This is a genomic window from Streptomyces scabiei 87.22, assembly GCF_000091305.1.
Lineage (GTDB): Bacteria > Actinomycetota > Actinomycetes > Streptomycetales > Streptomycetaceae > Streptomyces > Streptomyces scabiei.
The window spans coordinates 4482438-4540108 of sequence record NC_013929.1 but is presented as its reverse complement, the minus strand read 5'-3'; the positions used below and the strand labels follow the sequence as shown (position 1 = coordinate 4540108).

At 73.0% G+C, this 57671-nt stretch carries 50 protein-coding genes (1 of these 50 only partly in view); 34 read left to right on the top strand and 16 right to left on the bottom strand.

Annotated features, from left to right (window positions below):
- Positions 1-1140, bottom strand: the 5' portion of a protein-coding gene (locus SCAB_RS48045; protein WP_197696210.1) for a conjugal transfer protein. The gene continues 519 nt to the left of window position 1, outside the view; 1140 of the gene's 1659 nt are visible here — the first part of the coding sequence; its start codon is at positions 1138-1140; its stop codon lies beyond the left edge, outside the window.
- A 377-nt stretch (positions 1141-1517) separates the two neighbouring features.
- Here SCAB_RS48045 and SCAB_RS19210 point away from each other — a divergent pair, with 377 nt between their 5' ends.
- The 9 genes from SCAB_RS19210 (at position 1518) to SCAB_RS19170 (ending at position 13510) form a co-directional block, all read left to right on the top strand.
- Positions 1518-2069: a hypothetical protein gene (locus SCAB_RS19210; protein ID WP_013001734.1), complete on the top strand. Its 552-nt coding sequence runs from the start codon at positions 1518-1520 to the stop codon at positions 2067-2069.
- A gap of 199 nt (positions 2070-2268) precedes the next feature.
- The gene (locus SCAB_RS19205; RefSeq protein WP_013001733.1) at positions 2269-2937 is read left to right on the top strand and encodes a hypothetical protein; all 669 of its coding nucleotides are present in this window, start codon (positions 2269-2271) and stop codon (positions 2935-2937) included.
- A gap of 7 nt (positions 2938-2944) precedes the next feature.
- Positions 2945-5026, top strand: coding sequence for a peptidoglycan DD-metalloendopeptidase family protein (locus tag SCAB_RS19200; protein WP_037729800.1), 2082 nt, complete (start codon positions 2945-2947; stop codon positions 5024-5026).
- 255 nt (positions 5027-5281) lie between these two features.
- Positions 5282-5410, top strand: coding sequence for a hypothetical protein (locus tag SCAB_RS49060; RefSeq protein ID WP_013001731.1), 129 nt, complete (start codon positions 5282-5284; stop codon positions 5408-5410).
- A gap of 111 nt (positions 5411-5521) precedes the next feature.
- A complete protein-coding gene (locus SCAB_RS19190) occupies positions 5522-6619 on the top strand; it encodes a DNA polymerase III subunit beta family protein (protein ID WP_078580334.1) in 1098 nt (365 codons plus the stop codon).
- A gap of 731 nt (positions 6620-7350) precedes the next feature.
- Positions 7351-8604, top strand: coding sequence for a glycosyltransferase family 2 protein (locus SCAB_RS19185; protein WP_046773817.1), 1254 nt, complete (start codon positions 7351-7353; stop codon positions 8602-8604).
- Positions 8601-10535 carry a right-handed parallel beta-helix repeat-containing protein gene (locus SCAB_RS19180; RefSeq protein WP_231885082.1) on the top strand — a complete coding sequence of 645 codons (1935 nt, stop codon included), beginning with the start codon at positions 8601-8603 and terminating at the stop codon, positions 10533-10535. Before SCAB_RS19185 ends, SCAB_RS19180 begins: the two co-directional genes overlap by 4 nt.
- A gap of 32 nt (positions 10536-10567) precedes the next feature.
- Positions 10568-12091 carry a right-handed parallel beta-helix repeat-containing protein gene (locus SCAB_RS19175; RefSeq protein ID WP_231885081.1) on the top strand — a complete coding sequence of 508 codons (1524 nt, stop codon included), beginning with the start codon at positions 10568-10570 and terminating at the stop codon, positions 12089-12091.
- A gap of 72 nt (positions 12092-12163) precedes the next feature.
- Positions 12164-13510 carry a UDP-glucose dehydrogenase family protein gene (locus tag SCAB_RS19170; RefSeq protein WP_013001726.1) on the top strand — a complete coding sequence of 449 codons (1347 nt, stop codon included), beginning with the start codon at positions 12164-12166 and terminating at the stop codon, positions 13508-13510.
- Positions 13511-13586: 76 nt separating this feature from the next.
- Here the strand turns inward: SCAB_RS19170 and SCAB_RS19165 are convergent, their stop codons facing one another.
- Positions 13587-14579: an MBL fold metallo-hydrolase gene (locus SCAB_RS19165; protein ID WP_013001725.1), complete on the bottom strand. Its 993-nt coding sequence runs from the start codon at positions 14577-14579 to the stop codon at positions 13587-13589.
- A 181-nt stretch (positions 14580-14760) separates the two neighbouring features.
- Between SCAB_RS19165 and SCAB_RS19160 the strand changes: the two genes are divergently transcribed.
- The gene (locus SCAB_RS19160; RefSeq protein ID WP_013001724.1) at positions 14761-17316 is read left to right on the top strand and encodes a WD40 repeat domain-containing protein; all 2556 of its coding nucleotides are present in this window, start codon (positions 14761-14763) and stop codon (positions 17314-17316) included.
- On the opposite strand, the gene SCAB_RS19155 is transcribed toward SCAB_RS19160, so the two are convergent.
- The gene (locus tag SCAB_RS19155; RefSeq protein WP_013001723.1) at positions 17313-17681 is read right to left on the bottom strand and encodes a trypco2 family protein; all 369 of its coding nucleotides are present in this window, start codon (positions 17679-17681) and stop codon (positions 17313-17315) included. The genes SCAB_RS19160 and SCAB_RS19155 overlap by 4 nt on opposite strands.
- A gap of 91 nt (positions 17682-17772) precedes the next feature.
- Here SCAB_RS19155 and SCAB_RS19150 point away from each other — a divergent pair, with 91 nt between their 5' ends.
- The 7 genes from SCAB_RS19150 (at position 17773) to SCAB_RS45005 (ending at position 27270) form a co-directional block, all read left to right on the top strand.
- Positions 17773-19143, top strand: a complete 1371-nt coding sequence (locus SCAB_RS19150) for a S1 family peptidase (RefSeq protein ID WP_013001722.1) — start codon at positions 17773-17775, stop codon at positions 19141-19143.
- Between the two features lie 458 nt (positions 19144-19601).
- Positions 19602-21677, top strand: coding sequence for a tetratricopeptide repeat protein (locus SCAB_RS19145; protein WP_013001721.1), 2076 nt, complete (start codon positions 19602-19604; stop codon positions 21675-21677).
- 107 nt (positions 21678-21784) lie between these two features.
- A complete protein-coding gene (locus SCAB_RS19140) occupies positions 21785-23548 on the top strand; it encodes a hypothetical protein (protein WP_231885078.1) in 1764 nt (587 codons plus the stop codon).
- Positions 23545-24606 (top strand): hypothetical protein, encoded by a 1062-nt coding sequence (locus SCAB_RS19135; RefSeq protein ID WP_013001719.1) that lies wholly within the window; start codon positions 23545-23547, stop codon positions 24604-24606. Before SCAB_RS19140 ends, SCAB_RS19135 begins: the two co-directional genes overlap by 4 nt.
- On the top strand, positions 24603-25853 hold the full coding sequence (locus tag SCAB_RS19130; RefSeq protein ID WP_013001718.1) for an extracellular solute-binding protein: 1251 nt from the start codon (positions 24603-24605) through the stop codon (positions 25851-25853). The genes SCAB_RS19135 and SCAB_RS19130 overlap by 4 nt, the downstream gene beginning before the upstream one ends.
- 281 nt (positions 25854-26134) lie before the next feature.
- On the top strand, positions 26135-26587 hold the full coding sequence (locus SCAB_RS47350) for a hypothetical protein (protein WP_158512244.1): 453 nt from the start codon (positions 26135-26137) through the stop codon (positions 26585-26587).
- Entirely contained in the window at positions 26557-27270 is a 714-nt protein-coding gene (locus SCAB_RS45005) for a sensor histidine kinase (RefSeq protein ID WP_158512243.1), read from the top strand. The genes SCAB_RS47350 and SCAB_RS45005 overlap by 31 nt, the downstream gene beginning before the upstream one ends.
- On the opposite strand, the gene SCAB_RS19115 is transcribed toward SCAB_RS45005, so the two are convergent.
- The 4 genes from SCAB_RS19115 to SCAB_RS19105 form a co-directional block, all read right to left on the bottom strand.
- Complete coding sequence (locus SCAB_RS19115) at positions 27211-27816, bottom strand: response regulator transcription factor (protein WP_037729791.1); 606 nt, start codon at positions 27814-27816, stop codon at positions 27211-27213. The genes SCAB_RS45005 and SCAB_RS19115 overlap by 60 nt on opposite strands.
- A gap of 110 nt (positions 27817-27926) precedes the next feature.
- Positions 27927-28304: an ABC transporter permease gene (locus tag SCAB_RS49280; protein WP_308057811.1), complete on the bottom strand. Its 378-nt coding sequence runs from the start codon at positions 28302-28304 to the stop codon at positions 27927-27929.
- Positions 28305-28693: 389 nt separating this feature from the next.
- Positions 28694-29509 (bottom strand): ABC transporter permease, encoded by an 816-nt coding sequence (locus tag SCAB_RS45000; protein ID WP_078580138.1) that lies wholly within the window; start codon positions 29507-29509, stop codon positions 28694-28696.
- 4 nt (positions 29510-29513) lie between these two features.
- On the bottom strand, positions 29514-30290 hold the full coding sequence (locus SCAB_RS19105) for an ABC transporter ATP-binding protein (RefSeq protein ID WP_046774503.1): 777 nt from the start codon (positions 30288-30290) through the stop codon (positions 29514-29516).
- 98 nt (positions 30291-30388) lie between these two features.
- Here SCAB_RS19105 and SCAB_RS19100 point away from each other — a divergent pair, with 98 nt between their 5' ends.
- The 5 genes from SCAB_RS19100 to SCAB_RS19080 all read left to right on the top strand — a co-directional run bounded on the left by SCAB_RS19100 (position 30389) and on the right by SCAB_RS19080 (position 38849).
- The gene (locus SCAB_RS19100) at positions 30389-31717 is read left to right on the top strand and encodes a sensor histidine kinase (RefSeq protein WP_013001715.1); all 1329 of its coding nucleotides are present in this window, start codon (positions 30389-30391) and stop codon (positions 31715-31717) included.
- Positions 31714-32364: a LuxR C-terminal-related transcriptional regulator gene (locus tag SCAB_RS19095; RefSeq protein ID WP_013001714.1), complete on the top strand. Its 651-nt coding sequence runs from the start codon at positions 31714-31716 to the stop codon at positions 32362-32364. Before SCAB_RS19100 ends, SCAB_RS19095 begins: the two co-directional genes overlap by 4 nt.
- A 497-nt stretch (positions 32365-32861) precedes the next feature.
- The gene (locus SCAB_RS19090; RefSeq protein WP_013001713.1) at positions 32862-34322 is read left to right on the top strand and encodes a hypothetical protein; all 1461 of its coding nucleotides are present in this window, start codon (positions 32862-32864) and stop codon (positions 34320-34322) included.
- 185 nt (positions 34323-34507) lie between these two features.
- Entirely contained in the window at positions 34508-35407 is a 900-nt protein-coding gene (locus tag SCAB_RS19085; RefSeq protein WP_037729787.1) for a glycosyltransferase family 2 protein, read from the top strand.
- A gap of 472 nt (positions 35408-35879) precedes the next feature.
- The gene (locus SCAB_RS19080; protein WP_013001711.1) at positions 35880-38849 is read left to right on the top strand and encodes an AfsR/SARP family transcriptional regulator; all 2970 of its coding nucleotides are present in this window, start codon (positions 35880-35882) and stop codon (positions 38847-38849) included.
- 43 nt (positions 38850-38892) lie between these two features.
- On the opposite strand, the gene SCAB_RS19075 is transcribed toward SCAB_RS19080, so the two are convergent.
- The 4 genes from SCAB_RS19075 to SCAB_RS19060 all read right to left on the bottom strand — a co-directional run bounded on the left by SCAB_RS19075 (position 38893) and on the right by SCAB_RS19060 (position 44856).
- The gene (locus SCAB_RS19075; RefSeq protein WP_013001710.1) at positions 38893-40608 is read right to left on the bottom strand and encodes a bifunctional 3'-5' exonuclease/DNA polymerase; all 1716 of its coding nucleotides are present in this window, start codon (positions 40606-40608) and stop codon (positions 38893-38895) included.
- A 68-nt stretch (positions 40609-40676) separates the two neighbouring features.
- Positions 40677-41420, bottom strand: coding sequence for a Clp protease N-terminal domain-containing protein (locus SCAB_RS19070; protein ID WP_013001709.1), 744 nt, complete (start codon positions 41418-41420; stop codon positions 40677-40679).
- A 419-nt stretch (positions 41421-41839) separates the two neighbouring features.
- Positions 41840-43993, bottom strand: coding sequence for an ABC transporter permease (locus tag SCAB_RS49055; protein WP_013001708.1), 2154 nt, complete (start codon positions 43991-43993; stop codon positions 41840-41842).
- Positions 43987-44856 (bottom strand): ABC transporter ATP-binding protein, encoded by an 870-nt coding sequence (locus SCAB_RS19060; protein ID WP_231885075.1) that lies wholly within the window; start codon positions 44854-44856, stop codon positions 43987-43989. Before SCAB_RS19060 ends, SCAB_RS49055 begins: the two co-directional genes overlap by 7 nt.
- A 104-nt stretch (positions 44857-44960) precedes the next feature.
- On the opposite strand from SCAB_RS19060, the gene SCAB_RS19055 reads away from it, so the two are divergent.
- The gene (locus SCAB_RS19055; RefSeq protein WP_013001706.1) at positions 44961-46154 is read left to right on the top strand and encodes a DUF2786 domain-containing protein; all 1194 of its coding nucleotides are present in this window, start codon (positions 44961-44963) and stop codon (positions 46152-46154) included.
- A gap of 93 nt (positions 46155-46247) precedes the next feature.
- On the opposite strand, the gene SCAB_RS19050 is transcribed toward SCAB_RS19055, so the two are convergent.
- From SCAB_RS19050 to rpmB, 4 genes are all read right to left on the bottom strand, one after another.
- Complete coding sequence (locus SCAB_RS19050; RefSeq protein WP_013001705.1) at positions 46248-46811, bottom strand: DUF4232 domain-containing protein; 564 nt, start codon at positions 46809-46811, stop codon at positions 46248-46250.
- 161 nt (positions 46812-46972) lie between these two features.
- Positions 46973-47506, bottom strand: a complete 534-nt coding sequence (locus SCAB_RS19045; protein WP_037729781.1) for a hypothetical protein — start codon at positions 47504-47506, stop codon at positions 46973-46975.
- Between the two features lie 137 nt (positions 47507-47643).
- On the bottom strand, positions 47644-47949 hold the full coding sequence (rpsN, locus tag SCAB_RS19040; RefSeq protein WP_013001703.1) for a 30S ribosomal protein S14: 306 nt from the start codon (positions 47947-47949) through the stop codon (positions 47644-47646).
- Positions 47949-48185, bottom strand: a complete 237-nt coding sequence (rpmB, locus tag SCAB_RS19035) for a 50S ribosomal protein L28 (protein WP_037729779.1) — start codon at positions 48183-48185, stop codon at positions 47949-47951. The genes rpsN and rpmB overlap by 1 nt, the downstream gene beginning before the upstream one ends.
- Before the next feature lie 61 nt (positions 48186-48246).
- On the opposite strand from rpmB, the gene rpmG reads away from it, so the two are divergent.
- The 5 genes from rpmG to SCAB_RS19010 all read left to right on the top strand — a co-directional run bounded on the left by rpmG (position 48247) and on the right by SCAB_RS19010 (position 50935).
- On the top strand, positions 48247-48411 hold the full coding sequence (gene rpmG, locus SCAB_RS19030) for a 50S ribosomal protein L33 (RefSeq protein WP_005475851.1): 165 nt from the start codon (positions 48247-48249) through the stop codon (positions 48409-48411).
- Positions 48412-48417: 6 nt separating this feature from the next.
- Positions 48418-48675 carry a type B 50S ribosomal protein L31 gene (locus SCAB_RS19025; RefSeq protein WP_013001701.1) on the top strand — a complete coding sequence of 86 codons (258 nt, stop codon included), beginning with the start codon at positions 48418-48420 and terminating at the stop codon, positions 48673-48675.
- 5 nt (positions 48676-48680) lie between these two features.
- Positions 48681-49922, top strand: coding sequence for a GTP-binding protein (locus SCAB_RS19020; RefSeq protein WP_013001700.1), 1242 nt, complete (start codon positions 48681-48683; stop codon positions 49920-49922).
- A 5-nt stretch (positions 49923-49927) separates the two neighbouring features.
- On the top strand, positions 49928-50161 hold the full coding sequence (rpsR, locus tag SCAB_RS19015) for a 30S ribosomal protein S18 (protein WP_013001699.1): 234 nt from the start codon (positions 49928-49930) through the stop codon (positions 50159-50161).
- Between the two features lie 507 nt (positions 50162-50668).
- Positions 50669-50935: a DUF397 domain-containing protein gene (locus SCAB_RS19010; protein ID WP_013001698.1), complete on the top strand. Its 267-nt coding sequence runs from the start codon at positions 50669-50671 to the stop codon at positions 50933-50935.
- Positions 50936-51016: 81 nt separating this feature from the next.
- Here the strand turns inward: SCAB_RS19010 and SCAB_RS19005 are convergent, their stop codons facing one another.
- A complete protein-coding gene (locus tag SCAB_RS19005; RefSeq protein WP_106437272.1) occupies positions 51017-51532 on the bottom strand; it encodes an ATP-binding protein in 516 nt (171 codons plus the stop codon).
- Positions 51533-51858: 326 nt separating this feature from the next.
- On the opposite strand from SCAB_RS19005, the gene SCAB_RS19000 reads away from it, so the two are divergent.
- The 6 genes from SCAB_RS19000 to SCAB_RS18975 all read left to right on the top strand — a co-directional run bounded on the left by SCAB_RS19000 (position 51859) and on the right by SCAB_RS18975 (position 57564).
- Positions 51859-52683 (top strand): helix-turn-helix domain-containing protein, encoded by an 825-nt coding sequence (locus tag SCAB_RS19000; protein WP_046773247.1) that lies wholly within the window; start codon positions 51859-51861, stop codon positions 52681-52683.
- A gap of 168 nt (positions 52684-52851) precedes the next feature.
- Positions 52852-54312 (top strand): aldehyde dehydrogenase family protein, encoded by a 1461-nt coding sequence (locus SCAB_RS18995; RefSeq protein WP_013001695.1) that lies wholly within the window; start codon positions 52852-52854, stop codon positions 54310-54312.
- A gap of 133 nt (positions 54313-54445) precedes the next feature.
- Positions 54446-54994, top strand: coding sequence for a DinB family protein (locus SCAB_RS18990; RefSeq protein ID WP_013001694.1), 549 nt, complete (start codon positions 54446-54448; stop codon positions 54992-54994).
- 25 nt (positions 54995-55019) lie between these two features.
- Positions 55020-55661, top strand: coding sequence for a PadR family transcriptional regulator (locus SCAB_RS18985; RefSeq protein ID WP_013001693.1), 642 nt, complete (start codon positions 55020-55022; stop codon positions 55659-55661).
- A gap of 122 nt (positions 55662-55783) precedes the next feature.
- On the top strand, positions 55784-56770 hold the full coding sequence (locus SCAB_RS18980; RefSeq protein ID WP_013001692.1) for a daunorubicin resistance protein DrrA family ABC transporter ATP-binding protein: 987 nt from the start codon (positions 55784-55786) through the stop codon (positions 56768-56770).
- Positions 56767-57564 carry an ABC transporter permease gene (locus SCAB_RS18975; protein ID WP_013001691.1) on the top strand — a complete coding sequence of 266 codons (798 nt, stop codon included), beginning with the start codon at positions 56767-56769 and terminating at the stop codon, positions 57562-57564. Before SCAB_RS18980 ends, SCAB_RS18975 begins: the two co-directional genes overlap by 4 nt.
- Positions 57565-57671 lie beyond the last annotated feature (107 nt).

Sequence of the window (57671 nt, the reverse complement as noted above, 5' to 3'; positions counted from 1 at the left end):
CCGGTCGACCTCCGGCACGTCCGAGCGAGGCGGCATGGGCATCTCACCGACGTCGCCGGCGATACGTATGCCTTCGCCGGTCGTCAGGTTCTTGACGTACACGGGGACGGTCAGCGTGGTGAGCCCGCCGTCGTCCGTACGTACCTGGATGCCCAGGTAGCGACCGTGGTCGTTGTATTCGGGAAGCTTCTCGCTGGTGCCGTCCCAGGTGGCGGTGAGCGCCTTGCGGGTGCCTTCGCCGCTCCAGCCGCACTCGGGATCGACGCCCGCGGACGTGTACCGGGCGAGTGCCGCCCGGCGATCGGACGCGGTCTCCGGGGAGTAGGTGAGGCAGAGGGTCGCGTACTGCTCCGCGAACGCGGCCGCCTGCTGCGTCGGGAACTCGGTGAGCCCGTAACGGGCCACGTCGTCCTGGTCCAGAGCGGTCGTGCCCGCCCCCGAGGACTTCCCGATGAGCAGTCCCGTCACACCGCACGAGCCCAGCGCGAACAGGCCCGTGGTGATCAGCAGGGCCGCGCGCAGACCGACGTGGGTACGGCGCCCGCCGGACGGCAGGCGGCCGCCCGGCCTGGGCACGTCGAAGTCGCCCGAGGACTTGCGCGGTGCGGTCTTTCCGCCCTGGTCCGAAGCGCCGGCCGAGGGTCCCACGGCCGTGCTCACGGACGCCGGGGCGGGAGCGGGTACGGGGCTCTGCGCCGGTGCCGTCGCCTGCGCGGACCTTCCGGCCGGGACGCTCTTCCTGGCGGATGTCCCGCCCTTCTGGCGCTGTTGCTTCGCCGCCTTCTTGGCCTCGTACTCGGCCTTGCGGGCGGCCCGCGCCTGCTCGCGCTTCTCCTTCTTGGACCCCGTCGTGGGCCGGGACTCGCGCGGCGGCAGTGCGGGCACGGCGGCCTGCCCTGCCTGGGGCGCGCCCCGGACCCAGGCCGCGGCGACCTGTGCGCGGGCCGCCTCGGGCGACAGTTGCCACGACTGCTGCGGCTGCCCGCCCCGCTGGGCGTAGCCGCCGTGCTGGTCGTCGGGCCCCTGCGCCTGCGCAGGCTCTTGTCCCTGCCAGGGTTGCTGGGGAGGACCGAAGGGCCCGGGCTGCCCTGCGGGCTGGCCTCCGCCGACCGCGCCAGCAGAGCTGTTGTGGTCTGTCATCGAGTCGGTAACTCCAGCCAGTTGATTTCCCGTCAGTGGTCCTGCCCGCATCACCGGGCTGTACGACGGGCCCTGGTCCGGCCAGGTGCGCAGGCAGTGTGACAAAGACCGGTCGCCGAACCGCTTTCCTTTTCCCGCCGGTGCCTGTCCGGGACTTGATGAATTCCCGAACGGATTCCCCGGAGGCGAAGTGAGGAATCGGAGCGGGAATCCGCGGGAGGCGCCCTGTGCCGTCGCCCCGTCCTGGATCACAATGCGCGAGGCACGTCCGTCCCGCGTACCCGTATGTCTCCCGAACATCCAGGGACCGAGACCGTCATGCGGATCATGTCGGCTCCGGCACGACCCGAACGTCAGGCTTAGGCGAAGGACGAGAGTTGAGCGACCAGAACGGGCAACCGCACATACCCGACCCGCGCAACTGGGACACAGCCGCGCAGCAGGCCCCCTCGGTCCCCTCGCCGGCTCCCTCGGTTCCTGCCCAGGCCCCGTCGGCTCCTGCCCTCGTCGCGCAACCCACGCCGGTCCCGCAGATGTTCCAGGCCGACCGGGCCTGGGTCGACGGCTACGAGCCGGGGAACCCCTGGCAGGCCCGGCTGTGCATGGAGACCCCGTACGGCACGTTCGTCCATCCACTCACTCCGAACACCATTCCTGACCTGTTGGAGCCCCTTGTACTGGTGGCGCAGGAACAGCAGGGCATGCCGGTGGGCTTCGGGCCCGACGAGGATCCCGGGCCGGAAGACGAGGACGTCCACGTCGAGGACGACGAGCAGCACTGGAGCCGGCGCGTCCAGAGCGGTCGGGCTGCCCGGCTGAGTGGCTGGTCCGCGGTCCACAACCTCTGGCAGCGCGAGGATCCGACGGCGCGGATCGTCATGGGTGGGATCGTCGTCCTGGTGCTGCTGATCGGCATCCTCGTCTCCTGACCCGGCCCCCGGGAGGGCCACCCGTGGTTGATCGGGGCGGTCACGGGGGTGCGGGCGGGGTACCGCATTCCTTCCTTTCTCCCGCCCCTTTCCCACCGAGGAAAACGCCCGGATCTCCTCGCGCCCCTCCCCCTACCGTGTCGGCGAGCACCCTGGCCATGCCGCCGCACGGCCCAGTACACGAAGGAGACACGGGAACGTGGAGCTGCCTGCGGACGACAAGCGCACCGGGCTTCTGGCCCTGGGGGTGCTCGGCATCCTCTTCGTCCTCGTGCTCGTGATGTTCACCGTCTTCGACGGGGACGACGAGGGCGGCGAGGAGGACGGTCCGGCGGCTGCCGCGACCGGACAGACAGACTCCGCCACGGGGGGTCAGGACTCCTCGGACACGGACGAGCCGTCCGGCGGCGGGCCCTCCCCGATCGTGACCGGTGCCGAACTGTCCCGGGCACACGCCGTGATGGCCCGGTACATGGCCGGGATCACCACCTACGACCACCGCAGCGACAGCCGGGCCTGGAGCGGCCCGCTGCTCGAACTCACCGTGGACGACACACGGATGAAGCAACTGACCGCCCTGCCGACCGGTAAGGCGTGGGACACCTGCGTCGCCGAGAAGTGCTCCTCGAGAGGTGACGCCGAAGTCGTACGGGACGCGGTGATCTCGGCCGACGTGACACGGAACAGCGGCCGGAGCATCTCCAGCCTGGTGAAGGTGACGGCCACCGCCACGGCGGCCGGCGACACCACCACCGAGACCAACCGCTGGCTGGTGAGCGTCGAGGAGAAGAGCGGCCGGTGGGTCGTGTCCGGCTTCGACGTCTTCGGCCTCGGGGACGTGGGCGCCTCCGACCAGGCCGGGGAGTGATGTAGCGATGGTGGCTCCCGCCGTACTGGCGGCCGCGGCGAAGGCGGCGAAGGCGGCCAAGACCGCGCAGAAGGCCAAGCAACTGCTGGACGGTCAGCGCGGCAAGAAGGGCGGGAAGAAGCCCGGTCGCAAGACCAAGGTCGCGGCGGTCGGCATCCTGCTGAGCGGCGGCGCGTGTTTCGTTGCCACCATCATGGTCATGAACATGGTTGGCGGGCTGGGGGCGGGGAGCAGCAACGCCTCCTGCACCGACTACGCCGACAACGCGAACGCGGGCAACACGGGCGCGGCGGCGGCCACCAACCCGATCATGCCGGCCGGCAAGATGTACATGCCGAGCGAGACCGCGCGCAACGAGATACCCCCGAAGATGATCCTCGCGGCCATGCGCGGCGCCGCCAACTACGAGGGCCTCGACTGGACGATCATCGCCGGGCAGATGTACCAGGAGACCAAGTTCGGCCAGGACAAGTCCGCGGCGCCCGGCGGCAAGAACTCGGCCGGGTACATGGGCATCCTCCAGTTCGGGAACCCGGCCTGGCAGGACTACGGCGACGACGGCAACGGCGACGGCAAGGAAGACCTGTACAACATTGACGACGCCTCCTGGGCGGCCGCCAACTTCCTGCACGCCAAGAAGGTCGAGAGCGGCCCCTGGCAGGCGCTGCTGAGCTATTCGGGCTCCAACGCCTCCAACACGATCTACCCGCGCGTCGTCCTGACCCAGGCGGCCCGCTACCGCGGCGAGCTCACCGGCGACAAGGACCTGATCAAGCGCTGGTACGCGCATCTGAAGGAGACCGTCGAGAAGAACCCCGACTTCCCCACCCTGGGACAGCAGTCGGACATCCCCGAGCCGGTGGGCAACGACGCACAGGTGGGCAAGGCCCTCAGCATCGCCGCCTCGGCCCCCCGGGACTGGTCGACCCCGCCGCTGAACGGTACGGCCAACGTGGGCAGCGTCACCGCCGCCGGTCTGACCACTGCGCTGAGCCCGGCCGGGTACACGGTCGCCGACGATGACACGGACATCCTCGCCGCTCCCGAGGCGGAGCGGCGTGACGGCTGGCAGTGGCCGATGAAGCAGGGCACGTACATAGCCGGGACGCCCTACCACAAGTCCGGCAGCATGTGGAGCCTCGGCTACCACACGGGACTCGACCTCGTGGCGCCCACCGGCACCCCGATCTACGCCGCGGCGGACGGCACGGTCGTCTCGGCGGGCCCCGGCGGCTCGTACGGCAACATGACGACGATCGAGCACAAGGACGGTGTGATCACCCTCTACGCCCACCAGGTCCGCATAGATGTGACGCGCGGCCAGCAGGTCAAGCGCGGCGACCGGATCGGCCTGGTCGGTGCGACCGGCAATGTCACCGGCCCGCACCTGCACTGGGAGGTCCGCGTACCGGGGGTGGACAACCCCTTCGTCGGCGGCCGTGACGCGGGACCCGGCATGGTGGACCCCGATGCCTGGGTGGCGGGCCGGCTCAGCGCGAACCCGGACTACGGCACGGTGCCCGGCTCCAACGAGCCGGCGAAGGACGCCCAGTACGCCGACTGCGCGGAGGAGAACGGCAGCGCGGCCGTCGCTCCCGACGGAGCGGGCGCCACAGGTGTCCTGCCCGACTCCGACGACCCGGTGATCCGGGCGGTGCTGGGCTGGGCCCAGCGCGGCCTCGGGACCCCGTACGTGTACGGCGCGCCGCGTCTGCAGGGCGAGAATCCCAAGAGCTTCGACTGCTCCAGCCTCACGCAGTGGGCGTACTACATGGCCAGCGGCGGGAAGATCAACATCGGGAGCACGACGCGCGACCAGCAGCCCTATCTCAGGGCGCACAAGGTGCCGTTGTCGGAGGCGCAGCCGGGAGACGTGATCTTCTTCCGGCCCAACGGCGACGGGACGTCCGGACACGTGGGCCTGGTCTGGGACCCGAAGGGACACCAGATCATCCACGCGCCCAGGCCGGGCAAGACGGTGTCCTTCAGCAAGTGGGACTACCAGGACGAGATCACCGGTGTGTACCGCGTACCGATCCCCGAGGGCACCAACGTGGTCGAGGGCGACGGTCGCCGGGAGGCGGCCTGACGGGACCGGTTGGTCCGGATCGCGACGGCCGGCAGGGGACCCCGGTACATGGATCAACGTTCCGTGTGGGAAGCCCAGTTCCTTTTGGCGTGGTCCTGCCGCAGACCGCGGTCGGTGAGGCTCGGGTGCATCCGACCCCAGGTGATTACCTCGGTCCTGCCGTAGCGGGTGGTGTCCGTGACCGTGGTGACGCCGGGGGGATCGTCCAGCTGCCACCCGGCGGCTCGTGCGCCCGTGCGTTGCGCTGCGGCAGGAGTGGTCACGACTCGGTGTCCCGAGAAGCCGGGCATCAGCCTGTCCTACGCCGAGCAGGCCCGGCCGGTCGTTCTCGCCGACGCGTTCACCCTCGGCGCCGACACATCGGCGACGAATCCGGCGCCCTGATGTTCGGCTACCAGGTCCGCACCCCTTGGAGCTCGGCCTTGGTCGATCGTACGGAGGCGGGTTGACCCTCGACCTTGTTCAGGGATGAGAGTGCCGGGTGTGGAGAACGACATGCGCAGCATCGGCGACATGGCCGGCGACAGCGGCCTGGGTGTGAGTGCCCTGCGGTTCTACGACCGGGCCGGGGTGCTGGTGCCGGCCTGGGTGGATCCGGTGAGTGGCTATCGCTGGTACGCACCGGAGCAGCTCGAGGAGGCCCGGTTGCTGGCCCGTCTGCGGCGGGCCGGTATGCCGCTGGCGGACATCCGGCTGGTGCTGGCCGGCTGGTCGGCCGCGGACGGTGATCTGGTCCGGGAGCTGCTCAAGGCGCATCTGCACCGGCTCGGACAGAGGTTGTCGGACGCCCGCGGTGAGTTCTCCGCACTCCGAGCACTACTCGACCACAGGGAGAACGCCATGACCTCGCTCCGTATCGCCTCCGTCCGGCTGTCCGTCGCCGCACCCGAGCTGGCAGCCGCGCTGGACACGGTCCGTTTCGCGGTGAGTACCGACCCCGGGTTGCCGATGCTCGGCGGGGTCCTGTTCGACATCGAGGGCGGGAACCTGCGGACCGTGGCCACCGACCGGTACCGCATGGCCGTCGCGCGGGCCGGAATCACCGGGCACGACGAGGGCCGGGTCCAGGCCGTTGTGCCCACCCCGCTCGTCGACGCGATGCGGGCGCTGTCGGTCGGCGGGGGAACCGCACGCCTCGCTGTCGACGGTGACCGCGTGACACTGGACGCCGGGGACGGGCAGGCGGCCGGTCAGTGCCTCGACCACGACTTCCCCGACTACCGCCGTCTCCTCCCCGCCGACGGCGGGCGCCGTGCCCTCGTCGACGTGGCGGCCTTCCGGGAGGCGCTGGAGACCGGGCCCGTCCGTTCCGGGGAGGCCGGAGCGGACCTCAGTGTGCTCCGGGTCGAGGACGACGGCACGGTCGCCCTCTGCTCCGACAGCGACAGCGACAGCGACGGTGACGGTGCGGGCGCTGCGCACCGCGTGGGGGTCAACCGTGGCTTCCTGCTGGACGCGTTGGACGCGCTGGCTGCCGGCACCTGGGACCGACTGGCTCTGGAGGTGAGTGCCCCCACGGCGCCGATCGCGATCCGCCGGCCCGACGACGAGGGCGCCTTCTCGGTCCTGATGCCGGTCCGCCTGGAGGACTGACCGTACGTCCACGCCGATGTGGCCGCAACGGTCATATCGATGTGGCTCCGCACAAAAACCCAGGCCGGGATTTCGGCCTGGGTTTTCGTGCGTCCGCCGCAGGCCGTTCGTGCGGCGCTCTCGCCGCGGTTCGTGCAGCGCTCTCGCCGCCGTTCGTGCGGCGTCGTTTGCGCGGCGCCGGCCAACGGCTCTCGTCGCACGCGCTGTTCCGTGATCCGGACGGTGTGCCGGACCTCGTGTCCCGGCCGCCGTGGCCCCAGGGGCGCACGGGCCCTTGGTGGTTGAGGTGACGATCTGGTGAGGCGGGTGTGGCGTGTGTTCGCTGGAGCGATTATGGTGGTCGTGATGTGTGTCACATTCGGTTTGTTTGTGCGAAGGGTACGGGGGGCGAGAGGCAAAGTGTCCTAGGAAGGTCGGTTCCTGTTCGGGGATGTCCTCAAGTGCTTTGCTGATGAAGAGACTTGGCGATGCGTGGGGGCGGTCGGGCCGACCGGGTGCGGGGGCAGGACAGCGTGTGCTGTTCGCTGATGCGGATTCACTCTGCGGAGCTTTGGTGACTTCGGCAGGTGAACTCTGTGTTTCTCGTGTGTCGAGAGGGGCCAATTCGGCCCTAGATTTCCCCGCGTAGACCGCGAACGTCGCACATTTCGTCCACGTGTTTGGACAAGGCTCCGGCTGGGGGTTCTGGGTTCGTGTCGGATTTCTTCGACGATGTCTGGTCATGGATAGTCATGGCGACCGCCGAGACATCGTGGCGTGAGTTGATGCCTCTGGGCATCGCCGGCGCCTTCGTCTGGGGCCTGTGGCTCTATCGGGCCGTGCTCTCGCGGTTCGCCAAACCCGTGGTGAACAACTACCGGACCACCGTGTCCGTGGTGGTGCCCGCCTACCGGGAGGACGCGAGCATCCTGCTGGACTGCCTCGACACATGGCTGGAGCAGGACCCCACCGAGGTCATCATCGTCCCGGACGTGGACGACACGGAGGTCCTGCACCGGCTGTCGCAGGTGCGGGACCCGCGGGTGCGCGTGCTGGCCTTCGAGCACCGCGGCAAGCGGTCGGCGCTGGGTGTGGGGATCCGCGCCGCGACGAGCGAGCTCGTGGTGCTCGTGGACTCGGACACCCGTTGGGAGCCGGGGCTGCTCGCCGCCGTCCAGATGCCCTTCGTCGACCCCGAGGTCGGCGGTGTCGGCACCCAGCAGAACGTCTACCAGCGCAGGACCAGCGTCTGGCGGCGGATCGCCGACTGGCTCGTCAACCTCCGCTACTACGACTACGTCCCGGCCATGGGCCGCGCCGGCGCCGTGGCCTGTCTGTCCGGCCGTACGGCGGCCTACCGGCGGGCCGCGATCGAGCCCGTGCTGGAGAACCTGGAGAACGAGTTCTTCCTCGGCCGGCGCTGTGTCGCCGGTGACGACGGGCGGCTGACCTGGCTGGTGCTGGCCTCCGGCTACAAGACCGTGCACCAGTCGTCCGCGCGGGCGATATCGATGTTCCCCTCCTCCTTCCGCGCCTTCGTCAAGCAGCGCGTGCGCTGGAGCCGGAACTCCTACCGCTGCTACCTGACCGCCCTCTACAAGGGCTGGCTCTGGCGGGTCCCCCTGGTCACCAAGATCACCGTGCTGCAGATCCTGCTGACGCCCGTGACCATGGGCATGGCGCTCGGATACCTGCTGTTCAGCCGCTTGGAGCTGACCGGCCGCGGCGTGTTCCTCGTCCTGGTCTGGCTGCTCGTCGGGCGCGGGATCCGCGGCTACTCGCATCTGCGCAAGCACCCGCAGGAGCTGCTGCTGCTGCCGCTGCTCGCCCTCGTCGTCATCATGATCTCGCTGCCGATCAAGCTGTACGCGTTCCTCACGATGAACAGGCAGGGCTGGCTGACCCGTACCAGCGACCGTATCGGTGGAGAGGGACAGGACTCCGCCTCCCTGGGGAGTTCTACGCGGGTCACCGCGTCCACGTGGCCGGAGGTTCAGCAGTCATGACGCGTCACCCGCTTTCCGCCGTCCGGCGGACCCTCAGGGGCGCTGTCGTGCTGCCCCTCGCCGCCGGTCTGATACTCGCCTCGGCGGCCGCCTCCCCGGCCGCCGACGGCAACGACAAGCCCCGGGTCAACGCCGCCGACGCGGAGAACGAGACCGCGCTCGTGGCCGCCGAGGACCACCGCCTCGACCAGGTCCGCGCGGTGGCCGCCGTCGCCCCCCTGAAGGGCGGTGAGTGGAAGGCGCCGTACCGGCTGGACACCGGCGACGGCTACACCCTGGTCCTCACCGAGCGCAGCAACGCCTACACCGTCTCCGACCTGCTGGAACTGGCTCCGCAGACTTTCGTCCGCCAGCCCGACGGGGCCTACCTGCTGACCGAGAACATCTATCTCAACGCGGGCGCCAAGCTGAAGCTGTCCAACCCGGGCGGACTGACGCTGCGGATGGCCAGCAGCAACAAGGGCTTCGTCAGCATCGTCTCCTTCGGCGGCCGGCTCACCCTGGAGGGCACCCCGCAGGCGCCCCTGCGGATCACCAGCTGGAACGACAAGAAGAACAAGCCGGACAAGGACGTACGGGACGGCCGGGCCTACATCCGGGCCATCGGCGGCCAGTTCTCCATGAAGTACGCCAAGGTCGGTGACCTCGGCTTCTGGAGCGGACGCACCGGCGGCCTGAGCCTCACCGGGACCGACCGCCCCGACACCGGCAACATCGAGGACTCGACGGTGTCGCCGGGGACGAAGGCCGGCAGCGGTGGCGTCGTGGCGCAGCCCTCCGGCTCGCTGGCCACGCCGGACACCCGGTTCTCCGTGCCCAGCCTCTCCTACGTGTCCGCGGAGATCGGCCACTCCACCCTCACCGGCAACGCCTACGGGCTGTTCCTCTCCGGCGCCAACGGCGTCAGCATCAGCGACAGCACGGTGCGGAAGAGCCTGGAACACGGCCTGGTCCTGCACCGGTTCGTCACCAACGCCGTGGTCGAGCGGACCGTCTCCAAGGAGAACGGCGGCGACGGGTTCGTGCTGGCCCGCGCCACCGAGCAGGTCCGGGTCAGCGGTTCCACGGCCGAGGGCAACGGCGGCAACGGGTTCACGCTCAGCGGCCGTCCGCTCGCCAGCGGCCCCTCGGCGTCCGGCGAGTCCATCAGCAGCTACGGCTCCAACTCCGTGTCCGACAGCATCGCCAGGGACAACGGCCACTACGGCATCGAGATCTTCGGCGGCAAGGACGTCGGGGTGCAGAACAACCGGGTCGAGGGCGGCGACATGGGCATCGTGGCCCGCAAGGACGCCACCAAGGTCGCCATCACCGGCAACCGGCTCACCGGCCAGTCACGGCAGGGCATCTCGGTGCGCGACGGAGTGACCGCCGCGACGATCACCGGCAACATCGTCGAAGGCACCGAGACCGGCATCTACGTCCGGGACTCGGTCGGCGAGATCCGCGGCAACACGATCCAGGACGGCACCAACCACGGGATCACCATGGTCGGCGGGGTCTCGGAGTCGGTCATCACGTACAACGTCATCTCCGGGGTCGGCCCGAGCGCCGTGGACACCACCCGGGCCCACGGTGACATCGCCGTCAAGCAGAACCAGACGTTCGCCTGGCACGACACCAGCTCCTTCTGGGTCAAGTTCCGGCACTACGCGAGCCCGATGACGCTGCTCTGGACGTTCATCCTGCTGCTCATCCTGGTCTCGGCCCTGCTGGGCCGCCGCCAGAGCCGCAGAGGGAACCGTCGCGGCGGCCAGCGCCTGGGCGTCCACCCGTACGCGGACAAGAAGTCGGTGACCAACAGCGCCTCGGTCGTCGAGGTGCCGCTCCGGCAGACGTCCGACCGCAGCTGGTTCTCCAAGGACGAAGAGACCGCCGCCCTGCGCGTCCTGGCTCCCCAGTCCGTCCCAGCCGCCCGTCCGCCCCGCTGACGACGCGTTCCCGTCCACCGGAGTTGCTGTTCATGCCTTCCGAACCTCCCACGTCGAACGAACCGTCCGGGCAGAACGAACCGTCCGGGCAGCACGAACCGTCCGGGCCGAGCGATTCGTCTACGTCGAGCGAATCGCGTACGTCGAACGAGCCGCCCGCGTCGAGCGAATCGTCCCCGTCGAGCGAGCCGCCCACGTCGGCCGAGGCGCCCGCGTCGAGCGGCCCGTCCGAGCCGGACGGGCCGTCCCGGACGGGCGCGCCCACCAGGCCGATCGAGCCGCCTCTGCCGAGCGAACCGCCCCGGCCGAGCGTGCTGCCGCAGTCGGGCGGTTCGCCGCAGTCGGGCGAGCCCACCAGGCCGATCGGGCAGCCGGCCGGGCCGGGCGGGGCGCCCGCCCCCGAGCGCGGCTCCGCCCGGCAGCCGGCCGTCTGGCTGGCCGGAGGCGCGTTCCTGCTCGCGCTGGCGGCGCTCGTCGTGGCGGTGACGCGGGACGGCGGATCGTCGGAGCCGGAGGTGACGGCCGGCGCGACCACCGCGGGGCCCCGGGAGTCCGTCATCTCACCGACCTCGGACGAGCCGTCGGTCCTGCCGACCCGCACGGCCGCTCCCGAACCGGCCCCGACCGAGCACGCCACCAGCGGTTCGGTGCCCGAGGCGGCGGTGACCTGCCCGGCCGCCTCCGTCAAGGTGAGCGACGCCACCACGCTCGAACAGGCCCTCGCCCAGGCGCGACCGGGCGACAGCATCGCCCTCGCCAACGGCGTCTACGCCGGCAACTTCACCGCCGAGGTCTCCGGCACCGCCGAGAAGCCGATCTTCCTGTGCGGCAGTGCCGGAGCGGTCGTCGACGGCGGGGACACGGACGACGGGTACGCCTTCCACCTGGACCGGGTCAGCAACTGGCGGCTGGTGGGCTTCACCGTCCGCAACGCCCAGAAGGGCGTGATGGCGGACGGCACGGTGGGCACCGTCATCCAGGGCCTCACCGTCGAGCAGATCGGCGACGAGGCCATCCACCTGCGGAACTTCAGCTCGGACAACATGGTCCGGGACAACACCATCCGCGACACCGGGCTGCGCCGCGAGAAGTACGGCGAGGGCGTGTACATCGGCACGTCCAAGTCCAACTGGTGCACGGTGAGCGACTGCAAGACGGACGCCAGCGACCGCAACGTCGTGCTCGGCAACGACATCAGGGACACGACCGCCGAGTCCATCGACATCAAGGAAGGCACCAGCGACGGCAAGGTCATCGACAACACGTTCGACGGATCGAAGCTGAGCGGCTCCCACAACAACGACTCCTGGGTCGACGTGAAGGGGAACGGCTGGCTGCTCCAGGGCAACACCGGGAGCAACTCCCCGGAGGACGGCTTCCAGACCCACCAGCTCGTCAACGGCTGGGGCACCGGCAACATCTTCAAGGACAACACCGCGAACGTGGACGGGCCCGGCTACGGCTTCCACCTCACGACCGACGGCAACAAAGTCACCTGCGACAACAAGGCGAAGGACGCGGGCGAGGGTCTCGCCAACGTCGACTGCGCCTCCTGACCGCCCCCGCACGCGGCCCCGCACCCGCCCACCCTCGCTTCGACCTGTCCCGCAACACCCCTGGAGACCACCATGACCTGGTCGGACGACACCGACAGAACCGCGCCCCGCCTCACCGTCATAGGCACCGGCTACCTCGGCGCCACCCACGCCATCTGCATGGCCGTGCTGGGCTTCGACGTCCTCGGTGTGGACGTGGACCCCGTCAAGATCGACCGGCTGAGCTCGGGCGAGGTGCCGTTCTTCGAGCCCGGACTGCCCGAACTGCTCGCCAAGGCCCTCGACAGCGGCCGGCTGCGGTTCACCACCAGCTTCGCGGAGGCCGGGGAGTTCGGTGACGTCCACTTCGTCTGCGTGGGCACGCCCCAGCAGCGGGACTCGTACGCGGCGGACATGACCTATGTCGACGGCGCGGTCAAGGAACTGGCTCAGCACCTGCGCCGGCGCACGCTCGTGGTCGGCAAGTCCACGGTCCCGGTGGGCACCGCCGCCCGGCTCACGGAGATCGTCCGGCGGACGGCCCCGGCCGGAGCCGACGTCGAACTCGCCTGGAACCCCGAGTTCCTGCGCGAGGGGTACGCCGTCGACGACACGATGCGACCCGACCGACTGGTCTTCGGCACCGAGTCGGCGTGGGCCGAGGAGCAGCTGCGCGCCGCCTTCGCGCCGGTGATCGCCCAGGGCACCCCGGTGGTCGTCACCGACCTGCCCACCGCGGAGCTGGTCAAGGTCGCCGCCAACTCGTTCCTCGCCACCAAGATCTCGTACATCAACGCCATGGCGGAGGTCTGCGAGGCCACCGGCGCCGATGTGACGGGTCTCGCGGAGGCGCTGGCCTACGACGACCGGATCGGCGGCCGGTTCCTCAAGCCCGGCCTCGGCTTCGGCGGCGGCTGCCTGCCCAAGGACATCCGGGCCTTCAGCCACCGTGCGGAGGAGCTGGGAGTCGGTCAGGCCGTCTCGTTCCTGCGCGAGGTCGACGCCATCAACCAGCGCCGCCGGGCCCGCACGGTGGACCTGGTCCGCGAACTGGCCGGCGGCGAGCTGGCCGGAGCCAAGGTGACCGCGCTCGGGGCGGCGTTCAAGCCCAACTCCGACGACATCCGTGACGCGCCCGCCCTGGATGTGGCCAGAACCCTGCACCAGGCCGGCGCGCAGGTGACCGTCGTCGACCCGGCGGCCGTCGAGAACGCCCGCCGCGTCTACCCGGACCTGCACTACGGCACGGACGTGCTCACCGCGGCCACCGGGGCCGACGTGGTGGTGCTGCTCACGGAGTGGACCGAGTTCCGGGAGATCGACCCGGACGCCCTGGGCGCGGTCGTGGCCCGGCGCCGGATCGTCGACGGACGCCACGCCCTCGACCCGGCACAGTGGCGGGCCGCGGGGTGGGACTACCGGGCACTGGGCCGCCCCTGACCGACGGGTCCGGAAGCGGGGCCGTGCCGCCGCACGGTGACGGGCGGGCCGGCCCCGCCCGTGGCCGGCCGAGCGGTCACCCCCGCTTCTGGTGCTGCTCCGGCAGACGGCTCTCGGCGTGGGCCCACAGCACGACGTTGTCGAGATGTCCGGCCCCGCCCTTCTCCCGTTCGCGGCGGAAGAACTCGACGACCTCACGGTCGGAGTGGCGCAGGCTGAAGTGGGTCAGCACGAACAGGGTCTCCGGGTGTGCCTCGACCACCGGACGCAGTTCGCTCCACACGGTGTGCCCGACCTGCCGGGCCCGGCCGAGCCGCTCGTCGTCGAGATAGGTGCACTCGGTGATGACCACCGGGTAGTCGAACAGCCAGGGGTTGCGCGCGAAGACGCTCGGGTGGGTGTCGCCGAGGAAGGCGAAGGCGGGGCGGCGGATCTCCTGATCGACCGTACCGGGGCCCTCCTTGCGCCGCTCGGCGATGATCCGGCCGAACTCACCCGCCCGGCCGGCGGCGACCATCGACGCCTTCAACTCCTCGTACTCCGGCTTCAGGACCGTCTTCTTCTCCGCGAAGCAGTAGCCGACACACGGCACCTTGTGCAGGCACTCGACGACCCGGACCGCGTACTCCCCGCGGCGGCCCACGGAGAACTCCGCGCCCGGACGCACCCCGTGCAGACGGCAGTCCGGGGCGCGGGACGCGTCGAAGCCGGCCCCGTGGTTCAGCTCGCTCGCAGCGCGCAGGTAGGCCGCCGCGTACGGTTCGGCGGCGGCCGGCAGATAGATGTCCACCCCGGCGTCCCTGGCGGCGAGATAGTCCAGGTCCTTGGAATGGTCGAGGTGGGTGTGGGTCAGGAGCACCGTCTCCACCTGCCGGCCCTCGGCCAGCCCGGCATCGACGGAGCAGCGCAGTTCGGGGAGGTGGAAGAACGTCTTGTCGTTGGCGCGGGAGTAACCGGTCAGGGTCAGGCCGGTGCCGGGGACGCGCCAGGTCTTCCACTGGCGGAACGGGTGTCCCTGGTCCAGGAGTCGGGGGTGCTCGACGTGCCGCGGGTCAGGTGGGTGGGACATCCTGGTTCGCTCCCGGCCTCGTCGTCATGGTCCCGTGCCCGTACGGGAGTCGGGCCGATGGTACGGGGCGTCACCGGAACCGATTGCGGTATTTTCCGTGCCCACCGCCCACCGCCCACCGCCCACCGCCCACCGCCCAGCGGTGCTCAGCGGTACCGCCCCCCGTGCGATGAGGTGCTCCATGGAACTCGGCGAACGGCCCGACGGTGACAACGACGACGTGGTGGCGCCGGCGGACCTGGCCCACGACGCCCGGTTCCTCGCCTCCGCCGACCCGGACCGGCTCGCCCGCGTCCTCCACCGCGTCGACCGCTCCCGCTCACCTCTGCTGCGGGCCTACTGGCGGGCCCTGGACCGGCTGCGGGCCGCGGCGCCGGACGACCGTGCCGCCGTGCTCCAGGCGATGGCGCTCTGCGAGGAACCGGAGGCGTTCGACGGACCCGGGGGCCCGGCCGCGCACCCGGGGCTCGGTCTCGCCGAGGAGGCGGGCTGGGACCCCCTGTGGGCGGGCGGGGGCGGTCGTACGGTGTTCCACCGGCGGCTGCCGGGGCACGCGGACGATCCCACGCGGGACGACACGCGGCTGAACGTGCTGGCGTTCGGCACGGTCGAGGGACGGCCGGTGCTGGCGAGCGGGGGGCGCGACGGCGGGATACGGCTGTGGGACGCGCGGACCGGTGAACCGTTCACCACCCTCGCCCCGCCCCTGCGCGCCGCGTGCACGCTGCTGGAGTTCGGCACCGTCGACGGCCGTCCGGTGCTGGCCGCCGGCACACGGGACGGGCTGGTGCGGATCTGGGACCTCCGTACGGCCGAGCCGTCGGCGGTGTTCTCCGTGCCCGCCGGGCACGCGCGGGCGGCCGCCTTCGCCACCCTCGACGACGGTCGTCGGGCGCTGGCGGTCGCCCACGGATTCGAGGCGGACGACGGCTCCGGCCGGCCCGGCGGGCGCTACGCCGAGGACGCGGGCGGTGTCGATCTGTGGGATCCGCTCACCGGGGACCCTCTCGCCGCCCTGTGCGCGGGCGACGAGGTGATGTCGGGCGTGGCCGTCCTCACCGTCGCCGGACGGACCGCCGTGGCCGCCGTCTGCGGGGGCGACACGGTGCGGGTGTGGGACGCCACCACCGGCGAGCCCGTGGCCCGGTGGTCCGGCGAGCCGCTGCGGGACAGGGTGCCCCCGCTCACCGGGCTCCTCGCCGCCGTCGCCCACCAGGGGCGTGAGGTGCTGGCCGTCGTCGCCGAGGAGGCGACCGGGTGGGACAACCGTGAGTGGCGGCAGACCCTCTTCCTGTGGGACCCCTCGAAGGGCTCGGCGGGAGGCCGGGTCGAACGCTTCGACGTGCGGGAGTCGGAGTCGGTCCTCGCCTTCGGACGCCTGGAGGGCGGTCATGGAGGTGATGGCGCCGGCGGGGGCGACGCGGGTGGCGGGGGCGCCGGTGACCGTTCCGACAGTGAGACGGTTGTGGCGACGGTCGCCCCCCGGTCCGACGGGGCCTGGAGCGACGACGTCGAGGTCCGCGTCAGCACGCTCGCGGGACGGTCGGTCGCGGCGCTCTCCGCCCACCTCGGTCACGTCCTGACCGGCGCCTTCGGCACCGTCGACGGCACGACCGTGCTCGCCACGACCAGAACCGGCGGCTTCGACCGGACACCGGAGGACGGCCACGGAATCGTGCTGCTGGACGTCCCCGCCCGGTCCCCGGACGTGGGCGGCTTCCGGGCCGGCGGACTCGCGCTCGGCACGGACGGGCGGACACCGCTCCTGCTGGTCGGCGGCCCGTACGAGGTCCGGCTGACGGACCCGCTCACCGGACGGACGACGGCGCGCACCTCCCTGCCCCTCTGCGACGACCACCGGCACGGAGGGAGCCGGGGCGTCGCGGTCGCCCCGGCGACGGTGGACGGCAGCCCGCTGATCGCGGTCGCGGGCATCGGCCACGGTGTCGTCCTGTGCGACCCGACGACCGGTTCGGCGGTGCGTCGACTGCGCAGACACCCCGCGTGCTGGTCGAGGTTCGTGGCCTACGGGGACACGGGCCGCCGCGTCCTCCTGCCCGGCAGGCCCGCCGCCGAGGCCCGACGGGTCGACCTCCTCGCCGAGGCGGACACCAGCGGGCCGGTGACCGTGTGGGACGCCGCCACCGGGGACGTCCTCGCCACCCTGGAGTCCTTCGGGCGGCTGACCGCGCTCACGTTCGGGACGGTGGCCGGGCGGACCGTGCTCGCGACCGTCCACGGCGAGGCGCTCCGGCTGTGGGACCCGGTGAAGGGCAAGCAGCTCACGCAACTGCCGTGCGGCGCGGCCGGGTCGGCCCTCGGTACCGTCGCCGGGCGGGACGTCCACGTCTCCGCCGCCGGCCGTCGGATCCGGGTCCGCGACCTGGCGACCGGGGGGCTCGTGACGCCGGCCGACAACCCGGGGGCCGCGGTGACCTGCCTGTCGCTGGCCACGGTCGGCGGGCGGCCCCTGCTGGCCACCGGGGACACCTCCGGCACCGTACGCGTGTGGGACGCCGTGACGGGCGACCACCTCACGGTGGTGGCCACCTTCGCGCGGGTCGTCCACGACGTGCTGCTCGCGGCGATCGGCGACGAGGCGTACGTCTTCGCCCAGTCACGCGCCGGACGCGTCACCGCCGCCCGGCTGCGGCGGCCGTCCGGGGCGGCCGCCCGGGGCGGGGCACCGGAAGGGCCCCGGGACGGTCCCGGTGCAGCGGGCCGGGGGCGGTTCTAGGCGCCGTCCGGCGGATCCTCGCGGGAGAGCGAGCCCTGCGACGGGCCCGGGCGGCCCGGTGCGGCGGGGGTGTCGCGGCTCACCTCGTGGTGGTGGCCGCCGGGGCCGGGGAGGGGTTTGAGGTCGACCTGGACGCGGTGGGTGGAGTCATGGCTCACCGACCCGCCGAGGCGCGCCTCGACCACGCCGAGACGCAGGCCGGCGCCGCCCTCGCCGCCCCGGTGGAACTGGACCGAGAACTCCAGGCTGACCTGCTCCACACTGAACCGCCAGTCGCTCGCCGCGCCTTCGGCCTGCGCCCTGGCCAGCTCCGCGCGGACCGTGCCGATGGCCTCCGCGAGGCCGACCGGTTCGGGTTCGCCCATGTCACCATCCCGTCGTGTGCGTCGATCGGCCCGTCCAAGTTGGTTACAGAGTCTAGGGACGCACGATGCCCCACGCGTAGTCTGAGGCAGCATGGGGGAATTGCGTGCGGACTGGAGGCTCAGGCTGCGGCGCGGGGACGCGCACGGACCCGTCTGCGGCGCCGGCGTGCTCGTGGACCAGCACACGGCGCTGACCTGCGCGCACGTGGTGCGGGATCCGGACGCCGTGATGTGGCTGGAGTTCGCCGAGAACGGTGACCTCGAACCGGTGTCCGCGCGGGTCGCGCCCGGTGGCTGGCTGCCCGACGGACCCGGGGGCGGCGAGGACGTCGCCGTCCTCCGGCTGGACAGCCCACGGCCGCGGGCGCGTCCCGCCCGGCTGGAGACCGCGCTGTGGGGCGGGGCGGAGGTGTCCGCCACCGGGTACGCGGAGGGCTTCGACGACGGCATGTCCCTGTGGGGCCGGATCGGCGGGGTCAGCGGTGAGCGGGTGCAACTGGACGCCGTCACCAGGGCCGAGGTGGTGCGCAAGGGTTTCAGCGGCGCAGCCGTGTGCACCCGGCCCGGCGAGGGACGCCCCGCGCGCGTGGTCGGACTGGTCGTCAGCTGGCGAGGTGACATGGGGGAGTTGCTGCCCGAGAACAACCGGCTCGCCTTCTCGTACCTGATCCCCGTCGAGCGCATCGCCGAACTCTCGCCCCTGATAAAAGAGTTGAGCGGTCCGTACGCCTGGGACCATGACTTCGAGGAACGGCTGACCCGCTGGTTCGACGACCCCGACGAGGAACCGGTGAAGATCACCGTGGTGCCCCCGGGCAGCGGCAAGGAACGCTCCCTGGGACATCTGGCGCACCGGGCCGCGCTCGTCCACCGGGGCGGCACGTCCGGCAGACCGGACCTCGCCGACCACGCCCTGGGCCACATCGCCTTCCCGCCCGGCCAGTACCTGGCGTACTGGGACTGGCTGCTCGGCACCCGGCCCCGGCCCGCGCGGACGGCCGCCCCGGTGTCCGGCCCTCCGGTGTCCGGCGGACTGGTGTCCGGTGGCCCGGTCACCGTCCTCGTCGACGGCCTCGACGAGGAGCCGGAGCCGGGGCCATTGATCGAACTCCTCGCCCGATTAGGGTCGTTCGGCTTCCGGCTGCTGCTCGTCTTCCGGCACGAGGGCGGCACCGGCTGGACCGCCGCCCGTGACCGGCTCCTCGAACCCGCGCTCCTCGCCCACGCGGACACCCTCCTCGCCCGGCTGGAGCGCGCCGAGTTCAGCCGCGCGGTCCGGCACGGTGTCGTCGACAGCGCCTCCCTCGGCTCGATGACCGAGACGGCCGACCGGCGCCGGGCCGAACGCCGTCTGATCGACGAGACCACCCCGGACCGGGACCCGCAGGGACGGCTCACCCGGCTGCGCGAGCTGATCAGGACCCTGCGCGGGGACCTGCGGCGCTCCGGGGACGCGACATGAGGGGCCGGAGGCGGCCGGGGGAGGAGGTCGGGCCGGGGCCCCGGCCCGAGATGGGGCCTGATCCGGGGCCCGCCCCCGGCCCGGGTACGGGTTCCTCCGCGCCGCCCGCGCCGCCCTCCCCGTCCGCGCCGCCCTCCCCGTCCGCGATGCCAGCCCCGTCCGCCCTGCCCGTCCCGTCGGCCCCGCCCTCCCCGTCGGCGTCGTCCGGCCCGGATCCGGACGGCGAGCGCGGGACGCCCTGCCCGCACCGGCGCTTCACCGGCGCCCCCTGCGGCGGCACGGTGCTGCCCACCGGGCACTGTGCCGTGTGCGGGCGGGCTCAGGACGGCCCCCGGCTGCCCGCCCTGCCCGAGGATCCGGGTGCGTTCGGCCCCGCGGAGCTGCTCGCCCTGCCCGAGCGGGCGCCGCGCCCCGCGCGGGAACGCCTCATCGACCCCGAGGCGCCGCTGCGGGTCCGTATGGGCTGCTCGTCCCCCGAGTGCGGCATCACCTTCGCACCGCCCTACACCGTGGGCCGGGTGCCGGTCGAGGGGTACTGCCCGGCCTGCGGGGTGCCCTACTCGTACCGGCCCGAACTCGCCGCGGGCGACGTGCTGCGCGACCAGTACCGGATCCTCGGGCCCATCGCGCACGGCGGCCAGGGCTGGGTCTACCTCGCCGAGGACACCCATCTCGGGGACGTCGTCGCCGTCAAGGGCATGCTCAACCGCTACGAGCAGGACGGGGCCAGGCTCGCCGACGTCGAACGCCGCAACCTCGTCGCCATCCGGCACCCCCGTATCGTCCAGATCCGCGACTTCGTCGCCCGGCGCGACGACGGCGGCCAGGTCACCGGCGGCTACATCGTCATGGACGACGTGGGCGACGGCACCCTGGAGAAGGTCGTCAAGGAGACCCGGCGCGGGGAGTCCGTCCTCGACATCGAGCACGTCGCCGCGTACGGCTGCCAGATCCTCGAAGCCCTCGTCCATCTGCACGCCGGCGGCGAACGGGTCTTCGTGTACGGGGACATGAAGCCCTCGAACGTCGTGCACCACGGTGACGGCGTCAAGGTCATCGACCTCGGCGGGATGCGGGAGCAGGGCCAGAGCCAGCCGCCCGCCCATGTCACCCCCGACTACATGGCGCCGGAGACGGCGTTCGCGCCCATGCCCACCACCGCCCACGACCTGCACACCGTCGGAGTCACCCTGCGGGAACTCGCCGGCTGGGCCGTAGACGAGGTGCCCGGCCTCGGCACGGCCTCCTTCCGGGGTGTCGTCGACCGCGCCACCCGCGGCGACCCCGGCCTGCGCTTCGTCGACGCCCGCGAGATGGCCGGCCAACTGCGGGGCGCCCTGCGGGAGATCCGGGCCCTGCGCGGCAAGAGCGACCCGCCCGAACCCTCCGACTACTTCTGGCCGTCCCCGCAACTCCTCGGCGCCCGGCTCGGTACGGTCCCCGGCATCGAACACTGGCTGGAGCGCCCCCGGCGCGACCGCTACGACCCGCCGCTCGCCCCCGCCCTCGACCTCGGCGCGCCCACCCCCACCGAGATCGCCCGCCGGCTGCCGGTGCCCCGGCGCTACCCGGGCGACCCGCAGACCACCCGCTTCGAGGTGAGCAGCGGCTACGACCCGGGCCGCCTCCTCGACCAGGAGGACGGCAAGCCGCCCTCGGTGGAGATCCGCCTGCACAACGTCCGTGTCCTGCTGGGCCGGGACTCACGCGACGACCTGGAGCGGGCCCAGGAGGAACTGGACACCGCCGACTCCCTGCCGGGGCCGTCGGCCGTGCGCCGGTGGCGGCTGGAGTGGCACCGCGCCCTGGTCGCGCTGCGCCGGGCCGACCTGGACGGCGATCCGCGGCAAGTCGCGGCGGCCAAGGGCCACTTCACAGCGGTCCGGCTGGAACTGCCTGGTGAGTACGCGCCCAAGCTGGCCCTCGCCTACTGCGGGGAGCGGCTCGGCGACGACACGGCCGGGCCCACCGCCAGGCAGCTGTACGAGGCCGTGTTCGCCCGCAACCCCGCCCACGGCGGCGCCGCCCTGGGCCTCGCCCGGCTCGCCCTGCGCGCGGGCGACCGCCGGGCCGCCCTGCACGTCCTCGCCCGGGTCCGCCCCGGCACCCTGGACCACACCGTCACCCGTATCGCCTCCTTACGGATCCGCGCGGCCCGGCTGCCCCGGGACACCGAGCCGCTGCCCGAACCCAGCGAGGTGGACGCGGCGCTCGCCGAACTGAGCGACCTGGTACGCCGGGAACCCGGTGCGGGGGTGCCGGGGCTGTCCGAGGACGAGGCGCTGCGCCTGAGCACCGAACTGCACGAGTGGCAGCTGGACGCCCTCTACAGCCGCGACGACCGCCCCGGCCCCCGGGGCGGTGGCCGGCTCGACCCCCGCAGCCTGCGCGGCCTGAGCGCGCGGGAGCGCCGGCTGCGGGCGCGGATCGAGTCCCACTACCGCCAACTGGCCGCCCGGCACGACGGATCGGCCGCCACCCACGAACACCTCGTGGACCTGCTGCAGGCGGTCCGGCCGCAGACGGTGGTGTGAGGGGTGTGCGGATGCGGGCGGGCGGGTGTACGGGCGCGCGGGATGCCTCCGAGGCGCCCGGGCGACGGGACCGGATCCGCACGGTCCGCACCGCGACGACGGCGACGGTGACGGTGACTCTGACGACGGCCATGGTGGCGACGACAGTGCCGACCAAGGCCGCACGACGGGCAGGCGACGGCGACGGGATGCGACGGCGACGACGAGGGGGCCACGGTGACGACGGCGACGGCTCTGGCGACGGCCACGGCGACGACAGGGCCGGCCAGGGGCGAGTGCCCGACGGGCAGGCGACGGCGACGGGATGCGACGGCGACGGCGCGGGCGGCGACGGCGGCGACGGCGACGACGAGGAGGCCACGGTGACACACGACCCGGACGGAGACCCCGGCCGATACCCGAGCCCGCACCCGACCGTGGGCCCGCACCCGACCCCGCTTCCGTCCCCGACCCCGCACCCGAGTCCGCCCCCGCCCCCACCCCCACCCGGAATGCGTCGCCCCTCGCGCCCGGAGATCCGGTTGCGGGTCGACCTCGGCCGCGATCTGCGCCCGCACCGCAGCGCGAAGATCGAGGCGCATCTGCGGGTCGACGTCCGTGCCGGCGGCGCGCCGGCCGAACTGCCCGCGATCGAACTCGCCGTGATCATCGCGGTCGATGTCGCCGAGCCCCTGCGGGCGGCCGTCCGGCACGCCCTGCCCGCCGCGCTGCGCGCCCTGCCCGACGGCATCTCCTTCACCGTGCTGGGCGCCGGTCCCGAGCCCGTCCGGTGCCATCCCGGGGGCGACGCCGTGTGGGCCGTCGCCGACGAGCGGGAGAAACGCCGGGCCGCCTTCGCGACGGGCGCGATCCCGCTGCACCGGGACGGCCCGCGCCCCGCCGGATACGCCGCCTGGGCCGCCCGGGCCCGCACCCTGCTCGCCGCCCGCCCCCTGTCCGTACGCCATCTGCTGCTGATCACGGACGGCAGCAGCGCCCCCGGCGATACCCGTCTGGAGCAGGAACTCGACGCGTGCGCCGGGCACTTCACCTGCGACGTCCTCGCCCTCGGCGCGGACTGGAGCCCCGAACCGCTGCTGACGCTCGCCGAACGGCTGCACGGCACCGCCGAGTTCGTGGACGACGGGCTCGGCACGGCGATCACCGCCGCGATCCGGCGGCTGCGCCGGGTGCACGCCCCTCAGCTGCCGATCGAGGTGACCGTACGGCCCTCGGTGCGGCAGGTCGCGCTGAACGAGAAGGCACCCCGGCCGCACCGCCTCGGCGGGCTGCCCCGGCCCGGCCGGCCGCACCGGTGGAGCTTTCCGACGTACCAGTGGGAGGAGGGCGGACGCGACTACCTCCTCACCCTCGTCGCCGACGCCGACAACGACCCGCTGGAGACGTACCTGCAGTTCGCCATGGTCTCCGTCGGCGACGTCCACGCGGCCGTCACCGCCCGCTGGCACCACCCCGGACCGCCCCCGCCGGAGCTGCCGGCGGGCGCCGCCAGTGTGCGCGAGCAGAAGTCCACCACCGTGATGCGGGAGGCCCTGCGCCGAGGACTCGTCGCCCTCGGCGAGGAGCGACGGGAGGCCGCCCGGGGCCACCTGGGGAGGGCGGCGCGGCTGGCGGACCGGTTCGGCACGGACTGGGTGCTGGACGAGATCCGCGCGGTCGCCGACATCGAGGACGCGCCGGCGGGCCGGGTCCGGCTGCGGCGCGCCGTCGACGCCGACACGCTCGGGCCGATGATCCTGCGCGCCGGGTCCCGACCCGTGTCCCTGACCGACGGCGCCGGGCCCCTGCCGGGCCCGCGCTGTGGACGGTGCGCCACCCCGGCCGGGGCCGAGGCCCGCCACTGCGTCGCCTGCGGGGAGAGACTGCTGTGACCGACGACCACTCCCGCCGCGCCCCGCGCTCCTCGTACGCCGTCGGCCGGCGCCACGCGCCCTACTCCCTGGGCGCCTTCTGGCGTGCGCGGTTGCGCGGGCGGCGCACGCGGTGGCTGCTGGAGGCGCATCTGCTGGTCCTGACGGTGTGCGCGGTCGTGGCGGCCGCCGCCCTGTTCGTGTCCTGCCGGCAGATCCAGGGCGGAGCGCACACGCTGGCCGGCGAGGAGGCGCCGGCCGTGCAGGGGCTCGCCGCGACCCGCCTCGCGCTGCTGCGCGCCGACCACGAGGCCCGCGCGCTGGTGGCCTCCGAACTCGTCGACGTCGCGGGCACGGGCGAGGCGTACCGGGCCCAGCTCTCCGCCGCCGACCAGGGACTGTCCCGGATCGCGGACCGTACGGACCAGGACCTGGGCACCGTCAACGGTCTGCTCGCCACCTACGGCAACTCCCTCAACCTCGGTACGGCCATGTACCGCGACCGGCCGCTCATGCGCGACCAGAAACTCGCCGAGGCGCACTCGCTGCTCCTGCGCCGGGGCGTGGGACTCGTACCCCGCCTGGACGCGATGCAGCGGATCGAGACGAGGCACGCCGAGGTCACCGCCACCGAGGGGTGGTTGCAGCGCGGCGGCTGGTGGCTGGCCGAACTCGCCCTGCTGGCCCTGGCGCTGACCCTGCTGTCCGCGCTGTTCGTGCTGCGCGACCGCTGCGGCCGCGACTGGAACCCGTACCTGCTGGCGGCCCTCGCGCTGACCGCGCTGCTCGGGGTCGTGCCGCTGCTGACGATGTCGTCCGCGCAGGCCGGCCTCGACCGGGTGGCCGGGGAGCTGCGGGAGATCACGAAGGTCTCCCGAAGTAAGGGCGGGGGAGCGGAGTTGGAGGGCCACCAGCAGACCGTCACGGAGCGGTCCGAGGAGGTCCGGGACGTCCTGGCCGACGACACCTGGACCGTCCGCGTGTACCAGGGCACCCTCACCGGCGGCCTGCTGCTCGTCGTCCTGCCCGTGGTGGGGCTCGGACTCCGGCTCGACAGCGACTACTGGAGGCGACGGTGACCCGCCGGTTCAAGCTGCTGGTGCTGCTGGTGGCGCTGCTGCTGGTCTCGGCGGGCAGCATGGTGGCGGTCTGGTCGCAGCGGGAGGACGAGCCGGTGACCGTCCTCGGGCCGTGGACCGACGAGCAGGGCGAGCAGTTCGAGGCCGTGCTGCGGGACTTCGGTGTCCCCTTCGAGTACCAGGGCACCGCCGCCCAGCGCGAGGTGCTGCTGTCCAAGGTGCAGTCCGGGGAGCCGCCCGACATCGCGATCATGCCGGGCGTCGGAGAACTCGCCGAGTACGCGGCCCAGGGCCGTCTCAGGTCGCTGAACGGCCTCTACGCCGAGGACGAGTACGGGGCCCCGTGGCAGCCGGTGGACGAGCCCGCGCAGGAGGCGTACTGGGTGCCCGTCAAGGCGGACCTGAAGAGCATCGTCTGGTACCGCGAGGGTGAGCGTCCGGCCGGTTCGCCCGCCCCGCCGGCACGCTGGTGCATCGGGATGGGCGACGACGGGGCGTCCGGCTGGCCCGGCAGCGACTGGATCGAGGACCTCGTGCTGCAACGGGAGGGCCCGGACGTCTACGACGGGTGGGCGCTCGGCGACCCCCGCGTGCCGTGGACCGGGCCGGCGGTGCGGGAGGCGTGGGAGGCGTGGGCCGGGCTGCTGCGCCAGGACGAGAAGGCGGCCCGGCGGGCCCTGCTCACCGATCACCGGGGCCCACCCGACGGGCACGGCCTGCTCTTCGAGGGCGCGGACGACTGCGCGCTGGAGCACCAGGGCTCCTTCGCCCGCTCCTTCTACGGGGACGAGCGGCGGCGGGCGGGCCTGATGGACTCCGCACCCCTGCTGCCCGGCGGCCCCTACCGGGTCCGGGCCCACGAGGTGACCGGCGACTTCGCCGCGCTGTTCAGCGACCGCCCGCAGGCCCGGAACCTGATCGAACGGCTGGCCTCGCGGGAGGGCCAGCAGCAATGGGCCGACGCCGCGGACGTCTTCTCGGCCAACCGCCGGGTGCGACCGCGCGACCGCCCCGTGGAACGCCAGATCGCCGCGCGCCTCACCGGCACGGGCCCCCGCTGCCTCGACGCCTCCGACGTCATGCCCCCCGCCGTCCGCGACGCCTTCTACGAGGCGGTCCTCCTGACGATCGCCCGCGCGGCGTCCGGCGACGACATCGACGTACCGGGCCTCCTGGCGGACGTACAGAAGGTGGCGGCCACCCAGACGAACCGGCGACCGGCGCTGCGGAGGGTGTGCAGTGAGTAGAAGATTCCGATCATTACATTCGCATGTGCATTTGATTACACTGGCGAGGATGTAAGTCATCGGCTGAAAAGCATCAGCGGTGACGATAGGTCAAACAGTGGGACCTGGGGGTATGTGTCCGTGTGGGGGATTTATCGCCGGGGTGCGTAGAAGCCGAAGTCGATATTTCAGCCCGCATACGGAGATTCGCCCTGGGCGGTATGGCAGGTATTTCCACGGTCCTGTCCCTGCGCGCACTCGTCCCCGCGCTGGACTGGCGATCGGGCGCGTACGCGGGTGCGGTGGTCGCGGTGTGGATGACGCTCCTTCTCGGCCTGCAACTTCGGCACTGTGCCCGCGCGCTGGGGCCGTCCTCCGGCTCGTTTCCCGCAGCCTTCCTTCTGTTGCAGTCCTTTCTGGTTCTGGTTCCTCTTCCGGTCATGCGTGACGAATGGGCGGGGATCTCCGGCCTGCTGGCCGGAACGTTTCTCATCACCGTGCGCGGCGGGGCGGCCTGGGTCCTGGCGGGCGCCGTCGGTGTCGCGCAGGCGGGCGCGGTGCTGGCGGACGCGCACGCGGTCGGCGCGACGAGTCTGTCCGTGCTGGTCACCGGGTCGACCGGAGTGTCGTTTCTCAGCGTGGCGTGGCGTGTCTGGCCCGGCTCGCCGAACGCCTTCAGGCCGCTCGTGGGGAGGACGCCAGGCTCGCGGTCGTCAATGAGCGGTTGCGGTTCGCCCGGGATCTGCACGATCTGATCGGGTACAGCCTCTCGACCGCCGCCACGAAGTCCGAACTCGCCTATCGGCTGGTCGAACACAGTCCTGGCCGCGCCCGTGCCGAACTCTCCCAGGTCATCGAGGTGATCCGGGGCACGCACGCGGAGGTGCGGAAGGTCGCGCACGATCACCACCATCTCTCACTGGACAGAGAGCTCGAATCGGCCCGATCGGTACTCGAGGCCGCCGGAATCGATCCCAGGTTCTCGTCTCTCGGTGTCGATTTCACCCACCGGGCGAGCAGTGTTCTCGCGGCCGTGCTGCGTGAGGGCATCAGCAATGTGCTCAGGCACAGCACGGCCGATTACTGTGTCGTGCGGCTTTTCCGAAGGAATTCTTCGGTCACTCTCCTGATCATCAATAACGGCCCGGCTCCGGCGCGAGACGTCCGTGTTTCCTCGCCCGGCGTGGGACTGCCCAGCCTCTCCGAGCGTGTGGCCGCGCTGGGGGGCGACCTGCGCGTATCTCGTCGCGGGACGGGGGAGCGTGCCGAGTTCCGGCTCGAAGCGGTGGTGCCCGACACCGTCACCGGACTGCCCGGTGGACTCGTCAGGGGGCGAAGGCCGGTGCGGGCGAAGAGCCGGCTGATCCCCTGGACTCCATCAGATCCAGCCTTCCGCCATCGCGATCCTGATGGCGTCGACTCGGTTTCTGGCACCTGACTTGGCGACCACCGTCGAGAGGTAGTTCCGCACCGTGCTGAGCTCCAGGCGGAGCCGGCCGGCGATCTCCTGGGCGGGAGCACCCTCTGCCGCGAAGCGGAGTATCTCCGCCTCGCGCCTGGTGAACGGACTGGCACTGCCCTTCAGGGCGACGGTGGCCAGTTCCACGTCGATCACCCGTTCGCCCGTGGCCACGCGCCGGATCGCGGTCACGAGCTGGTCCAGCGGGGTGTCCTTCAGCAGGAAGCCGGCCGTACCGGCCTCCATGGCGCGCCGTATGTTCCCCGGGCTCGCGAGCCCGGTGACGACGAGAACCCGGCAGCGGGGAAGAAGCTCGCGCAGCCGGGCCGCCGCGGTGATCCCGTCCGTCCCCGGCAGATCGATGTCGACCAGCGCCACGTCGGGCACGGTCTCCAGGGCGCTTTCGATGATCTGGTCGCCCCGGTCCAGCTCGGCCACGACATCGATGTCGCCCTCCAGCCGTAACACGCCCACCAGCGCCTCCCGCAGCAGATGCATGTCCTCCGCCACCAGTACTCGGATCACAGCAGGGCTCCCCTCGGTTTCGTCCACCTGCTCCATGGCGCTGCGGAGCCGCTGGTCAGGCGGCCCCGCTCAGTGCGCCGAAGGTAGCTGTACCCCGCAGCCGTCCCCGCTCAATCCCGGCCCCGCGTCGCCTGGACCGCGCGTACGCGCAGGGCCAGGGCGCCCGGCACCAGGACGCCGAGCAGACCCAACGCGGCACAGCAGACGATCACTTGGAGCAGCGATCCGGCGGGTACGAGGGAGGCGAGGTCCACCCCGTAGGGAGCCAGCCGTCGTGCCAGTACCGACAGGTAGACACCCAGCACCGCGCCCGCGGTGACGACACCCCCGACCACGACCACCACCGACTCCCAGAACAGCATGCGCAGGATCTGGGCCCCGGTGGCACCGGTCAGCCGCAGGACGGCGAACTCTCCACGGCGCTGCCGGGTGGCCAGGAGCAGGGTGTTGAGGATGCCGACGGCCGAGAAGACGAGGAGCGGCGCCATGAGCACGCGGGTTCCCACCTCGTTCCGCCGCTGCTGCTCGCGCATCGCCCCGACACCGGCACCGTCGGCCCCCGGTCCCGCCGAAGCCGCTGCCGCCGCCTCGGCCGACACGCCGGTGGACCACGGGCCCGTGCGCGCGACCTCCGTGAGCGGGAGGGCCGTGGGGGGAAGGCCGGCCGGAGAGAGGGTCGGGTGGGAAGCGGTCGTACGGGAGAGGGCCGCGACCGGGGTCCCCGGTGGGACGGCCGTCGCGGACGCCTCGGCGGTGGTCCGGCTCCGGATGACCGCCTCCGACGCCGAGCCGCTGCACAGCAGTGCCGCGCCGAGGCCCACCGCGATGAGGACGGGACCCGACATGGCCGCCACCCGCCGTACGGCGTGCGCGCTGGTCACGGCGGCCAGTTGCCCGGTGTACCGGGACAGCAGGCGCCCCGGCAGCGCGCCCGGGACGACCAGCGGGCGCACCAGCAGCGGAGCGAGCAGCCAGGCGGACACGAGCAGGAACAGGCACAGGGCCATGGCGCCGTTGACGGCCTCGCCCGCGCCGGGCTTCGTCTCGTACCGCTGCCAGACCGCCCCCGCGAGGGCCAGGGTGAGCACCGCCGCGACCGCGCGTCCGATCGGCATGACGCGCCGCTCGATCTCCGCCTCGCGCAGACCGGTGAGCGGAGGGTCCGGGTGGGCCGGTACACCGCGGCGAGCGCGGCGAGCACGGCGACCGCCACGACGCCCAGCACCCCGATGGCGAAGCCCTGCGGGGAGAACCCCGCCTCCGGACCCGGCGGGAAGACCTGGTGGGCGATGAGCCAGCGCAGGGCGGGCCCGGCGGCGACACCGCCGGCGACGGCCCCGGCGACCCCTCCCACCAGCGCGATCACCAGGGTCTCGGCGACGATCTCGGCACGGATCTGCGCCGGTGAGGCGCCGATGGTCCGCAGGACGCCGATCTCGCGCCGGCGCTGCTGGACGACGAGCGACAGGGTGTTGCCGACCAGCAGCAGGGCGGCCAGCCCGGACGTGCCGCCGACCAGGCCCATCAGGGACTCGGCGGACCGCTCCGGTCCGTGCCCGAGGCCGGCCAGCTGAACCCGGTCCACGATGGTGGCGAGCGCGGTGAAGAGCGCGGACGCCATGACGACCACGATCAGGGAGCCCGCGTACTGCCCCAGGCGGGACCGGCAGGAGTGGACGACGAGGGAGAACATGCGTTCAGCTCCCCACCGCGGCGAGCCGCGCCGCGATCGTGTCGGGTGTGACGCTCTTTCCGGTCAGCCGGTCCGCGAGTCTGCCGTCCGCGAGGACCAGCACCTCGTCCGCCCAGGCCGCCGCCTGCGGGTCGTGGGTCACCATGACGACGGTGGTGCCGAGGCCGTCGACGGCGTCGCGCAGCAGGGCCAGGACATCGCGGCCCGAGGCCCGGTCCAGCGCACCGGTCGGCTCGTCGGCGAAGACGACCTCGGGTTGTGCCACGAGTGCCCGGGCCACCGCCACCCGCTGCTGCTGCCCGCCCGAGAGCTCCGCCGGCCGGTGCCGGCGGCGGTCGGCGAGACCGACACGGGAGAGCAGGTCGGCCAGCCGCGCGGAGTCGGGCCTGCGCCCGGCCAGCCGCAGCGGCAGCGCCACGTTGTCGGCCACGTTCAGGGCCGGGACCAGGTTGAACTCCTGGAAGACGAAACCGATGCGGGTGCGGCGCAACCGGGTCAGCCGCCGTTCGGACCAGCCCGCGATGTCCCGGCCGCCGATCATGACGCCGCCCGAGGTGGGCGGCTCCAGACCGGCCGCGCAGTGCATGAGGGTGGACTTGCCGGAACCGGACGGCCCCATGACGGCCGTGAAGGTCCCTTCGGGGAAGTCGTGGCTGACCTCGTGCAGCGCGGTGACCGCGTTCGCGCCCCGGCCGTGCACCTTGGACAGCGCACGCAGCCGGACGGCGGGCGACGGGCGGGTAGTAACGTGAGGCACGAGGGCTGGCTGCGGAGTCGGCATGCGTCAAGTCAAGTCTCTGCGACGGGCGTTGTCGGTAGAGACCGGTCGACAGCCGGGGTGGAGACCGCTCTACCCCCGGCACGGGGACGAGGGTGGGAGTGGCGCGCGAAACCAGGTACGCGCGACTGAGGGAACGGTCGGCGCGGTCGGCCGGGGCGGCGCTGTACCTGGCCACCGGTCTGCCCACCGGCCTCACGTGGCTCGTCGTCTGCTGCACGCTGCTGGCGCTCGGTGTGGCCACGCTGCCCCTCGCGGTGGGGGTGGTCCCGCTCTGCGCGGCGCTGCTCTCGGGCCTGCCGCTGGGGGCCGCCGAGCGGCTGCGGCTGCGGCTGTTCACCGGAGAACGGGGCGGATTCGGCGGGGCGACGGGGCTGGGGAAGGCTGTCCTCCCCACCGGCTCCGGCGGCGGCCCGGCCCGTACACCGCGTACGGGCGGTGGCCCCCTCGCCTGGGTGCGGCAGCGGCTGACCGAACGGGCGACGTGGTGGGAGTTCGGCTATGCCGTGCTCCACGGTGTGCTGTCCCTCGTCGAGTTCCTGGCCGTCCTCGCCGCCGTGACCCTCTGCGGTGCCCTGCTGACGGCACCGCTGCTGCGCCGCCTCACCCATGACGGTGGCCTGCGGGTGGCGGTGTTCCGGGCCGACACCGACGCGCAGGCCTGCGTACTGGTGCTGTGCGGCGGGGTCTGCCTGGTCCTCGCCCACCTGGTGCTCACCCGCTACGCACGGGTCCGAGCCCGGGCCACCGTGTTCCTGCTGGGCAGGCGCACCCCCGAGCCGGGCGCGGGCGAGGAGCAGTACATCGGACGGCTGGTGCGGTCCCGGGCACGGATCATGGACGCGTACGACGCCGAGCGCCGCCGTATCGAACGGGACCTGCACGACGGGGCGCAACAGCGGCTCACCGGGCTCATCATGACGCTCGGGCTGGCCCGGCTGGCCGTCGCCGACGCCGACGCCGAGACACGGGAACTGGTCGAGCGCGCGCACGAACAGGCCAAGGTGACCCTGACCGAGCTGCGCGACCTCGTGCACGGCATCTTCCCCGCGGTCCTCACCGACCGGGGCCTGCCCACCGCGCTCGCCGTCCTCGCGGAGAACTCCCCGCTGCCGGTGACGGTCGAGGTAGAGCTCCCGGACCGGCCGGCGGAAGCCGTGGAGGCGGCCACCTACTTCGTGGCGTGCGAGGCGCTGGCCAACGTCACGAAGCACAGCGAGGCGACCGAGGCCCGGCTCTCGCTGCGCCGGACCGGCCCGCTGCTGGTGCTGGAGGTGCACGACAACGGGCGCGGCGGCGCCGACGCCGAGGAGGGCAGCGGGCTGCTGGGACTCGCGGACCGGGTGGCGGCCCTGGAGGGCACTGTTCATCTGTCGAGCCCGGTGGGCGGGCCGACCCTGTTACACGTGGAGATACCGTGCGCATCGTGATCGCCGAGGACTCCGCCCTGCTGCGCGAAGGGCTGGTACAGATCCTCGTGAAGTTCGGCCACCAGGTCGTGGCGGCGGTGGACAACGCTCCGTCCCTGCTGGCCGCCGTGCGTGAGCACGCGCCGGAACTCGCCGTGGTCGACGTCCGGCTCCCTCCGGGGTTCCGTGACGAGGGGCTGCGGGCGGCGGTCGCGCTGCGGCACGAGCACCCCGGCGTCGGCGTCCTCGTGCTCTCCCAGTACCTGGAGGCGGACTACGCCGCCGAACTGCTCGGTGCCGCGGACGCCGGGCCCGGGGTCGCGGGAGTGGGCTATCTGCTCAAGGACCGGGTGGGGGACGTCCTCGACTTCGTCTCGCAGGCTCAACGCGTCGCCGACGGCGAGACCGTGATCGACCCGGAGATCGTACGGAGGCTGCTGGGCAGCCGCCGCGGACGCAGCTCCGTCCGTGACCTGACGCCTCGTGAGACGGAGGTGCTCGCCCTGATGGCCGAGGGCCGCTCCAACTCGGCCGTCGCCCGGCTGCTGTCGGTCAGCCAGGCCGCCGTGTCGAAGCACATCGGCAACATCTTCGACAAGCTGGAACTCCACTCCAGCGACACCGACCACCGACGGGTGCTCGCGGTGCTGGCCTACCTGCGGCGCTGACCCGCCTCCATCCACGCGCCGCTCCCCCGACGCGCCCCTCCCGCCCTCGGTCCGCGCCCCCGGCCACACCCGCAGGCCGCAAGCCCCCGCGCACCCAACGTTGTACGCCCTCTTGCCTTGCCTGGCTCCCTCTTGGCCCTCGCCTGCACCCGCGTTGGCCGGGCGGGGCGGACAGTGGTGTCCGGCGGGCGTCGGAGGATCCGGCGGGCCGTGGCCGTGGGGTCCCTGTCGTGGCGGAGGGGCCTTACGGTCCCGGGATCCGGGGCCGGAGTCCGTGTCGCGGAGTCCGCGTACCGGGCCCAGGATCACGGAGGACGTCCCGCGCACCCGAAGTGCGCGGGACGTCCACCCCCTGCCCCCTCGCCGCAACCAGCCCGGAGGGCAAGGGCGTTGACCCGTCCCGGCGGCGCCGCCAGAATGAGCCACCACCCGTTTGAGAGCGCTCTCAGAACTCGACTCCGGGCGCGCCCTCCAGGCCCGCACCCCTAGGGAGACCCATGACCGGCAGCATCGACGGCACCGGCATGACCGGCGCGACCGGCAGACCGGACCCGGCACTGGCGTTCGGCCGCCGGGCGCTCCTCGGCACCGGACTCGGGGCCGCGGCGGCGCTCGCCGTCGCCGGTTCCGGTACGGCCCACGCGGCGCCCGGTACGGCACCGCGGACGACCGGGGCCTCGGCCCGGCGGCGCGGGCAGGCGTTCCTCGCCGCCGCCATGGACGCCTACCCCGACCACGGCACCGTCCGGCTGACCCAGAGCTACACCGACCAGGCGGGCCTGTTCAGCACGGCGTTCACCTACGACAACGCGCTGGCGATCCTCGCCCACCTCGCCGTACGCACGGCGGACGGGCGGGCCCGGGCGGTGGCGCTCGGGGACGCGCTGATCTACGCCCAGGAGCACGACCCGGCGTACGACGACGGCCGCCTGCGCCAGGCGTACAACGTCGGGCCGTACGTCTACTACGACGGCGTGCCGCAGCCGGACGGGTTCGTGCGGGCGGACGGGACGGCCAACGTCGGCACCCAGTTCGGCTTCACCGGGACGGCCGTGGGCGACATGGCCTGGGCGGGCATCGCGCTGAGCGCGCTGGCGCGGCGGACCGGGGCCCGGCGGTTCCTCGCCGCCGCGGTGCGGATCGGGCGGTGGATCGAGCGCACCGGCCGTACCGACGAGCCCCTCGGCGGGTACAAGTTCGGTGTGAACGGGGCGAACGAGAAGCTGCCGTTCACCTCGACCGAGCACAACACGGACCTGGTCTGCCTGTTCGGACGGCTGGCCCGGCTCACCGGCGACCGGGTGTGGTGGGAGCGGCGCGCGCGGGCCGAGGCTTTCGTGCAGCGGATGTGGGAGCCGTCCCGGGGCTCGGCGGCCGGCGCGACGGGCGGCTTCTTCTACACCGGCACCAACGACGGCGTGACCGTCAACCGGTCCCCGATCCCCGAGGACACCCAGACCTGGACCCATCTCGCGCTCGACTCCGGCCGGTACGCGCGCTCCCTCGACTGGGCCGCCCGGGAACTGGCCGTCCTCGACCACGCCGAGCGCCGCAACAGCACGGTCCCGGCCGGGCGGTCGTACGAGGGCGTCACCTTCAGCTCCGCCAGTCTCCTCGCGAACGAGGACGCGCCCATCGCCGAGTTCCAGCCGAAGCCGAACCGCAACGGCGTCTGGTTCGAAGGCACCGCGCATCTCGCTCTCGCCCTGCGCGACCGGGGCGCGCGCGGTGACGAGTCCCGCGCCCGGCGCCTGATCGCCTCCCTCGAAAGCGCCCAGGACCACCTCGGCACCGGCCAGACCGTCGGCGGCCGCGCGCTCCCCGCCCGTGCCGGTGTCGTCTCCGCCAGCAGCCCCCTCGACACGGGCTTCGGCTTCGGCTACTACCCGTACCGGCACACGGGCGCCACGGCCTGGTACCTGATGGCGGCGGAGCGGTCGAACCCGCTGCGGGCCTGACCTCCCCGCACGGCTGCCGCGGTGGCGGGGCGGCGGGCCCCGCCCCGCCGGAATTCGCGGAGTTGGTGCGAAGGCCCCGACATGAACGGCTAGCATCCCGGCCGTGAACACGCCGTGGAAGACGGCGTGCGGACCGGCGGCCGCCGGCGGTCGCCGGCGGTCGTGAACGGGATGGGGTTGGTGTCGTGGTGGAGGCCGGGCCGCGGGTCGCTGTGGCCGTGGTGACGATGGGCAATCGGCCCGCCGAGGTGGACGCGCTGCTCTCCTCGGTGGCCAAGCAGGACCTCGCGCCCGCACGGATCGTCGTCGTCGGGAACGGCTGTCCCCTGCCCGAGTTCGCCGAACGGCTCGGCCTGCCCGGCGAGGTCACGCTCATCGAGGTGGACGAGAACCTCGGCTGCCCCGGCGGCCGGAACGTCGCCCTGGAACGGCTGCGGGAGTTCGGCGACGTCGACGTGGTCGTCGAGCTGGACGACGACGGCCTGCTCGTCGACGCCGATGTGCTGCGCCGCGTACGGGACCTGTACGCCGCCGACCCGCGCCTCGGCGTCGTCGGCTTCCGCATCGCCGACGAACACGGCGAGACCCAGCGGCGGCACGTGCCGAGGGTCGGTGCCAAGGACCCGATGCGCGGCGGACCGGTCACCGGGTTCCTCGGCGGCGGGCACGCCCTGTCCATGGCCATGCTCGGCGAGACGGGCGACTGGGCCGCCGAGTTCTTCTTCGCGCACGAGGAGACCGATCTGGCCTGGCGGGCGCTCGACGCCGGCTGGACCGTGCTGTACGCCCCCGAGCTGCTCCTGCAGCACCCGAAGACCTCACCCGCCCGGCACGCCATCTACTACCGCGTCAACGCCCGTAACCGCGTCTGGCTCGCCCGCCGCCGCCTCCCGCTGCCGCTGATCCCCGTCCACCTGGGGGTCTGGATCCTCATCACCCTGCTGCGGACGCGCTCGGCGGGCGGGCTGAAGGCGTGGTTCGGCGGTTTCGTGGAGGGCTGGCGCGAGTCGGGCGGCGAACGGCGGCCCATGAGCTGGCGGACGGTGTGGCGCCTGACGAGGCTGGGACGGCCACCGGTCCTGTAGTCCCGCGGGGCCACTGCGCCGGCCTCCTTGCTCAACGTCCGCCGGAGCAAGGGGACTTCACCAACCGCTCTGCCCGCCGACCGGTTTCGGCCCGGACTCGGCGTCCGCGTCCCGGCCGGAGCCCGGCAGCCGCACCCCGGCGTGCGTGTCCCGGCCCGAGCCCGGCAGCCGTGTTCGGCGTCCGGGCCCGGACCGCCCCCGTGACACACGAGTGCCGCGGCCGGTCACCTCGACCGGTCGTGGCACAGCGCTCGGTGCGGTTCCCGGATCCGGCAGCGGCGGCGGCACTCCCCCGAGCTACGCGATCACGCGTGCGCCGTCGCCGCCGGATCCGATGAAGTGATCACATCAGGTCCCGCCAACGGATCGCTAACATGAGCCCAACGGTTCCACGGGGAGCCGTACGGGAGGCGGCGGCGGGTCGCCGCGGGGCGGGCCCGGAACGACGGTGCGGGAAGGCAGCGGCTGTTCTATGCGGGACGGACTGCGGTTCGGACTGCTCGGTCCGCCGGTTCTGTACGGGACCGGGGACGCCGGCGGCGGCGTACGGTCCGTGGGCGGCGGCAAGATGCGCGCCCTGTTCGTCGCGCTGCTCCTCGAACCCGGGCGGATCGTCTCCGTCGACACCCTGAAGGACGTGCTCTGGGACGCCGCGCCGCCCCCTTCCGCACAGGCGTCCCTGCAGAACCATGTGACGCGTCTGCGGAGGCTGCTGGACGACCCCGAACGGCTGCGCGCGGTTCCGCCGGGCTATCGGCTGCGGGTCGACGACGGCGAACTGGACGTGCGCGTCTTCGAGGCGCACGCCCGCGCCGCCCGAGCCGCCCACGCCGAGCGGGACTGGGTCCGGACCGTCCGCGAGTCCGCCGCCGCACTCGCCCTCTGGCGCGGGACACCGCTCGGCGGTCCGCCGGCCGAGGGCCCCCGCGCCCAGGCGTTCGTCCAGCGTCTGGAGGAGGCGCGGCTGCTCCTGCTGGAGCGGCGCTACGAGGCCGAACTCCACCTCGCGCCCCGCACGGCGGGCCGGGACGCCACCGGGGCGCACCCGCTCGGCGCGCTCGCCCCCGACCTCACCGCCCTCGTCGCCGAACACCCCCTGCGCGAGGCGTTCCACCGCCTCCTCATGCTCGTCCTGCACCGCACGGGCCGCCAGGCCGAGGCGCTGGCCGTCCACCGGGACCTGCGGGCCCGACTCCTGGACGAACTCGGCGTGGAACCGGGCCCCGCGGTACGCGACGCCCATGTGGAGATCCTCCGCGCGCCCGCCGAGGAGGACCCGGGGGCCCCGGCCGGGGACACCCCCGCCGACACCCCGCCCCTCCCGGCCCAACTGCCGCCGCTGCCCGCGCACTTCACGGGCCGCGAGAAGGTGCTGGCGGAGCTGCGGGAGGCGCTGGGGAGGGGCGCCTACGAAGCCTCGGGGACCGTCGTCCTCAGCGGCATGGCCGGCGTCGGCAAGAGCGCCCTCGCCCTGCACCTCGCCCACGGACTCGCCGAGCACTTCCCCGACGGCCAGCTGTACATCAACCTCCACGGCGCCACCCCGGGCATGACCCCCCTCACCCCCGCCCAGGCCCTGGCCGCCCTGCTCCGCGATCTCGGCACCGCCCCGCGCCGCATCCCCGAACACCCCGACGCGGCGGCCGCGTTGCTGCGCTCGACGCTCGCTCCGACCCGCACCCTGCTGGTGCTGGACGACGCCGCGAACGCCGCCCAGGTGCGCCCGCTGCTCCCGGCCGGCGCCGGCTGCGCGGTCATCGTGACCAGCCGTTCCCCGCTCACCGCCCTGGACGGCGCCCACCGCTTCCCGCTCGCCCCGCTGTCGGACGACGAGAGCGCGGCCCTGCTGAGGGCCGCGTCCGGCCGTGCGGCGGGCCTGGACGCCACGCACCCCCTCGTCGCGCTCACCGGCCGCCTCCCGCTCGCCCTCCGCGTCGTCGCGGCCCGCCTCGCCGCCCGCCGCGCGCTCACCCCGGACGCGCTGGCCGGCCAACTGACCGCCACGGAAGGGAGGTTGCGTCATCTCGAATACGACGACCTGAGCGTGCGCCGCTCCCTCGCCGTCGCCCACGAGGCCCTGCGCGCCTCCGACCGCGAGGCCGAGCGCGACGCCGCCCACGCCCTCAGCCGTATCGGCGCCCTCGACCTGCCCGCGTACGGCGCACCCCTGCTCGCCCGCCTCACCGGCACCGACGAGTTCCGCGCCGAGACCGCCCTCGACCGTCTCGTCGACGTGGCCCTTCTCGACGAGACGTCCTACGGGCGGTACGTCCCCCACGACCTCGTCCGCGACTTCGCCCGCGAACTCGCCGGCACGGCCGACACCGCCGAGGCCGTGGAGCAGGCCCTGCGCTGGTACGCGGCCCGCGCCCGCCAGAGCCTGCTCGTGCTGCTCCCGCCCGGCCACGAACGCGACGAACGCCTGCGCACGACGGGGGCCGCGGCGGAACCGCCGCCCACGGAGGAGCCCTTCGCCTCCGCGGAGGAGGCGTTCGCCTGGGGCGACCGTGAACTCCCCAACATCGTCGCGCTGGTGGAACGCGGCGGCGGGCCGGCGGCGGCGCTCGTCCCCGCCCTCGTCCGCCATCTCTTCCCCTATCTGCACCGCGGCGGCCGGCTCGCCGAGCTGGACGTGCTCGGACGGCTGGCCCTGAACGCGGCGCGGTCGCTCGGGGACGCCGAGGCCGAGGCGTTCGCGCTCACGGACCGGGCGGGCCTGCACTTCATGTCCGGCCGGGCCTCGGAGGCGCTGGCCCTCAACGACGAGGGCCTGACCCTGTGGCGCAGGCTCGGGGTCGTGTCGTGCGTACGGCGCTGCCTGAACAACCGGGGGCTCGTCCTGGAGAGCCTCGGCCGGTACGAGGAGAGCGAGGAGACGCTGCGGCAGAGCCTGGAGCTGTCCCGGCAGCTCGGCGACCCCTACGGCGAGGCCGTGACCTTCAGCCACCTCGGCAACCTGTACAAGCACACCGACGCGCGCGCCGCCATCGCCCACCACGAGCGGAGCCTGGCCCTGGGCGAGCTGGCCGACAGTCTCGTCGTCCGGCACACCGCGCACTGCAACATCGGCTACGCCCACCTCCGGCTCGGCGAACCGGCCGCCGCCGTCCGCAACTTCGAGCAGAGCCTGCGCATCCTCGGCGACGACGAGGACTGGCAGGGCGAGTCGAAGTCCCGGCTCGGGCTGGTCCGGGCGCTGCGCGGGCTGGGCCGGCCGGACCGCGCCTCCCACGAGTGCGCGCTCCTCCTCGACCTCGCCGAACGCCGCGCCGACCAGTACGCCGTCGGCCTCGCCCGCCACCAGCGGGGGCTGCTCCTGCGGGCGGAGGGGCGTGCGGGGGAGGCGTACCGCGAGTGGGAGCGGGCCCGGGCGATCCTGGACGGCACGGACTCCACGGTGGCGGTGGAGCTGAGGGAACTCCTGAAGGACCACGCGGGGTGAGCGGCGCCGTCGTGCACGCGGTGAGCGGCGCCGCCGTGAGCGCTCACTTCGCGTCCGCGTAGCACTCCACGACCGCCGTGGTGAAGGGGAACCGCACCGGGGTCTGCCCGAACGCCAGCCGCCCCGACAGCTCCGACGCCTCCCGGATCGCCGTCACGACCGCGTCCGTCTCCGCGGCCGGGCAGTGCACGATCACCTCGTCGTGCTGGAAGAAGACCAGTTCGGCCGCCATCCCGTCGAGGGTGCGGCGGAGGGCGGCGAGCAGGAGCAGGGTCCAGTCGGCGGCGCTGCCCTGGACGACGAAGTTGCGGGCGAAGCGGCCCCGGGCGCGGGAGTCGGTGGAGGCGTACCCGGGCACCCACTCGGTCTCCTGCCCCTGCCCCCGGCCCTGTTCCGGGGCCCCGGGGCCGTCGTCGGCCTGGGGGATGCCCGCCTCCTCGCCCGCCGCGTCGGGGTCACCGGCCGCCGGCGGGCACGTACGCCCGAGCCAGGTCCGTACGAGGCGGCCCTCCTCGCCCGCGCGGGCCGCGTCGTCGACGTACCGCACCGCGTGGGGGAACCGGCGGCGGAGCGCGGCGAGGTTCTTGAGGCCGTCCCCGGACGTCTGCCCGTAGACGGCGCCCAGCACGGCGAGTTTGGCCTGCTCGCGGTCGCCGGAGAAGGCGCGGTCGGAGACGGCCTGGTAGAGGTCGCCGGGGCGTCCGGCGACGTCCATGAGCCCGGGGTCGCGGGAGATGGCGGCCAGCACCCGGGGTTCCATCTGGTCGGCGTCGGCGACGACGAGCCGCCAGCCGGGGTCGGCGACACAGGCGCGGCGGATGACCTTCGGGATCTGCAGGGCGCCCCCGCCGTTGGTGACCCAGCGCCCGGTGACCGTGCCGTGCGCGAGGAACTCGGGGCGGAACCGCCCGTCCCGGACCCAGTCCTGCAGCCAGGACCAGCCGTGGGCGACCCAGATCCGGTAGAGCTTCTTGTACTCCAGGAGAGGCTTCACCGCCGGATGGTCGACGCTCTCGATCTCCCAGCGGCGGGTGGACTTCACCCGCACCCCCGCCCGCGCGAACGCCTTGACGACGTCGGCGGGCAGATCGGGGCGCACGCGCCGCCCGAAGGCGTTCGACACCTCCTCGGCCAGCTCGGCGAGCCGCCGCGGTTCGCCCCCGCCCGCGTACCGCTCGCCGAGCAGTTCGCGCAGCACCTCCCGGTGCACGTCGGGCCGCCATGGCAGCCCCGCCCGGTTCATCTCGGCCGCCACGAGCATCCCGGCCGACTCGGCGGCGGTCAGCAGCCGCATCCGGTCCGGGTGGGCGGTGGCGTCGTGCCGGCGCTGCTGGTCGGCGTACACCTCGACGAGGTCGGTGAGCGGGACATGGACCGGCCGGGGCTCGAAGAGGGACGGCTGGGCGCCGGTGTCGGCCGAGCGCAGGGGCGGGTCCGGGGGGACGGGGGTGTGCCGGAGGCGGGCGAGCGCGGCGGCCGCGGAGCGGGGCTCCCCCAGCCGCCCCTCGTGTCCCAGCAGCAGGGTCTCGGCGTCCTCGACGTCGTAACACCGCTCCACCCGGACGCCCTCGGCCAGCAGCCGCGGATAGACCGCGGAGGTGGACCCCCACACCCACCGCCCGACGTCCGCCCGCCGGCGCACGGCCCCCGCGAGGTCGGACTCCCGCGTCACCGGCCCCGCGAGCAGCCCGTCGGGCCCGAGGGGGGCGACCTCCGCGCCACCGTCCTCGGCCGGAGCGAGCGCCCACCTGTCGGCCATGGGTGCGAGTGTGACAGGGGGGTCTGACAACGAGGCCGAGGTGCGGGCGAGGCGCGGCCGGACGGTCCCTACTCCGTGCTCTGTCCCTGGCCCTTGCCCTGCACGATCGACCGCAGTGCGGCGGTCACGTCCGCCTCCGTGGCCTCCTTGGTCACCCCGAGGCCGCTCAGTACGCCCTGTCCGTTCTCGAACTCCAGCAGGGCGAGCAGGATGTGTTCCGTGCCGATGTAGTTGTGGCCGAGGCGCAGGGCCTCGCGGAAGGTGAGTTCGAGGACCTTCTTGGCCTCGGGGCCGTAGGGGATGAGTTCGGGCACCTCGGGGGCGGCCGGCGGCAGGGTGGCGGTGGCGGCCTGCCGCAGGACCTCGGGGGAGACGCCCTGGGCGGCGAGCGCCTTGGCGGCGAGGGCCTCCGGCTCGGAGAGGAGCCCGAGGACGAGATGGGCCGGCACCCCCTCGACGGCACCGGCGGCCTTGCCCTCGTTGTGCGCGGCCGTGACCACGTTGCGGGCGCGCGGGGTGAAGCGGCTGAACCCCTGGCTGGCGTCGAGATCGTTCTCGGCCTTCGGCACGAACCGCTTCTGCGCGGCCTGCCGGGTCACCCCCATGCTCTTGCCGATCTCGGTCCAGGAGGCGCCCGAGCGCCGGGCCTGGTCCACGAAGTGCCCGATCAGATGGTCGGCCACCTCACCGAGATGGTCCGCGGCGATCACCGCGTCCTGAAGCTGGTCGAGGGGTTCCGGGTGGACCTTCTTGATGGCGTCGATGAGTTCGTCGAGACGGATGGAAGCGGTGGCTCGCGGATTCGTCGTCATGTGTCAACCTTAGGTTGACACCCTTCGCCTGTCAACCTTGAGTTGACAAGGGGGAGCGCGTGACGACGCCCCCACCACAGCGCCCCGAAAGGGGCGCGAGGAACTGCGCGCCCAGCCCCCACCCACCCGCACCCGCCCCTCCACCCGCGCCTCCCTCCCAGGTGGGCGTGGCCACCGGAGCCGCCGCCCGCCCCCGCCCCACGCGCCGCACTCCCCGGTGGGCGAGGTCACCGCAGCCGCCGCCCCCGTCCGGACGCCCGCACGGCGCACCGGCGACCCGTGACCATGGCCCGACCGCAGCCGCCCTGAAGGGGCGCGGGGAACGGCGCGCCCAGCCCCCACCCACCCGCACCCGCCCCTCCACCCGCGCCGCACTCCCCGGTGGCGCCCCCGCCGACCTCCGCACCCCAAGGAAACGCTCACTGCCCCGCCGCCGCCCCACCACTCGCGGCAACCCCCGCCACCACCCCGCACGCCCCCACACACGCCCCCACGACCACCCACGGCACCGCCACCCCCACCGGCGCCGACAGCAGGGCCAGCGCGCCCGCCGCCCCCGCCAGGTTCACCGCGGTGACCACCCCGCCCAGCACCACCCCCACCAGCACGGCGAGCAGCGCCTCGCCGACCACGACCACCCGCACCTGCGCCCCCGTGGCCCCGGCCAGCCGCAGCGACCGCAGCTCCGCGCCCCGCGCCGACGTCGCCATCATCAGCGTCCCGGCCAGCGAGATCGCCGCGTACACGAGCGCGATCCCCAGCACCACGAGGAAGCCGAGCCGGGTGTGCGCCTTCGTGCCGGGGCGGTTCGCCGCGAGCCACTCCCCGGCCGGCCGCACCGTCGCGCCGGTGCCCGCCGTCGTCCGCTCCAGCGCCGCCGCGACGGCCGCCCGGTCCGCCCCGCCGTCCACCCGCGCCTCGACCCGGTCCACGAGCGCCCCGCCGGCGTTCGCGGCCGTCACGTACGCCCCGTTGTCCCCGGTCCCCCGCGCCAGCACCGCCACGATCCGCAGCCGTACGGGACGCCCGTCCCCGAGCCACACCCGCACGCGGTCCCCGACCGCGTGCCGCTCCCACTCCTCGTTCACGACGATCGACCGGTCGTCGAGATCGCGCACGTCACCGGCGACCACCGGCAGCCGCGACACCGTCGCGAAGGCCGGAACGTCCGTCACCGCCCGCGCCTCGGAGCGCACCAGCGCGCTCCCCTCCTCCACCGTGTACACGGCGGTGGCCGCCGACCCGGCAGCGGTCGCTCCGGGCACCTTCCCGGCCCCTGCCGGCAGACCCTCACCCGTCACCACGAAGTCCGCCCGGGTCCGCGCCCGGGCCTCCGCCCCCTTCGCCTCCGTCACCGTGGCCGCGGACCCGAGCAGCGACCCGGCCAGCGCCACGGTCACCAGCACCGGCGCGGCGACGGCGGCGGTACGGCGCACCGAGGTGGCCGCGTTCTCCCGGATCAGCAGCCCGGTCGCCCCGGGCAGCGCTGCCCCCAACAGCCGTACGACGGGCCGGACGAGCAGCGGCGCGAGCGCGGCGGCCGCCGTCACCAGGAGCATCGGCTGGGTGGTGTACGTCTTGCGTTTCAGCAGCTCGGCCGGGTCGGTGCCCAGCTTCCAGGCCAGCAGCCCCAGCCCGCCCGCGAGCAGGAGGGCACCGATCACCCGGCGCGCCGGCGGCAGCACCCCGGTGTCCACGGACGCCTCGCGCAACGCCTCCACCGGCCCGGTCCGCCCGGCCCTCCGCGCGGCCGCCCAGGCCCCCGCGAGCGCCACCGACACCCCGGTCCAGAACGCCACGTGGTACGGCCACACCACCGCGTCCGGCACCGCGAACCAGCTCGGTGCCACCCCGCCGTCCACCAGTTCCCGTACCAGCACGGGCGCCCCCCACGCCCCCAGCGCACACCCGGCACCGGACGCCAGGACGCCGACCGCGGCGGCCTCGCCGAGCAGCATCCGCCGTACCTGCCCCGGCGTCGCGCCCGCCATCCGCAGCAGCCCGAACTCCCGTCTGCGCAGCGCGACCACGAAGGCGAACGTCGACGCCGTCACGAACACCGACACGAAGGTGGTGACCCCGCCCGCCGTGCCGAGCAGCGAGTTCACGGCGACCAGCGCCTCCGCGTCCCGCTCGTGGGAGGGATCAACCTCCCGCCGCGCGTCCCCTGTCAGCACCCGCGCCCGGTCCCCGACCAGCGCCTTCACCTCGGCGACGGGCGCGTCCACCCCGACGGCGTCGGGCCCGTCCGGCCCCCGCCCGGCCGCGTCCGTCGTCACCGGCCCCAGCGCGCGCAGCCGTGCCACGAGCCGTTCGTCCACAGGGTGTGGATACGCGAGCCGCTGCGTCACCCGGGCCGTCCCCGGCCCCCGTCGCACCTCGACGGTCAGCCGGTCCCGGCCCGCCACCACGACCGGCGAGGAACCGAAACGCTCCGGCGCACGCGCGGGCGGATCCAGCGTCGCCGCGAGCCCGAGCCCCATGGCGGTCATCACCCCGACCCCCAGCGCCACGGCGACGAACGACCCGAGCAGCGCGGCCCACCGCGTACGCAACGACGACAGCGTCAGCACGTCACACCCCCGGCCACGGCGGTCCCGGCCGCGCTCCCGGCGGCAGTGCCGGTCGCGGTTCCGGCCGGGGCGCCCCCGGCCCGCCGTTCCAGCCCCGCCATCCGCGCCGCCACCGCCTCCACCGTGGGCCGGGCCAGTTCCCCGCTCACCCGCCCGTCCACCAGGAACACCACCCGGTCCGCGTACGACGCCGCCACCGGATCGTGCGTCACCATGACCGTGGTCTGCCCCTCCCGGTCCACCAACTCCCGGAGCAGGCACAGCACTTCACGGCTGGTCGTGGTGTCGAGCGCCCCGGTGGGCTCGTCGCCGAAGAGGACCGCCGGGCGGGTGATCAGGGCCCGGGCCAGGGCGACCCGCTGCTGCTGCCCGCCGGACAGCTGGGCCGGCCGGTGTCCGGCCCGCTCGGCCAGCCCCACCCGGGCCAGCGCCTCGCGCACCGCGCCCCGCGCGGGCCGCCGCCCGGCGAGCCGCAGCGGCAGGGCGACGTTCTGCGCGGCGGTGAGCGAGGGAAGCAGGTTGAACGCCTGGAACACGAACCCGATCCGCTCCCGGCGCAGCAGCGTCAGCCGCCGCTCACTCAGCCCGGCCAACTCGACCCCGTCGACCTGGACCGTCCCGCCGGAGGGCCGGTCCAGCCCCGCCGCGCACTGCAGCAGCGTCGACTTCCCCGACCCCGACGGCCCCATGACCGCCGTGAAGGTCCCGGCCCCGAAATCGAGGTCCACCCCGTCGAGGGCGGCCACCTCCCCGTACGACCGCCGCAGCCCCCGTACGCGTACGGCGGCGACCTCCGCCGCCCCCGCCCCCCGGGCCGTCCCCGCCGCCGTCTCCGCCGCTCGTGCTGTATCTGTCGTGGTCATGCTCCAAGCCAACCGCCCGTGCCCCGCCCGCACACGACCACTGGAGGGCGTCCCGGGGGTAGGGCCGGCCCTACCCCCGGGCACCTCGTGACACGATCGAACACGTGAGTACGACCAGCACGGTGGACCGCGCCTTCGAGGCGGCCCTCTACGCCGACACCGACACCGCCCTCGACACCGGCGCCTCCCTGCTCGCCGCCGACCCCGCGGCCGACGCGGAACTGGCCCGGCGCGGACGGGAGTTCGTGGCCGGGGCCTGGCGGCGCGGCTGGCAGCCCGCCGACGTCGTACGGTTCGTGCGGCGCGAGCTGGAGGACGAGCACGTCACGCTGCTCGCACGGCTGGTCGTCGAGGAACACGAAGAGGACCGGGGGCACGCGAAACCGCGCTCACCCGGCCCCCGCTGGGCCGCCCAGCTCGACGAGATCAGGGAACAGGCCGCCCAGCGGGCCCGCGCGGACCGTTTCTCGTACGCCACCACGGCCCTGGAGCTGTACCGCCTCCTCCTGCGGCTGCCCACGCTGGAATCCCTGGACGGCCCGCGGGCGTCCGGCGGCGCGCAGAACTCCCCCCACCCCGAGTCGCGCATGCTCGGCCGTATCCGGGCGCTCCTCGCCAAGGCGGAGGCGACGGGGTTCCCGGAGGAGGCGGAGGCGCTCAGCGCGAAGGCGCAGGAGCTGATGGCGCGGCACAGCATCGACGAGGCGCTGCTGGCGGCCCGCGCGCACAGTGCGGACACCCCCGGCGCGTGCCGGATCGGGGTCGAACCCCCGTACGAGACGGCCAAGGCCGTGCTCCTCGACGCGGTGGCGCGCGCCAACCGCTGCGAGGCCGTCTGGAACGAGGCCCTCGGCTTCTCCACGGTCGTGGGATTCGAGGCGGACCTGGAGGTGGTCGAACTGCTCCACACCTCGCTCCTCGTCCAGGCCACCACGGCGATGACCAGGGCGGAGGCGGCCCAGCGCCGGTCCGGCCGGAAGCGGACCAAGACTTTCCGGCAGTCGTTCCTGGCCGCCTACGCCCACCGCATAGGGGACCGGCTGGCGGAGGTCGCCGAGGCCCAGGTCGCCGAGGCGGAGGCCGGGGGCGTGGGCGCGCACGGGGCGGGCGCGGCGGAACAGGACCTGCTGCCCGTCCTCGCCGCGCGCGATGTCGCCGTCCGCGAGCAGGTCGGCCGGATGTTCCCGGAGACGGTCACCACGCGCGTCCGGGGCGTCAGCGATCTGGCCGGCTGGCAGCAGGGGGCGGAGGCCGCCGACCGCGCCCAGGTGAGGGCGCGGCCCCGGCTGCCGTCCTGACGCGGTGAGCGACGCGGTGAGCGCCGCGGGGTCCGACCAGGAGTCCGACGGGGTGCTCGACGGGGTGCCCGGCGCGGTGACGGACGCGCCGGGTCAGTCGCCCACCGGCAGGAAGGGCCCCACCGTCGCCTCCAGCGTGCTCTCCGACGCGACCGCGACCTCGGGGTCCGGCCACTTGAAGCTGCTCACCTTGCTGTCCCCGGGGAGGGTCAGCTTCACCGTGTCCACCGCGGCGCTCTTCTCGGCGTCACCGGCGACCCCGCGCACGTACGCGATGGTGAAGGTCATCGACTGACCTCCCTCCAGCGTCACCTCGGTGTCCTGGGAGGCGCCCTTCTGCGGCTTGAGCGCCCAGGACTTGTCCCCGGCGAACAGGTCGACCCCGGCGAGGCCCTTCAGCGTGCAGGCGGCGTCGCCCTTGTTGGTGACGGTGACCGGCACGCCGCCCTCGTCACCGGCGGTCGGCGCGGCGCTGCTGGGGCCGATCTCGAAACCGGCCCGCGCGGCCGTGCACGCGCCGCCCTTCGACGCGCTCGCGGGGGTGGAGGCACCGGTCTTGCCGTCCTGCCCTCCGTCACCTCCGTCGCTCCCGCCACAGGCGGTCAGCGTGAGGGCCGCGAGGAGGGCGGCGGCGATGGCGGTCGGAGCGGTGCGCATGGAGTTCCCGGGGGTGTTCGTGGCTGTCGCGGCACAGCCGATGGCGACGTGAGAGGACGAACGGGCCCCGAAACCCGGAGGCGCCGCGGCCCGTTCCTCACATGATCTACGATCCCGGCCCCACCGCGGGCCCGATCGGCGACCTTGGCCCACGGCCCGGTCTAGGACCCGGCGCTCGCCGTGGGCAGATCGCCGGGGAGACCGGTGGGCAGGTCCGTCGGCAGCCCCGAGGGCAGCGACCCCGCGGCCTTCCGGAACGTCTCCTGGCCGGCCTTGCCCTCCCAGGTGATCGTGAGGGACTTGGCGCCGACCTTGTCCACCATGCCCTCGGTGCGGGCGTCGCTGCCGTCCTGGCACGTGAGGCTGAACATCTGCATGTTCTCCGCGTCGGAGACCTTGCCGCTGCACACCGAGGTGCCCACGAAGACGGCGGCCTCGTCGCCGTTGACGAACAGGGCGACCGCCTTGCCGTCGGTCGTGGCCAGCCAGTTGCCCTGCAGTGCGGTCGCGACGCCGGGGGAGTCCCCGGAACCGCCGCCGTCCTTGCTGTCGTCCGGCTTCGGGGCGGCCGACGACTCCTTGGCGTCGGAGCCGCCGCCACCACCGCTGCACCCGGTCAGCACGAGCGCGACCGTGAGCCCGGCCGCCGCGGCCGCGACGCGCCCGCGCCGACGAGCGGAGGACGCCCTGCTCACGGGCCTTGCCGTAGTAGCCGTAGTCACTGGAGATCTCCCAAAGCCGTGGCCGGCCCTCGTCCGCCGCACCCTCTCGGCAAGCTACCAGCAGCCCCCGGCCCCTCGAGCCCCCGCCTCGACCTCCGGGTCGCCGCCCCCTACCAGGACGACTTCCGCACCCCCGGCAGGAACCCCGCGTGTGCCTGTTCCCGCAGGTTCACGCGGGAGAGGCCGAACGTGCGGAAGTAGCCCCGGGGCCGGCCGTCGGCCTGGTCCCGGTTGCGGACGCGGGTCGCGCTCGCGTCGCGGGGCTGGGCGGCCAGTTCCCGGCGGGCGGCTTCGCGTTCGGCGTCCGTGGTCTCCGGCCGCCGGAGGATCTCCTTCAGCTCGGCCCGCCGCACGGCGTACCGCGCGACGGTCTCCCGCCGCTTCTCGTTCTTCGCGATCTTGCTCTTCTTCGCCATCAGACCCGCACCCCCCGCGCGCGGATCCGCGCGACCGCGGCCTCGACGCCGATGACGTCCACGGTCTTGATCCCCCTGGCGCTCAGCCGGAGCCGCACATGGCGGTTCTCGCTCGGCAGCCAGTACCGCTTGGACTGGATGTTCGGGTCGAAGCGGCGGGACGTACGCCGGTGGGAGTGGGAGATGCGGTTGCCGAAGCCGGGCCGGGCTCCGGTCAGCATGCAGTGGGCGGACAAGGTGACGCACCTCTCTCGATCAGGCAGTGCAAATGGAATTCATTTTCAGTAAGATACCAGCATGGCACGCAACGAACTCCGCCCGGTCGTCAAACTCCGGTCCACGGCCGGCACCGGATACACCTACGTCACCCGCAAGAACCGCCGGAACGACCCGGACCGGCTGACGCTGCGCAAGTTCGACCCGAGGGCCGGCCGCCACGTCGACTTCCGAGAGGAGCGCTGACCGACCATGAAGAAGGACATCCACCCCCCGTACGGGCCCGTCGTCTTCCGGGACCGCGCCGCGAACCACACCTTCCTCACCCGCTCGACGATGACGAGCGGGAAGACGATCGAGTGGGAGGACGGCAACACCTACCCCGTGGTCGACGTCGAGATCTCGAACGTCAGCCACCCCTTCTACACGGGCACCGCGCGCGTGCTGGACACGGCGGGCCGCGTGGAGAAGTTCGAGAAGCGGTACGGCACCGGAAAGAAGCGGGGCTGACCGACGTGACCCAGCTGTCTGTCGCGATCGTCGGCGGCCTGCACGCCGACGCCCGGCGGGCCGCCGTCGAGGCGCTGCTCGCCGGGGTCCCGGGCAGCGTCGCGCTGCACCACGACCTCTCCACCGCCGCCGACGGCACGGTCCTGCGGACGATCCGGGACGCCGCGGGCCTCGTCGCCACCGGCGAGACCCCGCTCGTCAACGACTGCGCCTGCTGCGCCCTGCGCGAGGACCTCGTCCCCGAACTGGAACGCCTCGCCGGGGCGGGGCTCACCCGCCTCGCGGTGGTCGAACTCTGGGACTCGGTGGAACCGAAGGCCATGGCCGAGGTCGTCGCGGCGAGCGGTCTGCCGCTGACCTCGGTGATCACGGCGGTCGACCCCGCACTCCTGCTGCCCTGCCTCGGCAACGGCGACGACCTCGCCGAGGCCGGCCTGGCCGCCGCCCCGACCGACGAACGCACGGTCGCCGACACCTTCGCCCGCCAACTCGAATACGCCCCGGTCCTGGCCGTGCTCGACTCGGCGGAGGCGGACGACGAGGACAGGGCCCTGCTGGCCCAGCTCCACCCGACCGCGCAGAGGGTGTCCATCGGCGGCCGGTGGCGTGCCCCTGAAGTTGCCGGAGGCCCTGAAAGGGGCGCGGGGAACTGCGCGACCGGCCATCACGCACGCGCACTCGACGACGCACCGCAACCCCTACGGCGCCCGTCCGCCCTGCTCGCCGCCGCGTTCGCCGGTTTCGACGTGGAGGCGGCCGCCGCCGCCCAGCACCCCGCCTGCGCCCTCCTCCCCACGGACGCCGACGAACACGGCGTCACCACCCTCGTCTGGCGCCGCCACCGCCCCTTCCATCCCGAGCGGCTGTACGCGGCCCTGGAGGACCTCTGCTGCGCGGCCGCCCGCAGCCGCGGCAGGTTCTGGCTGGCCGAGCGCCCCGACACCCTGCTGCACTGGGACGCGGCCGGTGGCGCGCTGTGCGTGGAGTCGGTGGGCCCCTGGCTCGCCTCGCTCCCGGACGCCGCCTGGGACATGGTGCCCCCGGTCCGCCGGGCCGCCGCCGCCCTCGACTGGCATCCGGAGCACGGCGACCGCTGTCAGCACCTCGTCTTCACCTCCCCGGGCCTGGACCGCGACGGACTCGAACAGCTCCTGGAGTCCTGCCTGCTCACCGACACCGAGTACGCCGCCGGACGCGCCGCCTGGGAACGGCTGCCGCGCCCCTTCGACACCTTCCTGGAGGTCTGACCGCCATGCCCCGCAAGCCGGAGCGCAAGCCCGCCAAGTCCCGCCCCAACCCGCTGGACCAGGCGAAGATCACCTACATCGACTACAAGGACACCGACCTGCTGCGGCGCTTCATCTCCGACCGGGGCAAGATCCGCAGCCGCCGGGTCACCCGCGTCAGCGCCCAGCAGCAACGGCAGCTCGCCCGCGCCATCAAGAACGCCCGCGAGATGGCCCTCCTGCCGTACGTCTCCCGCTGACGACGGTCACCGGCGAGCCCCGTCACCCGGCGAACCCCGCCCCCCGGCGCCGCCGCCCACGGCTTCGCAGGTGAGGCACCGCCCGTCACTCTCGTACCACCACCCCCACCCGGCCCCCGGGGAGGCTCCACGACCTCCCCGGGGGCGCTCTTTTCCCGCCATCCTGCGCCCGCCGGGCCCGCGCCCTGAACCGCCGGGACCCGCCTGCCGTAGGGAGGGACAGGGGGACACGAAACAGGACGACACCGGATCTCCCCAGCCGTCGATGGAACAGGACCGCCCCGATGTGCGTCTCTCCAGTGCCTCGGCACTGTGACTACGGGATCACCCCTCGTGCACGTGCATCTGCTCGTGCATAAGCAGATGCATCCGCTCATGCAGGGGCACGTGAACGAAGCTATGATCCGGGGCAGTTGACCGCTGCATCACTGGCAGCACGGGCATCACTGGCCACACCAGTGCCAATGCGCATCAAGCGCACCACTGCACCACCCCGGGGAGCGACCTGTGGACCACGACGTGTACGGCGTGGATGACGTGTACAACGGCATGGCCGCGACGGAGCTGACCCAGCTCCACGCGGTGGCCTGGCAGAAGAGCCGGCACAGCAACTCGCAGGGGAACTGCGTGGAGTTCGCCCGGCTGCCCGGCGGCGAGGTGGCGGTGCGCAACTCCCGCTTCCCCGACGGCCCGGCACTCGTCTACACGCGCGCAGAGATCGAGGCGATGCTTCTGGGCGTCAAGGACGGTGAGTTCGACCACCTGGTCGGATAACCCCCGCCCGGTGGCGGGGGAGTGGCGGGAGCCGCCGGTGTGACACGCGTAGAACCGCGGCGCCGAAGAGCGCCGCGGTTCTCAGTGCGCGGAGTGCGGGCCCGGTGCCGACGGCACCTGGAACAGGGCCCACACCAGCTTGCCGTTGAGCGAGCCGCCGAGCGGATGCCAGCCCCAGCTGTCCGCGAAGGAGTCCACCAGGAACAGTCCGCGCCCCGACTCCGCCGAGAAGTCCTCGGAATCACCCGCCACGGGGCTGTCATGGCTGGGGTCGCGCACCGCGCACACCAGCCGCTCGGTCCAGCGCATCAGATGCAGCCGTACGGGCGGGTCCTGGTCCGGGCGCGTCCCGTTGCCGGAGGGCAGACCGTGCCGCAGGGCGTTGGTGACGAGTTCCGAGACCACGAGACAGACGTCGTCGAAGCGGTCGTCCAGCTTCCACTGACCGAGCGTGCCGCGGGTGAACTGCCGTGCCTCGCGCACCGCTTCGTAGCGCGGCGGAAGCGCGCAGGACGCGGCGTCGGACACGGTCGCGGGATCAAGTGGCGGAAGTCCCTGCCGTAAGGGTTCGAGCATGGTCGATCCATTCGTCCCCATGCGAGGCACTCCCGGGTGTCTGCGGTCGTTGCGATGCAGCGGTGGCGCGGGACCATGGTTTCTGATGCGTACAGCAGATGCAAGGGCAGATGCACGTGCACGCGCCCGAAATGGACATGCCCATACCGCTTGCTCAACATTTCTTCTGGCACTCTGCTCCTACTCCCCCCGCGTCCCGCCCGTCTCGGATGTTGAAGACTTTCCATTTCTGTAACCGGGCGAGTGCGGATCGGAGTGGTTTAGTGGCAGACTGCGGCCCTTGAAGAAGTTGGGGAGGCTGGACGAACGTGGGCGCCGGTGAATCGAGCGGGTCGGTGGTGAGGCGGATGCTGCTGGGCTCGCATCTCAGGCGGCTGCGCGAGTCGCAGGGGATCACGCGGGAGAAGGCCGGGTACTCGATCCGCTCCTCCGAGTCGAAGATCAGCCGGATGGAACTCGGCCGGGTCAGCTTCAAGACCCGTGACGTGGAAGACCTGTTGACCCTCTACGGCGTCACCGACGAGGCCGAGCGCACCTCACTGCTCTCCCTGGCGAAGGAAGCCAACGTCGCCGGCTGGTGGCACAGCTACTCGGACGTCCTGCCCAGCTGGTTCCCCACCTACGTCGGCCTCGAAGCGGCCGCCCACCTCATCCGCAGCTACGAAGTCCAGTTCGTGCACGGCCTGTTGCAGACGGAGGCGTACGCCCATGCGGTGGTCTCCCGGGGCATGAAGGGCGCGAGCGAGGCCGAGATCGACAAGCGGGTCGCCCTGCGTATGGAGCGCCAGAAGTACCTGGTGTCCGAGCGGGCCCCCGAGTTCCACTGCGTCCTCGACGAGGCCGCGCTGCGCCGGCCGTACGGCGGCAGCGAAGTGATGCGTGGTCAGCTCCAGCACCTGATCGAGATCTCGGAGCGCCCGAACGTACGGATCCAGGTCATGCCCTTCCGTTTCGGCGGCCACGCCGGCGAGAGCGGCGCCTTCACCGTGCTGAGCTTCCCCGAGTCCGACCTCACCGACGTCGTCTATCTCGAACAGCTCAGCAGCGCCCTCTACCTCGACAAGCGCGAGGACATCGCCCAGTACGAGCGGGCGATCAGCCAGCTCCAGGACGACTGCCCCTCCACGGACGAGAGCCGGGACCTGCTGCGCGGGCTGCTGCAGCTCTCCTGAGACGCCGGCCCCGCCGAGTCCTTCCCAAGGATTCCCGGCCCCGCGCGCGTCTCTCCGGGCGCGCTCAGGGTCTTCACCGAGTCTCCAGAGTTGCTCTCCAACTCCCGTTACCCGCACGTACGATGACGAGTGATCAATCTTGATCGATGCCGACTGATTGAGGATCACATGTCGTCCTACTTCACCGACCTGGCACAGCAGTACATCGGCGGCGAGTGGCGCCCGGGCTCAGGCTCCTGGGACATCATCGACTTCAACCCGTACGACGACGCGAAGCTCGCGTCGATCACCATCGCCACGGTCGACGAGGTGGACGAGGCCTACCGGGCCGCCCGCGCGGCCCAGAAGGAATGGGCCGAGGTCAACGCCTACGCGCGTCGCGCGGTCTTCGAGAAGGCCCTCAAGGTCATCGAGGAGCGCGAGCGCGAGATCACCGAGGTGATCATCGCCGAGCTGGGCGGCACGCATCTGAAGGCCGGGTTCGAACTGCACCTCGCCAAGGAGTTCCTGCGCGAGTCGATCCAGCTGGTGCTGCGCCCCGAGGGCAGAATCCTTTCGTCACCCGTCGAGGGCAAGGAGAACCGCCTCTACCGCGTACCGGTCGGGGTCGTGGGCGTCATCAGCCCCTTCAACTTCCCCTTCCTGCTCTCGATCAAGTCGGTCGCCCCGGCCCTCGCCCTCGGCAACGGCGTCGTGCTGAAGCCGCACCAGAACACCCCCATCACCGGTGGCACCCTGGTCGCGAAGATCTTCGAGGAGGCCGGCCTGCCCGGCGGGCTGCTCAACGTCGTCGTCACCGACATCGCCGAGATAGGCGACGCCTTCATCGAGCACCCGATCCCCAAGGTCATCTCCTTCACCGGCTCCGACAAGGTCGGCCGCCACGTCGCCACCGTCGCCGCCTCGCACTTCAAGCGCGCGATCCTCGAACTGGGCGGCAACAGCGCCCTGGTGGTCCTGGACGACGCGGACATCGACTACGCCGTCGACGCCGCCGTCTTCTCGCGCTACGTCCACCAGGGCCAGGTCTGCATGGCCGCCAACCGCATCCTGGTCGACCGCTCCGTCCGGGCCGAGTTCACCGAGAAGTTCGTGGCCAAGGTGCGGTCCCTGAAGGTCGGCGACCCGAGCGACCCGGGGACGGTCATCGGCCCGGTCATCAACGCCTCCCAGGCGGACGCCCTCAGGGCCGTCGTCGAGCAGGCCCTCGCCGAGGGGGCCACGGCGCTCGTGCACGGCTCCACGACCGACAACCTGGTCGAGCCGTCCGTCCTCACCGACGTCCCCGCCGACTCGTCCCTCCTCCGGCAGGAGGTCTTCGGCCCGGTCGCCTTCCTCATCCCCTTCGACGGCGAGGACGAGGCCGTGCGTCTCGTCAACGACACCCCGTACGGGCTCAGCGGCGCCGTCCACACCGCCGACATCGAGCGGGGCGTGCACTTCGCCAAGCAGATCGACACCGGCATGTTCCACGTCAACGACGGCACCGTCCACGACGAGCCCCTCGTCCCCTTCGGCGGCGAGAAGCACTCCGGCGTCGGCCGTCTCAACGGCGACACGGCGGTGGACGCGTTCACCACCCAGAAGTGGATCTCGGTCCAGCACAAGCGGAGCTTCTTCCCGTTCTGATCGTCCGCGACCGACGCGACCGATCCCCGACGCGCGGACCCTTGCGGACAGAACCTGACCGCAAGGGTCCGTAACTTGGTCGGTGTCAGAGGGGCTCACCCGAGTCCCCCGGTCCGGCGAAAGGCAGACGGTCATGGTCACGCACGTGAGCGCGGAGGCGAAGGGCGACGAGCGAGGGGCACTGCTCGCGTTCATCGAGGAGCAGCGCGGCGGCATCCGGCGGGCGCTGCTCGGACTGACCGACGAGCAGGCGTCCACCAAGCCGAGCGCCGGCGACCTGTCCCTGGCCGGCCTCCTCAAGCACGTCGCCGAGGTCGAGCAGAGCTGGCTCGCGCGGGCCAGGGGCGAGGCCCCGGCGGTGCGGCGCGACGAGTCCAACTGGCACGAGACGTTCGCCCTGGTCGGTGACGAGACCGTCGAGTCCCAGCTCGCGTACTGGAAGAAGGTCGCCGCCGAGACGGAGTCCTTCATCAGGTCGGTGGACAGCCTCGACGACACCTTCGCCCTGCCGAACGACCCCTGGTTCCCGCCGGAGGGCCGGGTCTCCATGCGCTGGCTCGCCCTGCACCTCATCCGCGAGACCGCCCGGCACGCCGGCCACGCCGACATCATCCGTGAGTCGCTGGACGGCGCCACCGCCTTCGAGCTGGTGGCGAAGGAGCAGGGGGCCAGCTGGGGGTGACCCGCGGTGGTCCTACGCTGGGCGCATGTCAGCGATCCGTCTTCTCGTGCTCGGCGCCGTGCGCCAGCACGGGCGGGCCCACGGCTACCAGGTGCGCAACGACCTGGAGTACTGGGGCGCGCACGAGTGGTCCAACGCCAAGCCCGGCTCGATCTACCACGCCCTGAAGCAGATGGCGAAACAGGGACTGCTGGTCGCCCACGAGGTCGCCCCCTCCACGGCCGGCGGACCGCCGCGCACGGAGTACACGATCACCGACGCCGGCACCGAGGAGTTCTTCGCGCTGCTGAGGCAGTCCCTCGCCACCTACCACCAGGAGCCGGACGTGCTCTCGGCCGGGCTCGGCTTCATGGTCGACCTCGACCGGGCGGAGGTGCTCGGCCTCCTCCAGGAGCGGGTGAAGGCCATCGGCGCCTGGCGCGAGGGCATCACCGAGTACTACGCGCCCGAGGAGGGCCCGGCCCAGTTCGGGCACATCGGCGAGATCATGAACTTCTGGCTCGACTCCTCCGACAGCGGTGCCGCGTGGACCCGCAGCCTCATCGAGCGCATCCGCGGCGGCGCCTACACCTTCGCGGGGGAGGGCGAGCCGTTCGTCGGCGTCCTCGCGGAGGGCCAGGACAACCCGTACGCGACGGGGGAGCGGCATCCGGGGGACGCCCGCTAATCAAGTTTGACCACCAGGGGTTTCGCGTGGTTACCTTCCTGGGTTGTAGTCAACTTTGACTACCGAAGGACGGTGAGGGGGAGTGAGCGGTGAGGCGAACATCCACCGATGGGGAGGTCCCGATGGCGGCGGACGCGGCGGTCACTGTCGAAGGGGTGCGCAAGACGTACGGCGGAAAGGGCAGGGGCGGCCAAGGGGGCAAGGTCGCCCTCGACGGACTCGACCTCCGGGTGGCGCGCGGCACCGTGCACGGGGTGCTCGGGCCCAACGGCGCGGGCAAGACGACCCTGGTCAGGATCCTGGCGACCCTGCTACGGCCCGACGCCGGCCGGGTCGAGGTCGCGGGGCACGACGTGGTGGCGCACGCGCGCGAGGTGCGCTTCCGCATCGGCCTGCTCGGCCAGCACGCCGCACTGGACGAGGAGCTCGGCGGCCGGCAGAACCTGGAGATGTTCGGCCGCCTCTACCACCTGGGCGCCCGCCCCGCGCGTGCACGGGCCGACGAGCTCCTGGAGCGCTTCGGCCTCGCCGACACCGGCCGCAAGGCGGTCAAGCAGTACAGCGGCGGCATGCGGCGCCGCCTCGACCTCGCCGCGTCCCTCATCACCGAACCGGAGGTGCTCTTCCTGGACGAGCCGACGACCGGCCTCGACCCGCGCGGCCGCACGGAGGTCTGGGACTCCGTCCGCTCCCTGGTCGGCGGCGGTACGACGGTCCTGCTCACCACCCAGTACCTGGAGGAGGCCGACCAGCTCGCCGACCGGATCTCCGTCGTGGACGGCGGCCGGGTCGTCGCCGACGGCACGGCGGACGAGCTGAAGCGCCTGACCGGCGGCGACCGCATCGACATCGTCCTGCGTGACGTCGGCCGACTGGGCGCCGCCGCGGCCCTGTTGCCGGTCCCCGAGTCCGACGTCTCGGTCGACACCGACCGCCGCCGGCTCAGCGCCCCGGTCACCGACCGCATGACGGCCCTCACCACGGTCGTACGCGCCCTCGCGGACGCCGGTATCGAGGCCGAGGACATCGCCCTGCGCCGCCCGACCCTGGACGAGGTCTTCCTGCACCTCACCGGGGACGACCGTACGAAGGAGGCCGTACACGCATGACCACGACGACAGCGACGACCGCGCACACGGGTGCGGGCGTGCACGCCCTGACCGACTCCTGGACCATGACCCGCCGCGAACTCGCCCACTGGGCACGGCAACCGGTGCAGCTGCTGGTCGGGCTGGTCTTCCCCGTGATGCTGCTGCTGATGTTCGGCTATCTGATCGGTGGCGGCCGCGGGGTCACCGGCGACTACCTCGACTACCTGGTCCCCGGCATGCTCGCGCTCACCATGGCCTTCGGTCTGGAGAGCACGATGCTGGCCGTCACCCAGGATCTCAACAAGGGGGTGATCGACCGCTTCCGTTCGCTGCCGATGACCAACGGGGCGGTCCTGGTGGGCCGTTCGGTCGCGGACATGCTCCAGTCGGCGGTGGGCCTGGCCGTCCTCATGGCCGTCGCGTTCGCGCTCGGCTGGCGCGCGCACGGCGGACCCGCGGCCTTACTCGGAGCGGTCGGCCTCCTCCTGCTCTTCCGCTTCGCCATGCTGTGGATCGGCATCCACCTCGCGATGCTGGCCGGACGGCCCGAACTCCTCACCGCCGTACAGATCCTCGTCTGGCCGGTCGGCTTCCTCTCCAACGCCCTCGCCACCCCCGCCTCCATGCCCGACTGGCTCGGCACGGTCGTCGACTGGAACCCGATGTCCCACACGGCCACGGCCGTCCGCCACCTCTTCGGCACCCCGGGCGCCGAAGCCCCCCACCTCTGGACAGCGATCGCCTGGCCCCTGGCCCTACTGGCGGTCTTCTTCCCGTTGGCGGTCCGCAGGTTCGCCCGCCTGAGCAAGTGATTGCACGGGCCGAAAAGGCAGGGGCGCAGCCCTTGGAGGACGGAACGGGGAGGGGCGGCGAAGATCCCGGCCGCACCACCCCAGGGCTAGGGCCCTTCTGACGGATC

What these genes read in the sequence shown, in the direction of transcription:
- SCAB_RS18995 (WP_013001695.1), top strand. Translation starts at nt 52,852, where the DNA reads ATGTCGTCCTACTTCACCGACCTGGCACAGCAGTACATCGGCGGCGAG.
- SCAB_RS19025 (WP_013001701.1), top strand. Translation starts at nt 48,418, where the DNA reads ATGAAGAAGGACATCCACCCCCCGTACGGGCCCGTCGTCTTCCGGGAC.
- SCAB_RS19160 (WP_013001724.1), top strand. Translation starts at nt 14,761, where the DNA reads ATGGAACTCGGCGAACGGCCCGACGGTGACAACGACGACGTGGTGGCG.
- SCAB_RS19200 (WP_037729800.1), top strand. Translation starts at nt 2,945, where the DNA reads ATGGTGGCTCCCGCCGTACTGGCGGCCGCGGCGAAGGCGGCGAAGGCG.
- SCAB_RS19175 (WP_231885081.1), top strand. Translation starts at nt 10,568, where the DNA reads ATGCCTTCCGAACCTCCCACGTCGAACGAACCGTCCGGGCAGAACGAA.
- SCAB_RS18975 (WP_013001691.1), top strand. Translation starts at nt 56,767, where the DNA reads ATGACCACGACGACAGCGACGACCGCGCACACGGGTGCGGGCGTGCAC.
- SCAB_RS19080 (WP_013001711.1), top strand. Translation starts at nt 35,880, where the DNA reads ATGCGGGACGGACTGCGGTTCGGACTGCTCGGTCCGCCGGTTCTGTAC.
- SCAB_RS19190 (WP_078580334.1), top strand. Translation starts at nt 5,522, where the DNA reads ATGCGCAGCATCGGCGACATGGCCGGCGACAGCGGCCTGGGTGTGAGT.
- SCAB_RS19155 (WP_013001723.1), bottom strand. Translation starts at nt 17,681, where the DNA reads ATGGGCGAACCCGAACCGGTCGGCCTCGCGGAGGCCATCGGCACGGTC.
- SCAB_RS19050 (WP_013001705.1), bottom strand. Translation starts at nt 46,811, where the DNA reads ATGCGCACCGCTCCGACCGCCATCGCCGCCGCCCTCCTCGCGGCCCTC.
- SCAB_RS19150 (WP_013001722.1), top strand. Translation starts at nt 17,773, where the DNA reads ATGGGGGAATTGCGTGCGGACTGGAGGCTCAGGCTGCGGCGCGGGGAC.
- SCAB_RS19105 (WP_046774503.1), bottom strand. Translation starts at nt 30,290, where the DNA reads ATGCCGACTCCGCAGCCAGCCCTCGTGCCTCACGTTACTACCCGCCCG.
- SCAB_RS19070 (WP_013001709.1), bottom strand. Translation starts at nt 41,420, where the DNA reads ATGACGACGAATCCGCGAGCCACCGCTTCCATCCGTCTCGACGAACTC.
- SCAB_RS49280 (WP_308057811.1), bottom strand. Translation starts at nt 28,304, where the DNA reads ATGGCGCCGCTCCTCGTCTTCTCGGCCGTCGGCATCCTCAACACCCTG.
- rpsR (WP_013001699.1), top strand. Translation starts at nt 49,928, where the DNA reads ATGCCCCGCAAGCCGGAGCGCAAGCCCGCCAAGTCCCGCCCCAACCCG.
- SCAB_RS19060 (WP_231885075.1), bottom strand. Translation starts at nt 44,856, where the DNA reads ATGACCACGACAGATACAGCACGAGCGGCGGAGACGGCGGCGGGGACG.
- SCAB_RS19145 (WP_013001721.1), top strand. Translation starts at nt 19,602, where the DNA reads ATGGGCTGCTCGTCCCCCGAGTGCGGCATCACCTTCGCACCGCCCTAC.
- SCAB_RS18980 (WP_013001692.1), top strand. Translation starts at nt 55,784, where the DNA reads ATGGCGGCGGACGCGGCGGTCACTGTCGAAGGGGTGCGCAAGACGTAC.
- SCAB_RS19075 (WP_013001710.1), bottom strand. Translation starts at nt 40,608, where the DNA reads ATGGCCGACAGGTGGGCGCTCGCTCCGGCCGAGGACGGTGGCGCGGAG.
- SCAB_RS19090 (WP_013001713.1), top strand. Translation starts at nt 32,862, where the DNA reads ATGACCGGCAGCATCGACGGCACCGGCATGACCGGCGCGACCGGCAGA.
- SCAB_RS19165 (WP_013001725.1), bottom strand. Translation starts at nt 14,579, where the DNA reads ATGTCCCACCCACCTGACCCGCGGCACGTCGAGCACCCCCGACTCCTG.
- SCAB_RS19000 (WP_046773247.1), top strand. Translation starts at nt 51,859, where the DNA reads ATGCTGCTGGGCTCGCATCTCAGGCGGCTGCGCGAGTCGCAGGGGATC.
- SCAB_RS18985 (WP_013001693.1), top strand. Translation starts at nt 55,020, where the DNA reads ATGTCAGCGATCCGTCTTCTCGTGCTCGGCGCCGTGCGCCAGCACGGG.
- SCAB_RS18990 (WP_013001694.1), top strand. Translation starts at nt 54,446, where the DNA reads ATGGTCACGCACGTGAGCGCGGAGGCGAAGGGCGACGAGCGAGGGGCA.
- SCAB_RS45000 (WP_078580138.1), bottom strand. Translation starts at nt 29,509, where the DNA reads ATGTTCTCCCTCGTCGTCCACTCCTGCCGGTCCCGCCTGGGGCAGTAC.
- rpmG (WP_005475851.1), top strand. Translation starts at nt 48,247, where the DNA reads ATGGCACGCAACGAACTCCGCCCGGTCGTCAAACTCCGGTCCACGGCC.
- SCAB_RS19185 (WP_046773817.1), top strand. Translation starts at nt 7,351, where the DNA reads ATGGCGACCGCCGAGACATCGTGGCGTGAGTTGATGCCTCTGGGCATC.
- SCAB_RS19170 (WP_013001726.1), top strand. Translation starts at nt 12,164, where the DNA reads ATGACCTGGTCGGACGACACCGACAGAACCGCGCCCCGCCTCACCGTC.
- SCAB_RS19005 (WP_106437272.1), bottom strand. Translation starts at nt 51,532, where the DNA reads ATGGGGACGAATGGATCGACCATGCTCGAACCCTTACGGCAGGGACTT.
- rpsN (WP_013001703.1), bottom strand. Translation starts at nt 47,949, where the DNA reads ATGGCGAAGAAGAGCAAGATCGCGAAGAACGAGAAGCGGCGGGAGACC.
- SCAB_RS19180 (WP_231885082.1), top strand. Translation starts at nt 8,601, where the DNA reads ATGACGCGTCACCCGCTTTCCGCCGTCCGGCGGACCCTCAGGGGCGCT.